This window comes from Paracoccus sediminilitoris, from assembly GCF_003259195.1.
GTDB classification, from domain to species: Bacteria; Pseudomonadota; Alphaproteobacteria; order Rhodobacterales; family Rhodobacteraceae; genus Paracoccus; species Paracoccus sediminilitoris.
Map to the genome: position 1 here is coordinate 1 of NZ_QJPK01000012.1, position 57671 is coordinate 57671.

53 protein-coding genes and 2 pseudogenes (1 of these 55 running past the window's edge) are annotated in these 57671 nt (G+C 61.8%); 29 read left to right on the forward strand and 26 right to left on the reverse strand.

The genetic code is table 11. From position 1 onward, the window contains the following. A partial coding sequence (locus DKT70_RS11270; RefSeq protein ID WP_325048038.1) for a GFA family protein occupies positions 1-407 on the reverse strand: 407 nt, incomplete at its 3' end. A 113-nt stretch (positions 408-520) separates the two neighbouring features. After that, positions 521-1033, reverse strand: coding sequence for a GNAT family N-acetyltransferase (locus DKT70_RS11275; protein ID WP_111559235.1), 513 nt, complete (start codon positions 1031-1033; stop codon positions 521-523). Between the two features lie 242 nt (positions 1034-1275). On the opposite strand from DKT70_RS11275, the gene DKT70_RS11280 reads away from it, so the two are divergent. The 3 genes from DKT70_RS11280 to DKT70_RS17790 all read left to right on the forward strand — a co-directional run bounded on the left by DKT70_RS11280 (position 1276) and on the right by DKT70_RS17790 (position 4286). Beyond that, complete coding sequence (locus DKT70_RS11280; protein WP_158530019.1) at positions 1276-1821, forward strand: thermonuclease family protein; 546 nt, start codon at positions 1276-1278, stop codon at positions 1819-1821. Positions 1822-2458: 637 nt separating this feature from the next. Next, the gene (locus tag DKT70_RS11285; RefSeq protein WP_158530021.1) at positions 2459-3556 is read left to right on the forward strand and encodes a GSCFA domain-containing protein; all 1098 of its coding nucleotides are present in this window, start codon (positions 2459-2461) and stop codon (positions 3554-3556) included. Beyond that, positions 3540-4286, forward strand: coding sequence for a hypothetical protein (locus DKT70_RS17790; RefSeq protein ID WP_146612622.1), 747 nt, complete (start codon positions 3540-3542; stop codon positions 4284-4286). Before DKT70_RS11285 ends, DKT70_RS17790 begins: the two co-directional genes overlap by 17 nt. Positions 4287-6930: 2644 nt before the next feature. Here DKT70_RS17790 and DKT70_RS18390 read toward each other — a convergent pair. Further along, positions 6931-7164: a hypothetical protein gene (locus DKT70_RS18390; protein ID WP_146612623.1), complete on the reverse strand. Its 234-nt coding sequence runs from the start codon at positions 7162-7164 to the stop codon at positions 6931-6933. Positions 7165-7484: 320 nt separating this feature from the next. Between DKT70_RS18390 and DKT70_RS11300 the strand changes: the two genes are divergently transcribed. The 8 genes from DKT70_RS11300 (at position 7485) to DKT70_RS11335 (ending at position 21092) form a co-directional block, all read left to right on the forward strand. Further along, complete coding sequence (locus DKT70_RS11300) at positions 7485-8021, forward strand: outer membrane protein (protein ID WP_146612624.1); 537 nt, start codon at positions 7485-7487, stop codon at positions 8019-8021. A gap of 394 nt (positions 8022-8415) precedes the next feature. After that, entirely contained in the window at positions 8416-8721 is a 306-nt protein-coding gene (locus tag DKT70_RS11305) for a hypothetical protein (protein ID WP_111559241.1), read from the forward strand. Positions 8722-9096: 375 nt separating this feature from the next. Next, entirely contained in the window at positions 9097-11043 is a 1947-nt protein-coding gene (locus tag DKT70_RS11310) for an alpha-1,4-glucan--maltose-1-phosphate maltosyltransferase (protein ID WP_407672206.1), read from the forward strand. Beyond that, a complete protein-coding gene (gene treS / locus DKT70_RS11315) occupies positions 11040-14339 on the forward strand; it encodes a maltose alpha-D-glucosyltransferase (protein WP_111559242.1) in 3300 nt (1099 codons plus the stop codon). Before DKT70_RS11310 ends, treS begins: the two co-directional genes overlap by 4 nt. After that, positions 14336-16516 (forward strand): 1,4-alpha-glucan branching protein GlgB, encoded by a 2181-nt coding sequence (gene glgB / locus DKT70_RS11320; RefSeq protein WP_111559243.1) that lies wholly within the window; start codon positions 14336-14338, stop codon positions 16514-16516. Before treS ends, glgB begins: the two co-directional genes overlap by 4 nt. Then, positions 16513-18303, forward strand: a complete 1791-nt coding sequence (gene malQ / locus DKT70_RS11325; RefSeq protein WP_111559244.1) for a 4-alpha-glucanotransferase — start codon at positions 16513-16515, stop codon at positions 18301-18303. Before glgB ends, malQ begins: the two co-directional genes overlap by 4 nt. Before the next feature lie 203 nt (positions 18304-18506). Beyond that, the gene (locus tag DKT70_RS11330; protein WP_111559245.1) at positions 18507-19283 is read left to right on the forward strand and encodes an SDR family NAD(P)-dependent oxidoreductase; all 777 of its coding nucleotides are present in this window, start codon (positions 18507-18509) and stop codon (positions 19281-19283) included. Between the two features lie 3 nt (positions 19284-19286). Next, on the forward strand, positions 19287-21092 hold the full coding sequence (locus DKT70_RS11335; RefSeq protein ID WP_111559246.1) for a glycoside hydrolase family 15 protein: 1806 nt from the start codon (positions 19287-19289) through the stop codon (positions 21090-21092). Between the two features lie 160 nt (positions 21093-21252). Here DKT70_RS11335 and DKT70_RS11340 read toward each other — a convergent pair whose 3' ends face one another. The 7 genes from DKT70_RS11340 to DKT70_RS11370 all read right to left on the reverse strand — a co-directional run bounded on the left by DKT70_RS11340 (position 21253) and on the right by DKT70_RS11370 (position 30292). After that, positions 21253-23298, reverse strand: coding sequence for a bifunctional sugar-binding transcriptional regulator/dihydroxyacetone kinase subunit DhaK (locus DKT70_RS11340; protein WP_111559312.1), 2046 nt, complete (start codon positions 23296-23298; stop codon positions 21253-21255). Continuing rightward, the gene (gene dhaL / locus DKT70_RS11345; RefSeq protein WP_111559247.1) at positions 23295-23957 is read right to left on the reverse strand and encodes a dihydroxyacetone kinase subunit DhaL; all 663 of its coding nucleotides are present in this window, start codon (positions 23955-23957) and stop codon (positions 23295-23297) included. Before dhaL (DKT70_RS11345) ends, DKT70_RS11340 begins: the two co-directional genes overlap by 4 nt. 53 nt (positions 23958-24010) lie before the next feature. Beyond that, positions 24011-25795, reverse strand: coding sequence for a dihydroxyacetone kinase subunit DhaL (gene dhaL / locus DKT70_RS11350; protein WP_199559575.1), 1785 nt, complete (start codon positions 25793-25795; stop codon positions 24011-24013). Next, positions 25795-26553: a GolD/DthD family dehydrogenase gene (locus tag DKT70_RS11355; RefSeq protein ID WP_111559248.1), complete on the reverse strand. Its 759-nt coding sequence runs from the start codon at positions 26551-26553 to the stop codon at positions 25795-25797. The genes dhaL (DKT70_RS11350) and DKT70_RS11355 overlap by 1 nt, the downstream gene beginning before the upstream one ends. Before the next feature lie 126 nt (positions 26554-26679). Further along, the gene (locus DKT70_RS11360) at positions 26680-27672 is read right to left on the reverse strand and encodes a substrate-binding domain-containing protein (protein WP_111559249.1); all 993 of its coding nucleotides are present in this window, start codon (positions 27670-27672) and stop codon (positions 26680-26682) included. Between the two features lie 53 nt (positions 27673-27725). Next, positions 27726-28748, reverse strand: coding sequence for an ABC transporter permease (locus DKT70_RS11365; RefSeq protein ID WP_233490539.1), 1023 nt, complete (start codon positions 28746-28748; stop codon positions 27726-27728). 62 nt (positions 28749-28810) lie between these two features. After that, the gene (locus tag DKT70_RS11370) at positions 28811-30292 is read right to left on the reverse strand and encodes a sugar ABC transporter ATP-binding protein (RefSeq protein WP_111559250.1); all 1482 of its coding nucleotides are present in this window, start codon (positions 30290-30292) and stop codon (positions 28811-28813) included. A 366-nt stretch (positions 30293-30658) separates the two neighbouring features. Between DKT70_RS11370 and DKT70_RS11375 the strand changes: the two genes are divergently transcribed. After that, entirely contained in the window at positions 30659-31699 is a 1041-nt protein-coding gene (locus tag DKT70_RS11375; RefSeq protein ID WP_111559251.1) for an NAD(P)-dependent alcohol dehydrogenase, read from the forward strand. 194 nt (positions 31700-31893) lie between these two features. Further along, positions 31894-32021 (forward strand): annotated as a pseudogene (locus DKT70_RS18865) (IS5/IS1182 family transposase); the annotation flags it as partial. 119 nt (positions 32022-32140) lie between these two features. On the opposite strand, the pseudogene DKT70_RS11385 reads toward DKT70_RS18865, so the two are convergent. Continuing rightward, a pseudogene (locus DKT70_RS11385) lies at positions 32141-32764 on the reverse strand (IS5 family transposase); the annotation flags it as partial. A gap of 315 nt (positions 32765-33079) precedes the next feature. Between DKT70_RS11385 and DKT70_RS18395 the strand changes: the two are divergent. The 5 genes from DKT70_RS18395 (at position 33080) to trpB (ending at position 37126) form a co-directional block, all read left to right on the forward strand. Then, on the forward strand, positions 33080-33301 hold the full coding sequence (locus DKT70_RS18395; RefSeq protein WP_111559252.1) for a hypothetical protein: 222 nt from the start codon (positions 33080-33082) through the stop codon (positions 33299-33301). Between the two features lie 152 nt (positions 33302-33453). Beyond that, on the forward strand, positions 33454-34344 hold the full coding sequence (locus DKT70_RS11395; protein WP_111559253.1) for a transglutaminase-like domain-containing protein: 891 nt from the start codon (positions 33454-33456) through the stop codon (positions 34342-34344). Positions 34345-34501: 157 nt separating this feature from the next. Next, positions 34502-34630 (forward strand): hypothetical protein, encoded by a 129-nt coding sequence (locus DKT70_RS18645; protein ID WP_267895650.1) that lies wholly within the window; start codon positions 34502-34504, stop codon positions 34628-34630. Positions 34631-35218: 588 nt separating this feature from the next. After that, positions 35219-35794 carry a hypothetical protein gene (locus DKT70_RS11400; protein ID WP_158530023.1) on the forward strand — a complete coding sequence of 192 codons (576 nt, stop codon included), beginning with the start codon at positions 35219-35221 and terminating at the stop codon, positions 35792-35794. A gap of 105 nt (positions 35795-35899) precedes the next feature. After that, positions 35900-37126, forward strand: coding sequence for a tryptophan synthase subunit beta (gene trpB, locus DKT70_RS11405; RefSeq protein WP_111559255.1), 1227 nt, complete (start codon positions 35900-35902; stop codon positions 37124-37126). Positions 37127-37152: 26 nt separating this feature from the next. On the opposite strand, the gene DKT70_RS11410 is transcribed toward trpB, so the two are convergent. The 4 genes from DKT70_RS11410 to pth form a co-directional block, all read right to left on the reverse strand. Then, entirely contained in the window at positions 37153-37764 is a 612-nt protein-coding gene (locus DKT70_RS11410; RefSeq protein ID WP_111559256.1) for a DUF4893 domain-containing protein, read from the reverse strand. Then, on the reverse strand, positions 37742-38116 hold the full coding sequence (locus DKT70_RS11415) for a DUF2237 family protein (RefSeq protein WP_111559257.1): 375 nt from the start codon (positions 38114-38116) through the stop codon (positions 37742-37744). Before DKT70_RS11415 ends, DKT70_RS11410 begins: the two co-directional genes overlap by 23 nt. 77 nt (positions 38117-38193) lie before the next feature. Then, positions 38194-39195: a DUF2332 domain-containing protein gene (locus DKT70_RS11420; RefSeq protein ID WP_111559258.1), complete on the reverse strand. Its 1002-nt coding sequence runs from the start codon at positions 39193-39195 to the stop codon at positions 38194-38196. Beyond that, positions 39192-39896 carry an aminoacyl-tRNA hydrolase gene (gene pth / locus DKT70_RS11425; protein ID WP_111559315.1) on the reverse strand — a complete coding sequence of 235 codons (705 nt, stop codon included), beginning with the start codon at positions 39894-39896 and terminating at the stop codon, positions 39192-39194. Before pth ends, DKT70_RS11420 begins: the two co-directional genes overlap by 4 nt. Positions 39897-40059: 163 nt before the next feature. Here pth and DKT70_RS11430 point away from each other — a divergent pair, with 163 nt between their 5' ends. The 5 genes from DKT70_RS11430 (at position 40060) to DKT70_RS11450 (ending at position 43407) form a co-directional block, all read left to right on the forward strand. Further along, a complete protein-coding gene (locus DKT70_RS11430; protein ID WP_111559259.1) occupies positions 40060-40692 on the forward strand; it encodes an ATP-dependent Clp protease proteolytic subunit in 633 nt (210 codons plus the stop codon). Positions 40693-40851: 159 nt separating this feature from the next. Next, positions 40852-42117, forward strand: a complete 1266-nt coding sequence (gene clpX / locus DKT70_RS11435; protein ID WP_111559260.1) for an ATP-dependent Clp protease ATP-binding subunit ClpX — start codon at positions 40852-40854, stop codon at positions 42115-42117. A gap of 94 nt (positions 42118-42211) precedes the next feature. After that, complete coding sequence (locus DKT70_RS11440; RefSeq protein ID WP_111559261.1) at positions 42212-42586, forward strand: NADH:ubiquinone oxidoreductase subunit NDUFA12; 375 nt, start codon at positions 42212-42214, stop codon at positions 42584-42586. After that, positions 42587-43060, forward strand: a complete 474-nt coding sequence (gene mlaD / locus DKT70_RS11445; RefSeq protein ID WP_111559262.1) for an outer membrane lipid asymmetry maintenance protein MlaD — start codon at positions 42587-42589, stop codon at positions 43058-43060. Positions 43061-43101: 41 nt separating this feature from the next. Continuing rightward, positions 43102-43407: a DUF2155 domain-containing protein gene (locus tag DKT70_RS11450; protein ID WP_233490540.1), complete on the forward strand. Its 306-nt coding sequence runs from the start codon at positions 43102-43104 to the stop codon at positions 43405-43407. On the opposite strand, the gene aat is transcribed toward DKT70_RS11450, so the two are convergent. From aat to hisA, 6 genes are all read right to left on the reverse strand, one after another. Continuing rightward, positions 43374-44003, reverse strand: a complete 630-nt coding sequence (gene aat / locus DKT70_RS11455; RefSeq protein WP_233490541.1) for a leucyl/phenylalanyl-tRNA--protein transferase — start codon at positions 44001-44003, stop codon at positions 43374-43376. The two genes, DKT70_RS11450 and aat, sit on opposite strands and share 34 nt — an antisense overlap. 7 nt (positions 44004-44010) lie before the next feature. Then, positions 44011-45357, reverse strand: a complete 1347-nt coding sequence (accC, locus tag DKT70_RS11460; RefSeq protein WP_111559264.1) for an acetyl-CoA carboxylase biotin carboxylase subunit — start codon at positions 45355-45357, stop codon at positions 44011-44013. An 11-nt stretch (positions 45358-45368) separates the two neighbouring features. Then, positions 45369-45890, reverse strand: coding sequence for an acetyl-CoA carboxylase biotin carboxyl carrier protein (gene accB, locus DKT70_RS11465; RefSeq protein ID WP_111559265.1), 522 nt, complete (start codon positions 45888-45890; stop codon positions 45369-45371). 126 nt (positions 45891-46016) lie between these two features. After that, a complete protein-coding gene (locus DKT70_RS11470) occupies positions 46017-46343 on the reverse strand; it encodes a phosphoribosyl-ATP diphosphatase (protein ID WP_111559266.1) in 327 nt (108 codons plus the stop codon). Next, positions 46340-47101: an imidazole glycerol phosphate synthase subunit HisF gene (gene hisF, locus DKT70_RS11475; RefSeq protein ID WP_111559267.1), complete on the reverse strand. Its 762-nt coding sequence runs from the start codon at positions 47099-47101 to the stop codon at positions 46340-46342. Before hisF ends, DKT70_RS11470 begins: the two co-directional genes overlap by 4 nt. 85 nt (positions 47102-47186) lie before the next feature. Then, positions 47187-47903, reverse strand: coding sequence for a 1-(5-phosphoribosyl)-5-[(5-phosphoribosylamino)methylideneamino]imidazole-4-carboxamide isomerase (hisA, locus tag DKT70_RS11480; RefSeq protein ID WP_108502391.1), 717 nt, complete (start codon positions 47901-47903; stop codon positions 47187-47189). A gap of 137 nt (positions 47904-48040) precedes the next feature. Between hisA and DKT70_RS11485 the strand changes: the two genes are divergently transcribed. Both DKT70_RS11485 and DKT70_RS11490 read left to right on the forward strand, forming a co-directional pair. Continuing rightward, positions 48041-48424: a DUF2147 domain-containing protein gene (locus tag DKT70_RS11485; RefSeq protein WP_111559268.1), complete on the forward strand. Its 384-nt coding sequence runs from the start codon at positions 48041-48043 to the stop codon at positions 48422-48424. An 87-nt stretch (positions 48425-48511) separates the two neighbouring features. Next, positions 48512-49330, forward strand: a complete 819-nt coding sequence (locus DKT70_RS11490; protein ID WP_111559269.1) for an alpha/beta fold hydrolase — start codon at positions 48512-48514, stop codon at positions 49328-49330. Here DKT70_RS11490 and DKT70_RS11495 read toward each other — a convergent pair. After that, positions 49327-50001, reverse strand: a complete 675-nt coding sequence (locus DKT70_RS11495) for an ABC transporter ATP-binding protein (protein WP_111559270.1) — start codon at positions 49999-50001, stop codon at positions 49327-49329. The two genes, DKT70_RS11490 and DKT70_RS11495, sit on opposite strands and share 4 nt — an antisense overlap. After that, on the reverse strand, positions 49998-51482 hold the full coding sequence (locus DKT70_RS11500; RefSeq protein ID WP_111559271.1) for a hypothetical protein: 1485 nt from the start codon (positions 51480-51482) through the stop codon (positions 49998-50000). Before DKT70_RS11500 ends, DKT70_RS11495 begins: the two co-directional genes overlap by 4 nt. Positions 51483-51652: 170 nt before the next feature. On the opposite strand from DKT70_RS11500, the gene DKT70_RS11505 reads away from it, so the two are divergent. Then, the gene (locus DKT70_RS11505) at positions 51653-52474 is read left to right on the forward strand and encodes an ABC transporter permease (protein ID WP_233490542.1); all 822 of its coding nucleotides are present in this window, start codon (positions 51653-51655) and stop codon (positions 52472-52474) included. 17 nt (positions 52475-52491) lie between these two features. On the opposite strand, the gene choV is transcribed toward DKT70_RS11505, so the two are convergent. The 3 genes from choV to DKT70_RS11520 all read right to left on the reverse strand — a co-directional run bounded on the left by choV (position 52492) and on the right by DKT70_RS11520 (position 55350). Next, the gene (gene choV / locus DKT70_RS11510; protein WP_111559273.1) at positions 52492-53502 is read right to left on the reverse strand and encodes a choline ABC transporter ATP-binding protein; all 1011 of its coding nucleotides are present in this window, start codon (positions 53500-53502) and stop codon (positions 52492-52494) included. After that, positions 53499-54347 (reverse strand): choline ABC transporter permease subunit, encoded by an 849-nt coding sequence (gene choW, locus DKT70_RS11515; protein ID WP_111559274.1) that lies wholly within the window; start codon positions 54345-54347, stop codon positions 53499-53501. Before choW ends, choV begins: the two co-directional genes overlap by 4 nt. Positions 54348-54408: 61 nt before the next feature. Next, positions 54409-55350 carry a choline ABC transporter substrate-binding protein gene (locus tag DKT70_RS11520; protein ID WP_111559275.1) on the reverse strand — a complete coding sequence of 314 codons (942 nt, stop codon included), beginning with the start codon at positions 55348-55350 and terminating at the stop codon, positions 54409-54411. 88 nt (positions 55351-55438) lie between these two features. On the opposite strand from DKT70_RS11520, the gene betI reads away from it, so the two are divergent. The 3 genes in view from betI to betA are tightly spaced (at most 2 nt apart) and all read left to right on the forward strand, a layout consistent with a single transcriptional unit that may run on beyond the window. Further along, positions 55439-56005: a transcriptional regulator BetI gene (gene betI / locus DKT70_RS11525; protein ID WP_111559276.1), complete on the forward strand. Its 567-nt coding sequence runs from the start codon at positions 55439-55441 to the stop codon at positions 56003-56005. Positions 56006-56007: 2 nt separating this feature from the next. Next, positions 56008-57447 carry a betaine-aldehyde dehydrogenase gene (gene betB, locus DKT70_RS11530; protein WP_199559580.1) on the forward strand — a complete coding sequence of 480 codons (1440 nt, stop codon included), beginning with the start codon at positions 56008-56010 and terminating at the stop codon, positions 57445-57447. Continuing rightward, positions 57434-57671, forward strand: partial view of a choline dehydrogenase gene (gene betA / locus DKT70_RS11535; protein ID WP_111559278.1) — the 5' portion only. It continues 1427 nt past the right edge of the window; 238 of the gene's 1665 nt are visible here — the first part of the coding sequence; the start codon lies at positions 57434-57436; its stop codon lies beyond the right edge, outside the window. Before betB ends, betA begins: the two co-directional genes overlap by 14 nt.

The window sequence follows — 57671 nt, forward strand, 5'->3', positions numbered from 1 at the left end:
ACTGAAGCCATGGCCTTGTCTGTGTAAATCTCAGAACGGAGCGGCCAGTCATGAGCTGCATCAAACAGCCCAGGCATCAGCTCGTATTCTGCTGCCTGATCATTGGTATTTCGCATCCAGAGATGCGTTCCGCACGTGCCGCAAAACGCACGCTCAGCAAACGAAGTGGACTGAAAACGCCGAACGGGGCCTTCCACCGTAACCGCTTCGGCAGCGGCGGTGAAAGCAAGGAATACCCCGCCGGACCATCTTTGGCACATACGGCAGTGACATGCACCTGGCTGTGCGTCGTGCTGACCGCCAACGTTCACTATGACTTCGCCACAAAGGCAATGCCCTGCAAACTTCCTAGAGCTATTCATCTGCACTCCCCATCCGTAGGTTTGCACCAGGAAGGCAGACAACATGGTGCGTATAGCAGTCCAAGTGTTGGCTGGCGGCTTTGTTCCGAGAAGCTTCTAATAGGTGCACCCGGCGGCGTCTAAATAGAGCCCTTCGCGGACAGTAGGGCGCTTTTTATCTATGGGGAGATCACACGTCTAAACACATCATTCAGGTATGCCTGTTCATGGATGTGGAAGTGTGTGGTTCCAACTTTTTCAAAGCCCTGCCTCAGGTAGAAGGCGATGGCGGGGGCGTTCTCGGAATTGGTTGTCAGCCAGACCGAGGGTGCACCTGCATCTAGTGCGTAGTTCAACCCTTGTTCCAACAGCGCCCTTCCAAGTCCTCTGCCGTGATGGCGCGGCTGAACGTAAAGGGTCGATATCTCCATGGTAGAGCAACCTGCGACAGGAGCCGACTTTCCGTGGCTAATGCAGATGAACCCATCAAGGCCGTCTTCATTTTCTGACACGATTACATGCTCGTTTGGATCTTCTAGCAGAGCCGCAAGCTTGGGCGATGTGAACTCGCTTAGCGCAAATTCTGCGAAGAACGCGTTCACGCCGTTCCGGATATAGGTCCCCAGCCAAACCTCGATTGAAATGGCGGCAAGGGCAGGGGCATCAGACGCACGCGCGAGGCGAAATTTCATACTTCGGATTCCAGAGCTCTACGGATTTCGGTGGTTTCCAAGGATATTGCTCATCGGCAGCTTTGTCCCGCATAGCAGACTGTGCCTAGTGAATCACGCCGCGCCAAGCACGAACGTCTGCTCTGGGGACACTGCAAAGCGGCGCCAGACCGGCGCTGGCCGGAAACGCCTTGCGGGTGCTTACGTTTAGCGGCACACCGCCGGCCATGAGTTCAAGACATAAGACACGTCGCCGGAGTGGCTTGCTGAAGCTCCTGAAAGCTTTGGCGATTATAGCCGCGATCTTGGTGATCGGGGATAGAAGTCCCCAGATCCTCGACGCCCTGGAGGATCAGCTTCGGGAAATCCTTCAGACTCAGCAAGCTCGCGATCGGGTAGGCGGTATGGCCCATGTCATCGACGGCGATACGTTGGACATCGATGGTACGCGGATCCGGATGTTCGGTATCGATGCCCCCGAGGGGCGGCAAACCTGTAGACGAGATCGTTTAGACTGGGCTTGCGGAGAGGCATCGACCGATGCGCTGTTGAAAGTGGTCGATCGGCGGGAGGTCCGCTGCGAGCAGCGCGACACCGACCACTATGGCCGGGTGGTTGCAGAGTGCTGGAATGGAAACCGCAACCTGAATGCTTGGATGGTAGCGGAGGGCTGGGCCGTAGCCTACCGGCAGTATGGCGGGGTTATCTACGACGCCGAGGAGCAGGCCGCGAAAGACGCAAGGCGGGGTGTCTGGAGCAGCAGGTTCGATATGCCGTGGGACTGGCGCAAGCGTGCCAGGGGAAACTAATTGAGATAAAGACCTAATGTCGACATGATTTGCAATGGATGCCAAAGGCAACATCATCAAAGCTGTCCGCTATTGTCTGGTCATCGCCAACCTTGATGTCATTGAGGAATCGGATTGAAGTCGCTCAACGGTGCGACGAGTGGATGCTCACGAGTCCAGACAATCGACCCATACGTAAGGCTCATCCTTCACTTGAAGTTCTACTAGAACGCGAAGATGCTTCACAAAAACGGATGAAGGCTTTTATTCATGTCCGACGCCCGCTGCGATGTCTGTAATGCGCTTCTGTCTGATCGCGAACTGGACCTGAGCCGGTTCGTCGGTGACGCTCAAAACGATCATTGGATTTGTCCCGCGTGCGTTGGGAAGCGAGATGCAAAGGAATTTATGCGCGAGCTAAAATCTGGAGCAAAGTCCTCTCGAAAAGACTGATGGCCCCAATGAAGGTCGATCCTGGCTGTTCACGCGGATCGAATTTCTGTTCAAAGCCTTGGATCATGCAGGTGCCGGACAACTTTAAGGGCATCAACTCTGGGGGGAGATGTCCGACTGTACTCACGCTTGCGTTGCGCACTGCCTTGATGTCAGACTTAACAAGCGGGTGATCAGTCAACGGCAGTAGATGCAGGATAATCCAATGAACGCGACCAATCCTTACAGAAAGCTTCCGCGTCGAGCATTTTGGAGCACTTCTGTTGCCAAATCAGCGAAAATGAAAGGCATGGTTGACGACCTTTGGCGCCCAAGCTTTCAGCTGACCAAAGATCATCCGGTCGCGACGGTCGGCTCCTGCTTTGCACAGCATATCAGTAGTGCATTGGTGCAAGCTGGCTTTAAATGGGTGCAGGCGGAAAGACCTACCTTTGGACTGAGCGAACAGGCTGCCCGCGACTTTGGCTACAGCATCTTCTCGGTTAGGACCGGGAATATCTACACAACAAAGATGCTCCGCCAGTGGCTGTCTTGGGTCCGAGATCCTGAAACTCAGGATACAGAGTTTTGGGAGAGCCAAGATGCTGTGTTCGATCCGGTACGACCGCAAATCGAACCAGGTGGCTTCGAAGACGCAGAAGACATGGCCGCCGCTCGAAAATCCACAATTGCTGCTTTTCATCGCGCGATTGAAGAGGCATCAGTCTTTATTTTTACTTTGGGGCTCACTGAGTACTGGGAGAATATTGAAACAGGATTGGTTTATGCTTCGTGTCCCGGCACAGTCGCAGGAGAGTTCGATCCGGTTCTGCATCGCTTTCGGAATTCTAAATACCCTGAAATTTTGGAAGATTTGGAGGAAATCCGAAAGAGCCTTCGTGCGATCAATCCTGACATTAAACTACTACTGACCGTTTCTCCGGTTCCATTGGTGGCGACGGCAGAGGAGGGCAAACATGTTCTCACCGCAACGACACATTCCAAATCTACGCTCAGAAGCGCCGCCGGCGATTTCAGCAGCAACTATCAGGATGTTGATTATTTTCCATCATTCGAGATTGTGACTCATCCCGGGCTGGATAGGCAAATGTTCGAAGATGATCGCCGAAGCGTTCGTCCAGATGGCGTGGACTTCGTAATGGAACATTTTTTGGCTGGTTTGGGGTTAGTTCATAGATCGCCAACCTCCAGAAGATCGGACGGAGTTGACGCGATCGCAACCAGCGTCGAAGCAACACTGAAAGCAGATGAGATCGTCTGTGAAGAAATCGAGTTGGAGCGCTTCAATGACAACAGAGATTGATGCCATTTTTGTTGGCGATTCCCACGGGATGATCATGCAATCAGCAGCAGCAGCTCATGGAATCAAATTCAAGTATCCTGTAACGGCCGCTAGCGCCACCTTTGGTGGCGCAACAATGAGGAAAAGTGAAAATGGGGGTGTCGTATTTGAAATTGCCGCATCAAGATTAGATCCGGATCGAGTAAAGCCGGAGAAAATATCTCATCGTTTGCAAAAAGCAAATTCAATAAGGCAGAAGCTTAGCGTAGCCTTTAAGACGGGACTTCCAATATATTCAAACATTGGAATGACGGCACGCAACTTTGTCTTGGGTATCGTAACCGCAGCTAAAGCCAATGGCGAAGATCCTTCGTTGCTTTCCAAAAAAATGATGAGACTTGCAGCGGAGGAATATTTCCAACAGTTCGTATCTCAATATGATACGATGAAGGCAAGTTCTCCAAGAGTTACAGCAGTGTTCGGTCCCACACGTTTTGAACATAGCAGTAGGGCCCTTTGGATGTCATATGACGATACGGCTGCTAGAATGTTGCGCGAGCGGAACATTGATATTTTAGATCTGCGAGGCGATTTTGGAAATGAAGACCTTCTATTGCGAGAAGAATTCTATGGGCAGCCGGATGATGGCGTTCATGGTAACGATCATTGGGGGTTAATGACGGTTCGAAAAATTGCAGAGCACTGCCAGCGCGCGTCTTCTGATTCACCTCAAAAGAATATGGCTTATTAATTGTGCTCCGATAAAGACCACATAACAGTCAAAAGTGTTTTCTGGACTTGGGCTCAGATTTCCTTTTTGTGCGCTTGCTATGTGGGAACAGCCCGCTTGGTGGAAGTCGAGCTGCTGCTGTGAGCAATCTTAAGCGGATCGGAAAGTTTACGTAAATGGCAGGTTTCCGGCCTGCGGCCTAGACAGACGATGACTGAGTGCATGGCGTTTTAGCCGGTGGACGGACATCGACGCTGCAAGTGATCTTCCGGGCGCAGCACCAATTCATGCAGTTCATCATCAATATTGAAATAAGGCGTACTGCCTGAATCGCTTTCAAAACTAGGTCACGCATCGTTCTCTAGGCGCGCTGTGATTAGAGTGCAGTTGGTTTACACGATACACTGCAACCCATTGGAATCATTAGGGGGCAGGGCAGGGCGGTTTTCACCCTAGTGTATTGAAAGCATACGGATAGAACAGACCCCGATGGGGAGCCATCGCCTTGAATGCATCTCCTGCTAGGCCAGAACTGGCCCTGACTGAGCGGCACGCTGGCTGTCTGACTGCGTGGCCGCTGAAGATACCGGCCCCAATGTCGTAGTCATGGGCAAAAGGCTGAAGCAGTGGACCCCCTCTGCTGCCGCGACCAGGTTCCCGTACGGCCATACCTGATCGAGCGCAAAAGACGGCGCCGCGCCGAACCTGCCGATGGCCGACACTGCATAGCCAAGGCCGATAGGTAGCTGCCGCACGGCACGCATGACCCCTAGGCATAAATCTTGCCTCGATCGGGAGCCCCTCAACATGATCCGTCTTTATTTATGATAGTTCGTGCACGCAGCACTGATACCCTGCAGTGGATGTCTGCTAATCTGCATAGCAGACTTTGATCAATCGAACTCGCTGCGCGAAGCACAAATATCCTGTCTGGGGGAGGGCACGGTAGTATCTGTCAGGCGGCGAGCGGCCGCAATCGGCGGTTTAAAAAACGCCGCACCTAGATTTGCCGCAGCTTTGTCGTCTGTTGCCAAAATGCAAAAGAGCAAACACCGGCTGAAGAAAGCATCAAAAGCGAAAGTGGAACGAGCGGGCAGGGGTCTCGAAGTTCTTTTATGATAAGCAGTTCAGTACAATAGCATCAGGCGATAAGGCGACATGCGGCAGTCGACAGCAGCGTTTATCTGACCGAAGGCGCAATGCGCGAAGTTATCGCGCCATCGTTACAAGTATTCCTGCAGTGATGGCGCTTTACGTTCTGTCCTATAGTGCTTCCTTCCATTCCAGCGAATGGATCGCACCTTCAAACCATGGGATCAAACACCTCGGACTGACGCCTCCTATGAAATTTTCAGATCAATTGTCGTAGGCCAGATACCTTCAAAGCCGCACGTCGATGCCTATAGGCGAAATTTGGTTTGCATACGCCACGCAACCTATTGAAACATGGAGGCTCGACGGGCAAGGCGTTTGCACTATTAGATAATTGAGACAATAAATCTTCACGGATTTGGGTACCGTAGGTCGGAGGTTCGAATCCTCTCGCCCCGACCACCATTAAGCTCTCTCGGTTACTCTTCGGTTTGCAACTTGGTCTTTGAATGGGTTGCGCGCCACGTGTGAGCAAGGTTGTCGGACATGGCTGGCTTGAGTGACGTATTTTTTAATAAACCCCGAAGCGCGCCTTAGAAGCCACTCCATATGAGCAGCAATTTCTTTAAAACCGTCCCCGGCTCCCAACAATCCTATGGCGGCTGTACCGTTTGCGTCGAAGAAGTTAATTTCCTTCGGATATTCGGCCTGCTGCCCCACATGATGGTTGCGCCTTCGAGATAATTATCATCCCGAAACGGCTCTTTGCTCTTGCTGGGAATTGGTGTGTTCTGACTCTGAGAGGTTGCATCGATGATCTTCGTGAGGCGCTCGGTGACCGGAATTGAAGCCAGCCGTTTTCGTCTATGTGTGAAGATGACAACGCTGCGGCCTTCTGTCGGGAGATAAATATGCTCCCGACACAAACGCGCCAAGTCGCCAGGGCGTATGCCAGTTCTAAGACCAATTCAAATGATCCGCGTAACATGCGCCGAAGTAACCAGCCGCAAGCACTGCTATCTTCTCAGGCATTCAGAATATCTCTAAGCAATGGGATTTGGAGGCAAATGTTATCCTGTGCAGCATGATGCGGTCGCGGTCATATCCGAAGTTTTCCTTGATGGTCACATATATAGCTGGGGACAACCTGCAGGCCATGGACGAGGTGATTGAGCCGCCTGCGGTCAAGGCTATATGGCCCCGAGGAACGGCAGGTCTGGTCCTGCGCGATGACATTGCAATGCCCGCAACGCGCCAAGGCTTATGCCGAGAGCATGATCCGGTCACCCTTGGGGCGGCAGCCCCTTGTCGAGGGTTGGACGGGAAAGCTTTTCCAGATCGCACGGCGCCTCGGACCGCTGCCGGGCAAGTAAATCGTCACGGCTCGCGCCGTGGCGCACATGCCGAAAACGTATAGCGCCGGGTCATAGGCAAGACGATCATGGCTGCAAGCGGCACTGGTCGAAGAAGATTGTGACTGACTGCTTGGCAGGCTGTCAAAACTTAAACAGGCCTTCCAGAACGCGCCAAGCGAGGAGGGGACAGCAGCTTGACCATGATCTACAGGCAGGCATCATGGGTGCGTCTGGAGGCCGAGGTGGAATGGTGCGCCGCAGTGATCCGCCAGCTGCGGTTGTTCTTCGCCGAGAGCGAGGCAGTGGGTGCCGACGTCCACCTCCACCATGATCCGATCCCAGATACCCTTTGCTCCCAGGCGAAAACGAATGATTATTGCGCCGCCACCGCGAATGTGCCGTTGCGCCACCGCAACGCCTCCTTTCTGGGCAGGTGTACCGTTCGCGACCATCAGATGCCCCCCCTGGGGAACCGGGGGGACAGATATGTCGCCCATGATTATAGTAGCGGCGCTAATCTCAAGGGATGGCTGCTGCGGTCAGGACGATTGTGCAGTCTATCCGCGTTGGTTCTTTAGGTCACAATAACCATTGAGTGGCAGGGGCAGCGGGCTGGCGGACATGATGCGAAAAGCGTCCCCACCATGTAAAAATCAGCGGCACAACCACGAAACTGTGAACAGATTGAAGAATAAAAATCTGTAAAAAAATAGTCAGTTGGGCTGGTCGTTCGTCGGTTGCTAAAACTGCAGTGTCTCAGATCTGCTTTGAGGTGGAGATTGCGATGGGAAGATATTTTGCGGTGGGCGCTGCGTTTCTGGCGCTTACGACGACTTCGGTCTCGGCACGGGAGTGGACAGGTTTCTATGCCGGTGCCGGTATCGGTAGCTTGGAAGTGGATACCAGCGTCCCCGGCGTCAAGCAAAACGACCTGTCTTACGGCGTTCATGCCGGATATCGGTTTGACGCAGGACGATGGGTTTTCGGTGGAGAAATCGAGCACGAATGGACTGATATCGAACTTGAGCCGGACGCCATCTCTGCAGATCGGGTGATGCGACTGAAAGCGACGGCTGGCTACGATCTGGGGCAGACCTTGGTTTACCTTGCGGCAGGTGCCGCGAATGTGGATGTCGACGGTCTTGGGGATGACTGGGGCAGCTTCTTTGGCCTTGGGGCAGCCTATTCTGTGACGCCCCAGTCCATCGCCAGTCTGGAACTTCTTGAACACAATTTTTCCGATGTCGGGAACTCCGGGATCGATGCCGACGCATGGAGCGCCAACCTGCGGGCATCCTGGAAATTCTGAGAGCGGTCCTCCGGTCCACGCAGGTTCGTGACGTCCACGTGGTCACAAAATGATCTCGAAATTTGCCTTCGGGTCCATCCCTACAAGCCTCCATTTGAGGCCAGCGTGTCGAGTGATTCACGCTAGCATGGACAAACGAAATGAGTGATATTTCTGGCTGAGCGCATAGCAGATGCGATGCATTCAGCTGTTCTTTCCCCAGGTCCGGGGGTGCCCCCGATACCTTATCGATGGACAGCACATCCCTTGAGGCGCACCGCACTGCAGCAAGCCTACGTCGAAAAAAATCGTCCGCGGGCCATCGGACGCATGAAAGGCGGCCTGATGTCCAAGCTGCACAGCCTCAGCGACAAAAAAAAGCTGACTGCTGGACTTCTATGTCTCGCTAGGCCGGATGGCTGACAGTCGTGGCGCTCTCGCGCTTTTGTGCCACCTGTCTACCGCCAGACATTTCCTCGGACACAGGGCCTGCGATGCCCACTTGCTGCGCGATGGCCCGGAGGCAACGTGGCATCTTGCCCCGCAAGAAGCGCAAAATCCGGTTTTCTACAATCAGCGCTTCTACCGCAAGCGATACCGCATCGAAAACGCCTTTGCCCACCTACACGACTGGCGCGGCATCGCCACGCGTTACGAACACTGCGGAGACATCTTCCTCCATGCCATCATCCTCGCTACAATCGTCATCTGCCAAATTTGAGATTTGCAGGGAAAAACTCCGATCGTCCTGTCGAGACTTGCGCGGCGCCATTATGGAGACAGTCTCTCTCGGCAAAGGCGACTTTGGCAGCTTCTTCGTGACACTGCCAGATAAGCCGGAACGAGTTGCTTTCAGAGGGGCAGATCACCAACTTCCTTGAAAAGCCTGCCTCACAGACAAGCAATTTCGCATCGTGGGCATCAAGTTTCGGAACATTTGCGCATTCTGCCTGTTGCCTTTGTATCGACTCAGGGAGGCATATTAACCGTGTCCAATGACCAGTCCGCGCTGACACCGCCCGTAAACGCCGCTCGGCCCTTGCCGCGAAAAAATGGCGATGTTGACCCTCAGCTTCTGAAACTGGCCAGTGCGCGGTTGGCAATCGAGGGTATTTCCCACAGCATCGATGGGGGGCGTTTTGCGGCGAAGGTCGTCACGGGACAGCCGGACTTCTTTCAGGCGGATGTCTTTTCTGACGGGCACGACATCATTGCGGCTGCACTGTTGTGGCGCAGGACCGGCGAGGAGCGTTTCGACGAAGTACCAATGGCTTTCTTGGTCAACGATCGCTGGCAGGCCAGCCACGTCTTTGACCAGACAGGTGACCACCAGATCGCCTTTACAGCGTGGCGGGACCTTTTTGCGACATGGCGGAAGGAAATTTCGGCCAAGTATGCCGCCGGTCAGTCCATTGCGCTGGAGTTGATGGAAGGTCGCCAGCTGATCGAAGCGGCCCTTGGGCCTAAGGGGCGCGGGACGGCCAATGACAAGGCGGCGCTGAAAGCGCTGCTGCAGCAGGATGATGCCTTGGCCAAAGAAGGCGATGCCGAACGCTTCGCGGCCCTGACGGGTGCGGAAGTCGCGGAGTTGATGACGCGGGCTGCGCCACGGACCGACCTGACCCAGTCAGAGATTCTGCCGCTTTACGTTGACCGGCCCGCGGCGGCCTTTAGCGCGTGGTATGAACTGATGCCCCGGTCGCAATCGGGCAGCATGGAACGCCACGGAACCTTTGATGACGTGATCGCCCGTCTGCCTTACATCCGCGATCTGGGATTTGATGTCCTTTACTTCCCTCCGATCCATCCGATCGGGCGTACCAACCGCAAGGGCCCGAACAACAGCTTGACCGCAGGACCGGATGATCCCGGCAGCCCCTATGCCATCGGTTCGCAGGACGGGGGTCATGATGCGATCCACCCGGAACTGGGGAATTTCGACGATTTCCGTCGCCTGATTCACGCAGCGCATGATCATGGGCTGGAGATTGCCCTTGATTTCGCCATCCAGTGTTCACCCGACCATCCTTGGATCAAGGAGCATCCCGAATGGTTCGACTGGCGACCCGACGGCACCATCAAGTTCGCCGAAAACCCGCCAAAGAAATATGAAGACATCGTCAACGTGCACTTCTATCGCGATGCCCTGCCGGGGCTTTGGTATGCGCTGCGCGACGTGGTGTTGTTCTGGGTGAATCATGGCGTGCGCATTTTTCGCGTCGACAACCCGCACACCAAGCCGTTTCCCTTTTGGGAATGGATGATCGCCGAGGTTCGTCGCGTCGATCCCGGCGTTATCTTCCTGGCCGAAGCATTCACCCGCCCCAAGGTCATGAAGCGATTGGCCAAGGTGGGCTTTTCGCAATCCTATTCCTATTTTACCTGGCGCAACCACAAGGCCGAGATCACCGATTATCTGACCGAGCTGACGAAGACCGACAGCCGTCTGGTCATGCGGCCGAATTTTTTCGTGAACACGCCCGACATCAACCCGCCCTTCCTGCAATCCAGCGGCAGGCCGGGGTTCCGGACGCGTCTGGCATTGGCGGCAACCTTGGGTGGCAATTACGGCGTCTATAACGGTTACGAAATCTGCGAGGCCGCGCCCGTTCCCGGCAAGGAAGAATACCTCGACAGCGAGAAGTATCAGCTGCGGGTCTGGGACATGGATCAGCCGGGCAACATTCAGGATGATATCCGCCTGATGAACCGCCTGCGTCGGGACCATCCGGCCCTTCAGCAATTCACCGATCTGACTTTCCACGTTGCACAGAACGATCAGGTTCTTGCCTATGCCAAGCGCGCGGGCGACGACTTCGTGCTGATCCACGTCAATCTGGACCCCCACAATGTCCAGACCTTCCAGTTCGAGGTTCCGTTGTGGGAATTCGGGTTGCCGGACGACGCGTCGATCGAAGTGCGCGACCTCATCCAGGGCAACAGCTTCACTTGGCATGGCAAGAACCAGACCTTGGACCTTGATCCTGTCACCCGTCCCTATGCCATCTGGCAACTCATCGCACCCGGAGCGCCGCGCCCATGAATATTCCGAACCCGAAACGCGACTCCGCCTCCTTTGCCGTGACCGGCGGCATCGACCGTGATCAGGCCGACTGGTACAAGGATGCGGTCATCTATCAGCTGCATATCAAGGCGTTCATGGATTCGAACGGCGACGGCATCGGTGATTTCGCCGGGCTGATGCAGCGGTTGGACTATGTGCAGGAACTGGGCGTCACGGCCATCTGGCTGCTGCCGTTTTATCCGTCGCCCTTGCGCGATGACGGGTATGACATTGCGGATTATCGGTCGATCAACCCCTCCTATGGCACGATGCGCGATTTCAAGGCCTTCGTGACCGAGGCGCACAAACGGGGCATCCGCGTCATCACCGAACTGGTCATCAATCATACCAGCGATCAGCATCCATGGTTCCAGAGGGCCCGCCATGCCAAGCCAGGATCGGCAGCGCGCGATTATTATGTCTGGTCGGACACGGACGAGAAGTGGCCCGAGACCCGCATCATTTTTCTGGATACCGAAAAGTCGAACTGGACCTGGGACCCGGTCGCCGGGGCTTATTACTGGCACCGGTTCTATTCGCACCAACCTGATCTGAACTTCGACAACCCCAAGGTGCTGGCCGAGGTTCTCAAGGTCATGCGCATGTGGCTGGAGATGGGCGTGGACGGGCTACGCCTGGATGCGATCCCCTATCTGGTCGAGCGCGACGGCACCAACAACGAGAACCTGCCCGAGACGCATGACGTCCTGAAGGCCATCCGTGCCGATTTGGACAAGCATTTCCCCGACCGGATGCTGCTGGCCGAGGCGAACCAGTGGCCAGAGGACACCCGACCCTATTTCGGCGAGGGTGACGAGTGCCACATGGGTTTCCATTTCCCGCTGATGCCGCGCATGTACATGGCGCTGGCGCAGGCCGACCGTCACCCGATCACGGACATTATCCGGCAGACGCCGGAGATCCCGGAAAATTGCCAATGGGGCATCTTCCTGCGCAACCATGACGAGCTGACGCTGGAAATGGTCACGTCCGAGGAACGCGATTATCTGTGGCAGACCTATGCCACCGACACGCGGGCGCGCATCAATCTGGGCATCCGTCGTCGCTTGGCGCCGCTGATGCAGAACGACCGCCGCAAGATCGAACTGCTGAATTCGCTGCTGCTGTCGATGCCCGGCACACCGATCATCTATTACGGCGACGAGATCGGCATGGGCGACAATTATTACTTGGGCGATCGCGACGGCGTGCGCACGCCGATGCAATGGTCGGGCGACCGCAATGCGGGCTTTTCCACCGCCAAGCCGCAACAGCTGTACCTGCCCACGATCATCGATGCCGTCTATGGCCATCAGGTGATCAACGTCGAAGCGCAGGCCGAGGACACGTCCTCGCTGTTGAACTGGATGCGCCGGATGATCACCGTGCGTCGTCAGCATCCGGCCTTCGGGCGCGGGGAGATGACCCTGCTGTATCCGCGCAACCGCAAGATCCTGGCCTATCTGCGGGAACACGAAGGACGCACTTACCTGTGCGTCGCCAACCTGTCAGACAGTGCGCAAGCGGTCGAACTGGATCTGGCCAGTCATCGCGGCATGGTGCCGGTGGAATTGACGGGCCGTTCGGCGTTCCCCCCCATCGGCGATCTGCCCTATATGCTGTCCTTGCCGGCCTATGGCTTCTTCTGGTTCGCCCTCTCGGGCGAAGAGGAAATGCCGTCCTGGCACGAACAGCTTCCCGATATCCTGCCCGAATTCATGACGCTTACGACGCGTGACGGCACGGTCAACACTGCCTTGTCCGGGCGGGAAGGGGTGCAATTGCGCAACGAGGTTCTTCCGCAATGGTTGCCCATGCAGCGATGGTTCGCGGCCAAGGATCAGACCAGCGCGCCCCAAGTCCGCCTGCGCCAGCTGGGCGATCTGGGGCAGGGCGAACATGCGATGGTCGCACTGGACGTTACCTTGGGCGGGGACGGTGAAGATCAAAGCTACTTCCTACCCTTGTCGGCCCGTTGGGGCGATGAAAACCTGCGTCCCGGCGCGCCCAAGCTGTCTTGGACCCTGGCCAAGATCCGCCATACCGCGCGGGTGGGCGCCCTTGTCGACGGCGCTTTCGACGAACGCGTCCCGCAGCTGTTGCTGGACGGCATGATCGCCGACAAGGCCAGCGGGGCGCTGCAATTTCATGGCACCGACGCCCTGCGCGCCATCGAAGATCCCGGCGCACCGCGCCAGATGGGCGTCGAACAGTCCAACCTGTCGATCGCCTTTTCGGATCAGATCATCCTGAAACTCTATCGTCGCTTGCGCCCCGGACATCAGCCCGATGTCGAGGTGGCGCAGTTCCTGACCACCGTCGCGGGTTTTGCCCATACGCCGCGTTATCTTGGCCATCTGGAACATAAAGGGGACGAGGAAACCACGCTGGCCGCCGCCTTCGCCTTCGTGCCCAATCGCGGTGATGCCTGGTCGGGCATCGTCGATGCGTTGATGCTTGAACTGAACGAGAGTGAGGGTTGGACCTCGACGGGCGACTTGGCACCCGAGCCCGGCCATTACGATTTCCCGCTGTCGATCGGCAGTCTTCTGGGACAGCGTACTGCGGAAATGCATCGGGCCTTGGCAACGCCCACGAACGACCCCGCCTTTGCCCTGCAGGATCTGACCGCCGACACGTTGCGCCGGTGGGCCGATGACGCGGTGGCCGATGCCGAGGCTGTCTTGGGCCGGCTGGAACAGGCCGATCTGCCCGGCGATGCCGCACCCTTGGCCAGCCAGGTGCTGGACAGCCGCGATACCCTGCTGCAGCGTTTGCGCCGCGTGGCAGATCTGCCGGTGTCGGGCGGGCTGTCCCGTGTCCATGGCGACTATCACCTGGGTCAGGTTCTTCTGGCGCAAAACGACGTGGCGATCATCGACTTCGAAGGCGAGCCTGCCCGGACGCTGGAGGAGCGCCGCGCCATGTCATCGCCCTTGCGCGATGTGGCGGGCATGCTGCGGTCCTTCGATTACGCGGCCCTGACGGTCGCCGCCCGGCATCGTGCGAGCTTTGGCGCGTCCGCTGGACAGGCGCTGCAGCGGATCGAACATTGGCGGCGCACCGCCAGCGCCGCCTTCCTCGACAGCTACCGCGATCATGTGGAGGGTTCGCCAAACCTGCCATCCGATCGTGCTACGGCCGATGCCTTGCTGGACCTGTTCCTGCTGCAGAAGGCCATCTATGAAACCGGATATGAACTTGGCAACCGCCCTGCTTGGGTCGGCATTCCGCTGGCCGGAATTCTGGAGCTGTTGACGCAGGAGACCGCATGACCGATGTCGCACAACTGCACGACGGACTGACCACCGCCGCGATCGAGGCGATCCTGCGCGGGCAGCATCACGATCCCTTCTCGATCCTGGGACCGCATGACGGACAGCTGCGGGTCTTTGCCCCGCAGGCCGCCGAGGTCAGTGCCTTGACCAATGGCAAGTCCTTCCCATTGGAGAAGATCCACCCGGAGGGCTTCTTCCGCGGTCCCGGCCCTGAAGGTCCCTATGAACTGGCGATGCGCGCGGGCGACCACGAATGGCAGGTGGACGACCCCTATCGCTTTGGCCCCGTTCTGGGGGAAATGGATGAATACCTGCTGGCCGAGGGCAGCCATCGCCGTCTTTACGACAAGCTTGGTGCCCATCCGATGACGCATGAGGGCGTGCCGGGCGTGGCCTTCGCGGTCTGGGCCCCCAACGCGCGCCGCGTCAGCGTCGTCGGGCATTTCAACGCATGGGACGGACGCCGCCACCCGATGCGCCGACGCCTTGGACCCGGCATCTGGGAATTGTTTATCCCCGGCCTGACCACCGGCGAGATCTACAAATACGAAATCCTCAGCGCGCATGGCCAGCGCCTGCCACTGAAGGCGGACCCGGTGGGTTTTGCGCATCAGAAATCGCCCGAGACCGGATCCATCGTGCATGGGCTGCCAGAACATGACTGGCAGGATACCGACTGGATGAGTGTGCGTGCCGGGCATCAGGACCGGAAAGCGCCGATCTCGATCTACGAGGTGCATCTGGGGTCCTGGCGCCGGGGCGGCGATGCCGAAATCCTGGACTACGATGCGCTGGCCGATCTGCTGGTGCCCTATCTTGAACGCATGGCGTTCACCCATGTGGAATTCCTGCCCGTGGGCGAACATCCCTTCACGGGGTCATGGGGATATCAGCCCATCGGTCTTTTCGCGCCAACCAGTCGCTTTGGCTCCCCCGAGGCTTTCGCCCGGCTGGTGGACCGTCTGCACCAGGCGGGTATCGGCGTCATCATGGACTGGGTGCCGGCGCATTTCCCTTCGGATGCGCACGGGCTGGCGCAATTCGACGGCACCGCGCTTTACGAACATGCGGACCCGCGTCAGGGCTTCCACCAGGACTGGAATACCCTGATCTACAATTTCGGCCGCCGCGAGGTAGCCAACTTTCTGCAAGCCAGCGCCCTCTATTGGATCGACCGGTTCCATGTCGATGCGCTGCGCGTCGATGCGGTCGCCTCGATGCTGTATCTGGACTACTCGCGCCAGCCCGGCGAATGGGTTCCGAACCGTCATGGTGGCAACCAGAACCTCGAGGCCATCGATTTCCTGCGCGACGTCAACACCCGGGTCACCACCGATCATCCCGGCGCCATCACCATCGCCGAGGAATCGACCGCTTTCCCGATGGTCAGCAGGCCCGTTGACCAAGGGGGTCTGGGTTTCGGCTTCAAATGGAACATGGGATGGATGAACGATACCTTGGCCTATTTCCGGCTGGATCCCATCCATCGGCAGCATCACCAGCATGATCTGACCTTCGGCCTTGTCTATGCGTTCTCCGAAGATTTTGTCCTGCCACTAAGCCATGACGAAGTGGTCCATGGCAAGGGGTCGTTGATCCGGCAGATGGCTGGCGACCGTTGGCAGAAATTTGCGAACCTAAGGGCCTATTACGCCTTCATGTGGACGCATCCCGGCAAGAAGCTGTTGTTCATGGGATGCGAATTCGCACAGGAACGCGAATGGAACCACGACCAGTCGCTGGATTGGCACCTTCTGGACGATCCCATGCATTCGGGCGTGCAGCAGTTGGTGTCGGACCTGAACCGCCTGTACCGGGACACTCCCGCACTGCACCGGCTTGATTGTGATCCCGAAGGGTTCGAATGGATCGACGCCAGCGACAGCGCGCAAAGCGTGCTGGTCTGGATGCGCAAATCCGACGATGGCGCCCCCCCGGTCGTGATCGTCTGCAACCTGACCCCGATTGTGCGAGAGGATTACAGGATCGGGGTGCCCTTGGCCGGCGCATGGCGCGAGGTGTTGAACACCGATGCCGAAAAATACGGCGGCTCGGGCGTCGGAAATGCTGCCGTTTGGGACGCCGAGGCCGTCGCTTGGCATGGTCGGCATCATTCCTTGAACCTGGTCCTGCCGCCGCTGGCGACCGTCGTCCTGATGCCGGATCAGTCATGACGCTGCGCGACCGTGCCCGCGCCTATGGCATCCAGCCGCATTACGAACTGGGGGGCGACAAGGAATGCGACGCCCCCGACGAGACGCTGCGTGCGCTGCTTTCAGCGTTTGGCGAAGATCGCCTGCCGCCGCTGGAAACCGAACCCAAGCTGCAAGCCCCGGAGGGTGCAAGATGTCATGTTCCGGGCGACGGTCGGCACTGGGGGATCGCGCTGCAGCTTTATCAACTGCGCAGCGACCGCAACTGGGGCATCGGCGATTTTGCCGATCTCGAGGTGTTGGCGGGACATGCGGCCAAGGCGGGCGCCGCCTTTCTGGGTCTCAATCCGCTGCATGCCATGTTCCTGTCGGACCCCAGCCGTTGCAGCCCTTTCTCACCGTCGAACAGACGCTTTCTGAACCCGCTTTATCTTGCTGTCGATCAGGTTGACGGCTTTGAGGCCAGGATGGTCGATCCGGCTGTGCTGCGCGATCTTCGGTCTGCCGAACTGGTCGACTATCCCGCAGTGGCCGCGACCAAATTGGCCGTGCTGCGGATGATCTGGGCCTTGGGGGCGGACCTGCCGGACGATTTCGTGGCCGATGGGGGGGCAGATCTGCGCCGCCACGCGCTGTTCGAAGTGGCATCGGCCGCCATGGTCAAGGCAGGCCACGGGGCCGGATGGTCCGACTGGCCCGAGCCTTGGCAGGATGTCGAGGGCGAGGCCATCTGTGCCTTGGCAGAAGACCGTGCCGATGAAATCGCTTTTCACATGTGGTTGGAATATCTGTGCCAGTCGCAGCTGCAGGCCCTCCGCGAGCGGTGTCGTGATCTGGGGATGGCGATCGGTCTCTATCTGGATTTCGCGGTTGGCGAGGTTGCGGATGGGTCCGGCAGCTGGGGCAGCGACATCGTGCTGCCCGACGTGCGCATCGGCGCGCCGCCCGATTATTTCAACGAACAGGGTCAGGATTGGGCCCTGGCCCCGCTGTCGCCGGTGGAGATGGCCGCAACCCAGGCCGCACCCTTCCGCGAGTTGATCGGACGTGCCACCCGCCAGGCCGGTGCGCTGCGCATCGATCACGCCATGGGGTTGTGGCAGCTGTTCCTGATGCCACGGGGGGCAAATCCGGCCCAAGGCACCTATGCCCGTTATCCAATTCAGGACATGCTGACCGCCTTGGCCGATGCGTCCCGCCAGAACGCCACGACCATCATCGGAGAGGATCTGGGCAACGTTCCCCCTGGTTTCCGAAATGTCATGGAGGCGTGCCGCATCCTGTCATACCGCATCTTTTTCTTCGAGCGTGACGAGGACGGCTTCATCCCGCCCAAGGACTATCCCCGCGAGGCGCTGGCATGCCTGTCGACCCATGATCTGCCGACGTTCCGCGGATGGTGGCGCGGCGACGACGTGGACCTGCGGCAGCGGTTCGGTTTCATCGGCGAAGCGGCCGCCAAGGAACAGCGCGATTCCCGCGCCACCGAGCGGCGCCAGTTGCTGGGCGATCTTGTGCAGGCAGGCCATATCGGTGCCGCCGATGCTGCAGCGATCGGGCCGGACGATGCACCGACCGCGCTGATCACGGCTGTCCACCGGCATCTGGCTGGCGCGCCTTCGCGCCTGTTTGCCGTCCGGCTTGAGGATCTGGCAGCGGAACTGCATCCGGTCAACGTGCCCTCGACCGTGGATGAATATCCGAACTGGCGCCGCAAGCTCTCGGTGACGTTGGATGATCTGGTCGCTTCGCCCATGTTCCGCGACCTGCTGGAGGGTGTCAAATCTCAACGGACCGCGGCGCATTGATTTTGCATCAGGGCCGGATTTTCGCCGAATTATCGCATCGGCCCTGAACGTGTCTGGGCTTTCCCTTGTCTCACGTCCAGAAACGTCGGTCGCGGCCTGCAGATTGCACCCGATTGGTCGGTGTTGGACTTCACTGAGCCATCTTGGGGAACGGCACCGCGAATGGGACGTTTGCCAGTGAATAGAGCAGTCGAGCGAGCCATATGTCGAACAAGCATGAACATCCTGTCGCCATCGTCACCGGAGCGGATTCGGGCATTGGACGCGCAACGGCACAGGCCTTGGCCGGTGCGGGCCATGACGTCGTCATCACCTATCACAGCGACGCGGCGGGTGCCGAGGAGACGGCGTCCTTGGTCAGGCAAGCGGGCCGTGACGCCCGAGTATTCCGATGCGACCAGAGCCAGCCCGCCGAGATAGAGACGATGTTCCGGCAATTGGACGACCAGGGCGTCTACGCCCGCGTCCTGGTCAACAATGCCGGCATCGATCTCAGCGGCACGCCGGTCACCAAGATGGAAGACGACCACTGGGCCAAGACCATCGCGACCGACCTGACCGGCCCCTTCCTGTTGGCGCGGGCGTTTTCGCAGCGGATCTGCAAGACGGGCGGCGGCAGGATCGTCAATGTCAGCTCGATCCACGAGGATGTGGCGCGCATTGGCTCGGCAGCCTATGATGCGGCTAAGGGCGGCCTGCGGATGCTGACGCGCACCATGGCGCTGGAACTGGCAGGGCAGGGCGTGACGGTGAACAATGTCGCCCCCGGCATGATCATGACACCCATCAATCAGGAAGCCGCCGACGATCCCGACCTGCGACGTCAGATGGAAAGTCACATCCCCTTGGGACGCGCGGGCAAGCCCGAAGAGGTGGCGGCCCTGATCGCCTTTCTGGCATCCGATGCCGCGTCCTACATCACCGGTCAAAGCTTCTTCATTGATGGCGGTCTCTCGATCAATCTTGGCCAAGGGGCGTGACCGATGGATCGTGACGCGGACGGCTTTCTGCCGCTGAAGGGCTATGCCGCCTTGGGGGATGGACGGGCCGTCGCCCTCAGTGGCGTCGATGGGGCGATCGATTGGTGGTGCGTTCCCAACATGGACAGCCCGCCGTTGTTCGACCGTTTGCTGGTCGGTGCCGATCCTTTGGAAAACGGCGCCCGACCGGGGCATTTCACGATCAGTGCGCGCGGCGACACCAAGGTCACGCGCCAATACCGCGAGGACAGCAACGTCTTGGAAACGCGCTTGCAGACCAATGGTGGCGTCGCCGTCCTGACGGAATCGCTGAACAGTTCGACCGCCGGACGCCTTCCCTGGGCCGAACTGGCACGCCGGATCGAGGTGACCGAGGGCGAGGTCACCTTCGACATCGCCCTGCAGCTGAGCCACCGGTCAGGCCGCCGCAGCCCCTATATGAGCAGCACGGGGCCGCATGAAACCTTTCACGTCGGGCCAGTCCTGGGCATGTTTTTGCACGGCGACCGCGTGACTGTTACCGCCCGTGACGACGACCGCATGGACGCCGAACTGACCCTGACCGCGGGCGAACGTGAGATCGTGGCCATCGTGGCGGGATCGAACGAACCGCTGGTCGTCCCCGCCTTGGCCGATATCGATCACCGCATCGATCTGTCGGATCAGGAATGGCGCGACTGGTGCCATGAGATTGCGCTGGACACGCCCGACCGGTCGTTCCTGCTGCGTCAGGCACTGGCACTGAAGCTGCTGATCTATTCGCCCAGTGGCGCGATCGCGGCGGCGGCGACCACCTCGCTGCCCGAACGGATCGGCGGCGACAAGAACTACGACTATCGCTTCGCGTGGGTCAGGGATGCGGGCTATATCATCGCCTCATTCCTGCGATTGGGGATCAAGGCCGAATCCAAGGCGGCGCTGACATGGCTGCTGAACCAGCTTTGCGCCCATGGCACCCGCGTCTGCTTTGCGCTGGAGGGTGGCGTGACCGAGGAGATGGAGGAGATCCCCGTCCCCGGCTATCGCAATTCCCGCCCCGTGCTGCGCGGCAACCGCGCCGCCGGGCAGCATCAGCACGGCGTCTATGGTGACATCTTCGAGACGGTTTCGGTCTTCACCCAAGCCGGCAACCTGATTGATCCCCGCAGCGCCGAGACCCTGTCGCATCTGGCCGACGAATGCGCCGACCGGTGGAAGGAAAAGGACAGCGGCATCTGGGAACTCCCCGAACTGCAGCATTACACCATGTCCAAGATCAGCTGCTGGCAAGCGCTGAACCGCGCGGTGCAACTGGCCGATGCGGGACAGTTGCCCACCACCTGCCGCGACCGCTGGAGCCGCGAGCGCGACCGCATCGCGCAATGGATCGATGCCAATTGCTGGGACGAAGATCTGGGCGCCTATGTCATGCATCCCGGGACCAAGAAACTGGATGCGGCGCTGATCCTCTCGGTCCGATTTGAGTATGACGGGCGCGCGCGTCTGGAAAAGACACTGGACGCGATCGATCACCAGCTGGGCGCCGGGGGGCACTTGCATTACCGCTATACTGGTATGGATCAGGAGGAAGGATGCTTTCTTGCCTGTTCGTTCTGGATGGTCGAAGCAAGGTCCCTGTTGGGGCAGCATGACAGGGCGCGTGCGCTGATGAACAACTTGCGCAAAACGGTCAATACGATGCCCGGTATCATGCCCGAAATGATCGACCCGGGCAGTGGCGAATGGCTGGGCAACATGCCCCAAGGCCTCAGCCATCTCGCTGCGCTTCAAGCCACTCTGACACTGCTGAATACGCCCGAGGGGGCGTGATACGGGTGGATCCGGCCCCCGCCTTTACCAATAACTTTACTTTGGGCATGAAAGCCGGGGATTGCGTGGCTGCCACTCTCGATCCTCGGTGATCTTCGCCATGGCAGCGGCGCAGTCACTAACGACCTTGAAGCGGCACGCGGTTACGGTTGAACGGTCGTCAGACTTGATGCCAGGCAGGGGAATGGCAGGGATGATCCAGCAGACTTGCCAGGTCGTCATCCAACAGCATCGCAGTGATCGACATGCCAGCCATGTCAAGCGATGTATAGTAATGGCCGATCAGTGTTCGATGCGCCACGACGCCGCGGGCGCGCAGTCGCTGCCTGAGACGCCGGTTGATGATATACAGTTCCATCAGCGGTGTGCTGCCAAGCGAATTGACCAGCAGTGCGACCCGGTCGCCTTCGGCCGGGGCCATCTCCGACAGGATCCGATCGACGATCAGATCGGTCGCCTCATCAGCGCCGACCAGCCTGTCGCTGGCGATGCCGCGTTCACCATGTACCCCGACACCGATCTCCATTTCATCGGGACCAATCCTGAAGCTGGGGCGGCGCGTCTCGAGCGACGTGCCGGGTTCAAGGGCGATGCCCATGGTAAAGCACCGCCTCGTGGCACGTTCGACCAATTCGGCACAGCGCTCCAACGGCAGCATCCGGTCGCATGCGGCCCCGGCGATCTTGAAGATGAGGACGTTGCCGGCCACGCCACGCCGCGCCGCCCGCGTCTCGACCGGGGCCGAGGCGATGTCGTCGGTGGTGATGACCGAGCGGACCGGGATGCCCCGCGTGGCGGCCATCTCGGCGGCCATCTCGAAATTCATCACGTCGCCTGAAAAATTGCCGAAGATATGCAGCACGCCGGCCCCGCCATCGGCGGCCAGCGTCGCCGCCAGGATCGGGTCGGGCGGCGGGGCGGCAAAGACATTGCCGATGGCGACCGCATCGGCCAGACCGGACCCCACATAGCCGAAGAACCCCGGCTCATGTCCCGATCCGCCGCCGATGACCAGACCCACCTTTCCGGGGCGGGGGCCTGTCACGGCTTTCAGGGCGCGGGGCGTGCCCTCGATGGGGGCCAGCAGGCCTTCATGCGCCAGGACGGCACCTGCGATGGCCTCGGTGACGGCATCCTGGGAACGATTGAGGAATTTCTTGACCCGCATGCGCTCGGCCAGTGCGGCTGCCGGTTTGCCGGCGCGCATGGGGGCGCCGATATCGCACCCTTCGGAGGCGAGAATCGCGCGGGCCGTATCGGCATCTGTGACCATGACGTTGACCAGCTTGCCGCGCAAGGCCGCCAGAATGGCCTGCACCTTGTCCATTCCCCCCGCGACACCGATCCGGCAGGGGATCTTGCCCAGGCTGTTCAGGTCGATGCCGATGGTGCGTCCTTCAAGCGGTCCCTCGACGACCTCGCCCGTGGCCGAGATCAGCCGCCCTGCAATGCTGCCGACCGCCGCATTCGCGTACTCCTGCGCGTCCACCGCATCGAAGAAACCGCTGCTGTGGATCGTGCTTTCCGGACGCAGTGACGAGATGCCCAGAATGATGCGGTTCGCTTCGGCCAGAACGCCCATCTGTTCGGCGACCACCGGTTCACGCAGCAAAAGCGCCCGCATGTCGGGCGAGGAGACGATCGCTGGGGCCGATATCGGGATGCAGCGCGCGCCAAGGGCGTCCGCCAGCGTGGTTGCGCAGGCCTCGGGGGTCCAGGGGATCTTGGCGGTGGTTCCGCCCGTCGCCTGGACGACGCGCAGATCTTGAAGCCCGCCGCTGCGGACGTTGTCGGCCAGCGCCAGCACCGTGCGTCCCCAGGTAATCGCGATCGTATCGCCCGATTGCGCCGTCCTTGCCAAAAGCTGCGCCCCGGCCGCGCCCAACCGGTTGATCAACGGAATGCCCGGACCTTCCGAGGGGATCACCAGGCAATCCGACAGGTTGAAATGGTCCTGCAGGGTCTGCGCGATGCTGAGGGCGCGGAAGCGGTCGGGGTCGATCTCGATCGAGACGATGCCCCGGGCCCGCGCATCGGCCAGATAGGCATTCACCGTGGCGCGCGAGACACCCATCTGCGCCGCGATGTCGCCTTGGGTCATGCCATCTTCGTAATAAAGCCAAGCGGCCCAAAGCAGAGGGTCCTCGCCAAAGCGCAAGGGACTGCGGGCGATTCCGCCCACCCGTGTCGTCTGTCCGTTCGTCATGATGACGCCCGACCGGATCGGTCCGCAACCCACAGCGCCATGCTGTCCAGCAGCGCGGCCGCCGATGCCGCGCCCGGATCCACATGGCCTAGGCTGCGCGGGCCAAGGCGCGCCGCCCGACCCTTGGATGCCATCATCGCACGCGTGGCTTCGGCGCCTTTTGCCGCGGCGGAGGCGGCGTCCGCCAGAACCCGGTCAACGTCCCGGCCAGCCGCCAGGCCCGCACGGGCGACATGAGCGGCAGGCGCCCACGCGTCGATCATGGTCTTGTCACCCGGCTTGCTGGATCCGCGCGCGGCAATTCCTTCGGACATGGCGACGATCATTTCGGGCAGGCGGGTCAGGGGAATTTCGGCCTGGGGACCCAATGCCTGGGCGGCCCGCATCAGCGCACTGGCATAAAGCGGGCCCGTGGTCGCGCCGACCTCGTTCAGCAAGGCGCGGGCGGCCAGCATCATGCCATCGGCCAGCGCAGGCGCGTCACGCTCGCCTTCCGACAGCGCCTTGGCGGCGGCGGAAAAGCCCACCGACATGGCCACGCCGTGATCGGCATCGCCGATCTCGCCGTCCAGTTCGGCCAGATAATCCTGCTCGGCGACCATGCGGTCGGCAAGGCTGCGAAACAGCAAAGTCAGGTCGTGTCGGGTAAACATCTGCATAGCGGCGATTATCGGCGCGAAGCCGCGGCGATGCAATGCCGCGGCTTCGACCGTCACGCCGGGGAGAGCCGCGTCGCCACGCTGCCCGCCAGCGTCGTCAGGATCAGCGCGCAAGAGGTCGCACCCGCATCCAGGACACCGCGCGATCGTTCCCCCAGACGGCTGGCCCGGCCAAGCCGCGCGACCATGTCGATGGTGCTATCGCGCCCTTCCTCGGCCGCTTCTGCCATCGCCTTCAGCGCATTGCCGAAACCTTGGGGCAGGGCGGCCTCATAGGCGGCGATGGCTGGCACCAGACAGTCGACAAGCGTCTTGTCGCCCAATTCGGCGGCACCTGTGGTCCGGACGCCCTGAAGACCCGCCCGCAGCATGACGCCAAAGCCCTCGGCATCGACCGCCTGCCGCCCGTCGATCGCCAAGGACATGTTGCGGAACATGAAACCGTAAAGCGGCCCCATCGATCCGCCGATCTCGGTCATCAATACGTCCGACAGCGTCGAAAACGCCTTGGCCAGTGAAAGGTCCCGACCGGCAATGCGTTCGGCGGCCCGCCCGAAGCCCTTGGCCATGTTGATGCCATGATCGCCGTCACCGATCAGACCGTCGATCTCGGACAGATAGGCCTTGTTGGATACGATGACGCTTGCCAGGTCGGACACGATGCCGGACGCCGCGTGCAGATCAAGGCGCGGCTCGCCAGTGGCCTCGGGCGCGCGTTCCGTGGCAGCTTCGGCCTTGGCCGATCCGGTCCGGCGTTGGCGCGGGGTGGATATGGCGGCTGTCGGCTGGACAGATTTGCCCGACATGGTGATCCCCGGTGCGGCGCATTCGACGTCCAGCAATTCCTTCAGTTCGTCGTCCAGCGCCATGACGGTCAGCGTCGCCCCCACCATCTCGAGCGAGGTGAAGTAATTGCCGACGATGGCCCGATGCACCTTCAGACCCGCCCCCTCGAGGCCGGTCTCGATCCGGTCGTAGAGGACGTAGAGCTCGTTCACCGGCGTCGCGCCAAGACCCGAGACCAGCACCGCGACCTCGGTTCCTTCGGCCAAGTCCTGATCGTCCAGCACGATCCGCAGCATGTCGTCGGCGATGTCATCGGCGCGTTTCAGAGGCTCGACACGGGCGCCGGGTTCGCCGTGATGACCGATGCCAACCTCCATCGTGCCGGGGGTGATCTGGAAATTCGGATGCCCAACTGCGGGCAGCGTACATGGCCCAAGGCCCACGCCGACGGAACGGCAGGCATCGATGGCCTTCTGCGCGGCCGCCTGGACCTGCGCCAGATCGCCGCCCATTGCCGCGCGGGCGCCACCGATCTTCCACATGAAGATCTCTCCGGCCACGCCGCGCCGCTTGGCGCGTTCCGCGGGCGGGGCAGAGCAGACGTCGTCATTGGCCACGACCAGCGCGACCTCGATCCCGTCGGCGGCCACCATGTCGCGCGCCATCTTCACGTTCATGTTGTCGCCGGCATAATTGCCGTAAAGCACCGCGACCCCGGCCCCGCCATCCGCGGCGCGGATCGCATCGGCGAAGGCCTGCGCGGTCGGCGAGGAAAACAGCTCCCCCACCGCGACGGCGTCCACCATGTTGCGCCCGGCATAGCCGATGAAGGCGGGTTCATGGCCGGACCCGCCGCCCGTGACGATGCCGACGCGCCCCTCCTGCGGGGCAAAGCGCGACAGCACGACGCGCGGGTTCATCGGATCCTTGCGGACCAAATCACGATGCGCCTTGACGAAGCCCGCCACGGTTTCGTCGACGATGTCGTCGGGATCGTTGAAGAACCGCTGCATGGCCAGGCCGGTCCGGGTATTCACGTCGCTGCTGTCCATCATTTCACCGTATATCCGCCATCGACCAGAAGATCGGCACCGTTGATCATCGCCGCCGCGTCCGAGGCCAGAAAGACCGCCGCCGCTGCGATCTCGTCGGGTTCGGCAAAGCGGCCGACCGGGATCTGCGCCTTCATCGCGTCGCCCTTGGGGCCCGCCCATGCCTTGCGGCCCAGATCGGTCATCACCACCGTCGGAGAGATCGCGTTGACCGTGATGCCATGCTTGCCCCATTCCAGCGCCAGCGTCTTGGTGACGCCCAGGATCCCGAATTTTGCCGCGCAATAGGCCACATGCCCTTCGATTGCCACCGAACCCGCCTGGCTGGCCAGGTTGATGATGCGGCCGCCCTTGCCTGCGGCGATCATGGCGCGGCCCACGGCCTGGGCCATGGCGAAGCTGCCGGTCAGGTTGATGTCGATGGTGCGCGTCCATGCCCGGGGCGACAGATCCTCGGCCGGGGCCAGATCCACGATCCCGGCCGAGTTCACCAAGATGTCGATGCCGCCGAATGCCTCGGTTGCGCCCTCCAATGCCGATGCGATGCTGTCAGGGTCGGTCACGTCACAGACAAAGGCCTGCGCCTCGCCGGGCAGGTCGTCGGCCAGTTGGCGGGCACCCTGCAGGTTCATGTCCAAAAGCGCGACGCGCGCACCCTTGGTCGAAAAGGCCCGCGCGATGGCCGCGCCGATCCCCGAGGCGGCACCCGTCACAAGGGCGGTTCTGCCCGTCAGGGAAAAGTCCAATGAAGCTGCCATAGCGGTCCTCTATCTGACGCGGGACCGTCCCTGCGACCTTGCGGGTCGCGCGGCGGCAGGGACGATCCAAATATTCATTCCGTGAGTGGTCCCGGCACCCAAAGGCGCCGGGGAAGCGGGTCAGGCTTACTGGCGGGTGGCCAGCAGAGCGTCCACGTTTTCGGCGGTCACCGGGGTCCAAGGGACGTTGTATTCGCTGTCTGCGCCGTCATTCCACGGCATGTCGGGATATTGTTCCCAGATGCCGGACATGGGTTCGTAATCCGGGCGGACAGCCTTGATGGCAACGTCAATCGCCCCCAATGCCTGCGCCTCGCCATCCTGCAGGATGGAATCCATGCTGCCTTCCTTGACCGCGTTCAGCGCGTCGGTCACGCCATCGACGCCCGCGATGGCGAAATCACTCACGTCCATTCCGGCGGCGCGGATCGCCTCGATGGCGCCCAAGGCCATCTCGTCGTTCTGGCCGATCACGCCCTTGATGTCGTTGCCATGCGAGGTCAGCCAGTTTTCCATCAGGCTCTGCGCCTCGGCACGCGACCAGTTGGCGGTCTGGCGTTCCAGGATCTTGACGTCGGGGCATTCGGCCAAGGCCTTTTCATTGCCTTCGCCGCGCTGGATCTCGCCCGACTGGCCGATGGGGCCCTCGATGATGACGACGTCACCTTCGCAGTTCATCTTGTCCAGAACGGCCTTGGCCTCCAGATAGCCCGCCTCGACATCGTTCGACCCGACATAGGATGTCAGTTGGTCACTGTTCACGCGTGCGTTCGACCCCACGACCGGAATGCCCGCATCGACCGCCAGCTGGACCGCCGTGGCGCCCGCCTCGACGTCCATGGGCGCAAAGACGATGGCATCATAGCCTTGGGTGATCATCGTCTCGAACTGGTCCTGCTGGACCAGCGCATCATAGCGGCCGTCAAAGATCGTCAGCTCGACCATGCCCGACTGGACGGCGGGATGTTTCTGACCGGCGGCCGACCACAGCTGCATGAACTCGGCGTTCAGGCCATAGGCGGCCATGCCGATCTTGATCGGCTCGTCCTGCGCCTGGACGGCACCGGCCCCCAGTCCCAAGGCCAACACGCTGGCTGTCATCATCATCTTCGGTGTCATGTGGTTTCCTCCCTTTATGACAATCTTTTCGCTGTCCCTGCGCCCGGTGGGCGTCAGTCCTCGGACTTGCGCGAACGGTCCAGCAGCACGGCGGCAACGATCAGCCCGCCCTTGATGACCTGCTGGTAGTAGGATTCGACCCCCATCAGGTCGAGCCCGTTGTTCATCACGCCGATCAGCAGTGCGCCGATCACGGTGCCGCTGACACGACCGATGCCGCCTGCCAGGCTGGTGCCGCCGATGACCACGGCCGCGATGGCGTCCAGTTCATAGGCGACGCCGGCCTGCGGCAGGGCCGAACCGGTCCGGGCCGCCAAGATCATCCCCGCAATCCCCGCCAGCGCCCCCGAAATGGCATAGACGGCGAAACGGATGCGACGGACCGGCAGGCCGGAGACCTTGGCCGCGTGCGGATTGCCACCCACGGCATAGACATGGCGACCGAACCGCGTCCGGGTCAGGATGAAATGCGCCAGGACGAAGACCAGGCCGAACAGGATGATGGGCACGGGAATTCCCGCGATATCGCCCGTCCCGATCCAGCGATAGCCGTCGGTCAGCGCCGGCACGGGCCGACCGCCCGAATAGATCAGCGTCAGACCGCGTGCGGCCGACAGCATGCCAAGCGTCGCCACGAAAGCCGGCACGGAAAACCGGGCCACCACCGTGCCGGACACGGCCCCGACCGCGGTCCCCGTCGCAAGCCCCACCATGACCGCGATCAGCGGCATGTAGGGTGATCCTGCGACCCCCGCGGTGCTGGTCGTGGCGAAACTGGCCGACACGACCCCCACCAGGGCCACGACAGACCCGACCGACAGGTCGATCCCGCGCGTCAGGATGACGAAGGTCATGCCGATCGCCAGGATCCCGTTGATCGAGGTCTGGCGCAACACGTTGATGATGTTGCGTTGGCTGAGGAAGTTGTCGTTCACCACCGCCAGCACGACGCACAGCAGGACCAGCGCGATCAGGATGCCGTAACGCTGTGCCAACGGGCCGATGCGCGACGTGATCGTGCGCGTTTGTTCGGTTCCTGCCCCGGCCGGCGTGGCGGCCTCGATCTGCTTTTCCACCTTGATCCTCCCTTTCGTGCATCTTGCGCCGCGCGGTCGCCCGTCTGGGGCGGGCCGCGGTTTCAGGCCGCCAGATGCAGCAATCTCTCTGCGGACAACTCGGCCCGCTGCAATTCACCGGCCACGCGACCGTCGCGCATCACGACCGCGCGGTCCGCCATGCCCAGAACCTCGTCCGTCTCGGACGAGATCATGATGACGGCCCCTCCGGCACGGGTGAAATCGGACATGACGCGATAGATCTCGCGCTTGGCGCCGACATCGACGCCGCGCGTCGGCTCGTCCAACAACAGGATGCGCGGTTCGGTCAGGAACCACTTGCCCAGGACTACCTTCTGCTGGTTGCCCCCCGACAGGCTGGACACCGACAGCTTGTCCGAGGCGGTCTTAATGTTCAGCGTCTCGATCATGCGCTGCGCCGCGTCGCGTTCAGCGCCCACGCGCATCAGCTGCCCGCTGGACACGCGGTCCAGCGTTGCAAGGCAAAGGTTGTCACGGACATCCCCTGTCAGCACCAGCCCGGAATGTTTGCGGTCTTCCGTGACATAGGCCAGCCCGGCGCTGATCGCCTGGTGGGGCGTGTCGATGCGGATGGACTTGCCCTCGATGACAATCTCGCCGCCCGCATTGTCCGACAGACCGAAAAGGCGGTCGAAGATCTCGGTCCGGCCAGATCCCATCAGACCATAGAGCGCCAGGATCTCGCCGCGCCTGACGGCGAAGTTCACGTCGCGGACGCCGTGATCGGCATAAAGGTTGCGCACCGACAACAGTTCCTCCTGGCCCGGTTCATTTTCCTTGATGAATTCCTCGGTCAGGGGGCGGCCCACGACCAGCTGGATCAGGCGGTCCTTGTCGATGTCGGCCATCGCGCCCGTCTCGACGAAGGCGCCGTCGCGGAACACGGTGTAACTGTCGCAGATCGAGAAGATCTCGGACAGGCGGTGGCTGACATAGATGACGCCCTTGCCGCGGGCCGTCAGCGTCTTGATGGCCGCGAACAGCTGGTCCGCCTCGGCCTCACCCAGGGCCGAGGTCGGTTCGTCCATGATGATGATCTCGGCATCATAGCTCAGCGCCTTGGCAATCTCGACCAGCTGGATCTGGGCCACCGTCAGGTCCATCATCAGGCTTTCCGCGCGGATGCCGAAATGGAACCCGTCCAGCAATTCCTGTGCCTTGCGGTTCAGTTCACGAAAACGGACGCGGCCGAAAAGTCCAACCGGTTCGCGGCCAAGATAGATGTTTTCGGCCACGGTCATGGCCGGAACCGGGCTCAGTTCCTGCTCGATGATCGAAATTCCGTTGGCCAGGGCCTGCGATGGGCTGTCAAAGCTCATGGCCCTGCCGTCGCGCAGCAGCGTGCCGCCGTCGCGGCGATGAATGCCCATCAGGATCTTCAGGAAGGTGGACTTGCCGGCACCATTTCCGCCGCAAAGCGCGTGAACCGATCCGGGCCGCAGCGTGAAGCGGCCGTCGCGCAGGGCAAAGACGCCCCCGAAGGATTTGCGAAAGCCCGTGGCCTCCAGCAGCGGTTGTTCCATGATTGCTCCTCCAGGCATCACCCCTCCCCGGGCGACACAAATGTCAGGATTAACCCGACAAATGGCAAGGTAGAGGCTGATTCCGACATTTGTCAACCAAAGATAGTCTTTTGTCAGAAGTGCCGTGTTCCCTTGGCCGCGCCATGACCTTGCAGGATCGCTGCGCCTTGGCGGTCCAGATGCAGCAATCGCTGGCAAAACAGGGCATCGACCGTCGCCACGCGTGGCCCCGGTCACTGCCGCGCCAAGATCGATGCCGCTTTTCCAACAGCCGTGATCGTCGAAGGCTTTACAGCCCGCTCTGCCTGTCGTCGTATGCGGCCGTCGGCAAAGCGTCTGCCGTCACGCATCCAAGGGAGAGGCACGATGCCAAGATCGCTGGTTCTGGAACGCAAGGGAGAGCTGTCGCTGCGGGATATCCCCCTGCAGATGGACATGGGACCGACCGATGTCCGCATCCAGGTTCATACGGTCGGCGTCTGCGGATCCGACGTTCACTATTATACCCACGGCAAGATCGGCCCCTTCGTCGTGAACGAACCGATGGTCCTGGGGCACGAGGCTTCGGGTGTGGTGATCGAGGTCGGATCGCAGGTCCGTCACCTGAAGACGGGCGATCGCGTCTGCATGGAACCGGGCATTCCCGACCCCGCCTCGCGCGCGGCCAAACTGGGGATCTACAATGTCGATCCCGCAGTCACCTTTTGGGCGACGCCGCCCGTCCATGGCTGCCTGGCGCCGCAGGTGGTGCATCCGGCGGCCTATACCTACAAGCTGCCCGACCACGTTTCCTTTGCAGAGGGTGCGATGGTCGAACCCTTCGCGATCGGCATGCAGGCCGCATTGCGCGCGCGCATTCAGCCCGGCGACGTGGGCGTGGTCCTTGGCGCGGGCCCCATCGGCATGATGACGGCGCTGGCCGCCCTGGCCGGGGGATGCGCCAAGGTTTTGGTGGCCGATCTGGCCCAGCCCAAGCTGGACATCATCGGCGCATATCCCGGCATCGAGACGATCAACATCCGCGACAGGACTGCCGCCGAGGCGATCTTGGAATCGACCGATGGCTGGGGCGCCGACGTGGTCTTCGAATGCTCGGGCGCGGCGCCCGCCATCCTGGGCGTGCCGCAGCTGGCACGTCCGGGCGGGACGGTCGTGCTGGTCGGCATGCCCGTCGATCCGGTCCCCGTGGACATCGTCGGCCTGCAAGCCAAGGAATTGCGGATCGAGACGGTCTTCCGATATGCCAACGTCTATGACCGGGCCATCGCGCTGATCGCGGCGGGCAAGGTGGACCTGAAGCCACTGATCTCGCTCAGCCTGCCTTTCGAGGATAGCATCGCAGCCTTCGAACGTGCTGCCGAAGGTCGCGACACCGATGTGAAGATCCAGATTGAAATGCCCGGCTGATCGGCCATACCGCGCTCGGCGCCGCAGGCAGCGGCGTTAGGCTATCCATCAGCAGCTTGGGCGCGCCCACCTGCCACGGCATTCTCAGAGGTCGGCTGGTGACAGGGGGCCTATTGTCAGGATGCCTTAATTTCTGTGACGCTGCATGTTTCACGCCTTCGAAAAGGAACGGTAACACAAGTGATCTCTTCTGGCTGACCGACGCCCAGACGGCACGTTTGGCCCTCTTCTTTCCCAAGCACACGGGAAGCCCCGGGTTGACGACAAGCGGGGGCTGAACGGGATTATCTTCATCAACCGCAATGGCTGGGGCTGGTGCGACGGTGAAGGACGGACCACCATCGCTTCGAGGTCGACCTAAACGCTGCTTATGGTCCTCACAAATCGCTCTGCAGCGGATGGAAGCGTTGGAGCGAAAACGGCATCTTCGCGCGGATGATGGTCAGGCAGGCGGCCGAACATGATCTTGATCCGGTTGCGTTGTTTGTACCGTCGCCTGTCATGTTTCACGGCTTTCTTGCGTGACTTTCGACCGGGGATGCAACCTTTATCCCGTTGTCTTTCAACGCTTGTCATAGCCAATCGGCAGGCTACTCAACAGCGCGGCTGCGCCGGTGTCATCGCTCACCTGTCCGGCCGACATGAAGACCTGAATCGGGCGGCCCTTCGCATCAGTGACGGCATGTCACTTCGTGTTCATGCCGCCCTTCGTGCGCCCGATTTGGCGAGCACGCCGCCCTTTTTTACCCGCAGGCTGGAGGCCGTACGGTGCGCTTTCAAACAGGTCGCGTCGATGATAATGGTCTTGTGATCGGCGCCTTCGGCGGCCAGGCCCGCCATGATCCGGGCGAAGACGCCCTTTTCACTCCAGCGTTTCCAGCGGTTGTAGAGAGTTTTGGCCGGACCAATCCCCAAGCGCGTCGCACCACCGCAAACCATTGCGATTAATGAAGATTATACCACTCAGAACCCTTCGATCAACAACCCGGGGCTTGCCATGGCTCTTGGAGAAAACGGTTTCAAGCGCTCAATCTGCGCCTCGGCCAGCCAGTAAAGATTGCTCATAGATCAGGTCTCCTTGCGGAGCCTGAATCACGGCAACAAACTGAAATCAATGGGTCTGGAGCCTAGGCCTTCCATCACGGAACAATTTGACCCGGTCGTCGACAGTCGTTTGGGATCAACCGGAACCTTCAGTTGGCATCGTCTCGTACCGTCGCAGCGGATGTAGATGCGGCAATCTCCGCTGGCTCATATTCGCCGTTCAGACGCATTTGATGTATTGTCACTTGCCAGCAGCGCAGTTGCGCGCCCGCGCCATCGCAACGGCGCAAGTGCTATCCGCTCATTCTGCTCGTAACGGAATGGATGGGGTCCCCGATGCGCGCTCAGACATCCGACCTGCTTGTCGATGCCACAGCGGCGCGTTGGCAACTCGTTGGTGATCACGAGTTCATCCAATGGTTGGGGAACGACGCCAGAGCCACGGAGTTAACACTGATGTCGAACAACTACCTGACAGCGAAAGCAGGCGACACTGGCATGCTGTTCATCAAAGGCCGCATATCCTGGCCGGCCCAGGGGCCCATCATTACACGGTGAATGCCGACGCTCACCTGCCTGCTATGAAGTCATACCATCCCGTGCCGGACCTTTAATGCTTTAACCCAGCCTGGCTGATATTCCAGCTATTCAGAAAGCTGCACACCAGCGGTTTCCGCATTCCACCATCGCCCCTTGTAAGGAGGCCCGCAATGCTCATCCGCTTTGGCTTTGAAGTCGTCATCAGCGCCCCAAACCCGGTCCCCCTGATCCTTGCGCTGTCACCGCACCCATCGGTGGCTGGTCGCATTCTGGGCGCGAACAAGATTTTAACTGAACCGCAAATGCCAGTCGAAGAATTCATCGACCCGTTCGGCAATCGCCGGGCGCGTATGGTACCGCCGCCCGGTCGGTCACGGCTGTGGTCCGACGATGTGATCCAGGTTGACGGGCAGCCTGACGTCTTTGATTGGAACGCACGCCAGCATGAGATCGCGCACCTTCCGCCCGAAACGCTCCCTTTCCTGACAGCCAGCCGATATTGCGAATCCGATGTGCTGATGCAGCAGGCCTGGGATCTTTTCGGAACGACACGGCCCGGTTGGGCTCGGGTGCAGGCAATCTGCAACTTCGTCCACAACCACCTGACCTTCGGCTACAAGTTCGGCCGCCCGACGAAAACCGCCGTTCATGCCATGTCCGAGGCGACGGGCGTCTGCAGGGATTTCGCGCATCTGGCGATCGCGCTGTGCCGGGCCATGAATATCCCCGCCCGCTATGCCAGTGGCTATCTTGGCGACATTGGCGTTCCGCCATCCGGTCCTGGCGACTTTTGTGCGTGGTTCGAGGTTTATCTTGAGGATCGCTGGTTCACTTTTGACGCGCGGTACAACACCCCGAGGATCGGTCGGGTCTTGATGGTGCGGGGGCGCGACGCGGCGGATGGGGCCATGGTCACGTCGTTTGGCAGTTATACGCTGGAATCGCTGAGCGTCTGGACGGATGAGCTGCCAGATGATGTGACCGAGGCTGCTGTCTTGGCTCAGCTGGAGCATCTTCCCGAGGCACCGGCGCTGACACTTGCCATGGCTGGCTCCTCCTGAGCCTGTGCCAGTTGCCGCTGATCCGGCGCCGAACAGATGCGCTGTTTGTTGTTTCACCTGTGGCATCTCAGCCTCTGCCGATTTCCGTATCTATCCTTGGCAAAAGGTTTAAGATGCCAAGTCCGTCGAACCTTCGACGGCTTTACAGGAGCCGACCATGGCCAAGGGCATGAACAAGCGTAAACGCGACGAAAAAAAGCCCAAGAAGGAAAAGCCCAAGACAAGCGCCGCTGCACCCAGCACCAAGGATGCTGTGTCCAATGCGGTCGCCCGGGCTGGAAAATGAGTCACGCCTCAGAGACACGTGCGTCACGCGACGAGCACCTTGTCGAGGACGCGCAAGACACACAATCGATCGTCGTCACTTGCGTGGAGCTTGGGATGACGCTCAGCCAGGCGACCAGTTTTGCTGAGCGGAGCATCGAAAGCCGGCGCAAGCTGCGGCTTTGACCGGGTCGGCGGCCAGTTCACCTATCAACTGGCTGCCCACCTTCTTTGCTTAGCGGATTTTGGGAGAGGCCCGTTCGGGCGGCGCCGGCCTTTGTTTCAAGGCAATGCCTGCTGGCGGGCTTGTACCAGTTACAGCCACCGATAAATCAGCACCCGCATAATCAAACACAACCTCGTCAAGACCCAGGTCACTTACGAAGGGCGGGGCATGACGACGCCCGCTTCGGTCTGCACGCGCCGCCCAACCTGTTGAATGATGCAGATTTGACAGATTGGGCGTTTGCATTATGAGAGATCGGACATAAGGATCCGATGGTCGGCGGTTCGAACCCTCTCTGTTCGGCGGGCAGTCGGCCCCGCATCCGGCATGATCAAGTCATTTGAAAGACGTAACGGCACCATGCTTTGGGGTATTCGAGAACTGATGAAACCCGCCCTGTCGGTGATCGACATGATTCCCGACGTTCATCGCACGCCCGCTTTGGCCGCATTGCGCAAAGCCGTGCATGAGGGGCGTGCGGGCGATATGCGGTTGGACAGGGACGACCGGGATCTGGCGTTTTTCGACGGACAGGTGGCGCTGACCTCGCCCATCGGGGCGCGGCTGCTGATGGCGCTGTACCAGCAGGGCCGGATCAAGTTGAAGAAGCCCGCCGCCAGGAAATTGCCCACTCTCTCTGCCTATATCCAAACCGAACCGGCCTTTCGTGCCGAGGTCCAGCGCCTGCTGGCCGAAGACGACGCCCGGCGCGCCCGGCTTGCCGCGATCATCGCCGACCCCGCATGCGCGTCCCCGGAGGAAATCACCCCCCAACTGATCGACAAGCTGGCCAATGCCCAATTGGGCCATGGCGTGATGGGGCAGGTTTCGGTCGCCGGTCTGACGGCGCATCGGGGTGTGGGCAAAGCCGCGGACGCCGATGAACGCACCCTTCAGGGCAGCCGCGTCCTCTGCTGGTGGATCGATGCCGACGGACGGCGCCGGGGTGACGACGAATAGGGTCGGGGATGCGGCCCGATGTCCGGCCGCTTGGGCTTCACCCCGCGCGGTTTCACCGCTAAGACGGGGCGAACATGTCCCAACCCAACCGCGAAGGCGCACGCTATGGCCGACGATCTGCTGAACAGCTTCAAGACCGGACCCGATGAACAGGGCCGCTTCGGCATCTATGGCGGCCGTTTCGTCAGCGAAACGCTGATGCCGCTGATCCTGGAACTGGAGGCGGAGTACGAGCGCGCCAAGGTGGACCCCGCTTTCGCCGCGCAGATGGATGATCTGTGGACACATTATGTCGGCCGTCCATCGCCGCTTTATTATGCGGAACGGCTGACCCAGAATCTGGGCGGTGCCAAGATCTACATGAAGCGGGACGAGCTGAACCACACCGGCGCCCACAAGATCAACAACGTGCTGGGCCAGATCCTGTTGGCGATCCGCATGGGCAAGACCCGCATTATCGCGGAAACCGGGGCGGGGCAGCATGGCGTGGCGACGGCCACTGTCTGCGCGCGCTTTGGCCTGAAATGCATCGTCTACATGGGTGCGCATGACGTCGAACGTCAGGCGCCGAACGTCTTCCGCATGCGCCTTCTGGGGGCCGAGGTCGTGCCGGTGACCAGCGGTCGCGGCACGCTGAAGGATGCGATGAACGACGCGCTGCGCGATTGGGTGACCAATGTGCGCGACACGTTCTACTGTATCGGCACCGTTGCCGGTCCGCATCCTTATCCGGCCATGGTGCGCGATTTCCAGTCGATCATCGGCAAGGAAGTACGTGAGCAGATCATGCCGCGCGAAGGCCGTCTGCCCGATACGCTGGTGGCCGCCATCGGTGGCGGATCGAACGCCATGGGGCTGTTCTATCCCTTCCTTGACGACAAGGAGGTCGGCATCATCGGCGTCGAGGCCGGGGGCAAGGGCGTCGACGACCGGATGGAGCATTGCGCCAGCCTGTCGGGCGGGCGTGCGGGTGTGCTGCACGGCAACCGCACCTATCTGCTGCAGGATGATGACGGGCAGATCCTGGAGGGACATTCGATCAGCGCGGGTCTGGATTATCCGGGGATCGGTCCTGAACATGCCTGGCTGAAGGATATGGGTCGCGCCGAATATGTCAGCATCACCGACGACGAGGCGCTGGCCGCCTTCCAGCTGTGCTGCGCCCAGGAAGGCATCATTCCCGCGCTGGAACCCAGCCACGCCTTGGCCCATGTCATCAAGATCGCACCCGATCTGCCCGCAGACCATATCATCGTGATGAACATGTGCGGACGCGGCGACAAGGACATCTTCACCGTCGCCAAACATCTGGGCGTCGAAATCACCACCTGAGGAGAGGGGGGCTTCGGCCCCCCTTTTTAACGGCTTAGCAGCAGGATGTTCAGGTCGGATTCCAGGTGCGGAAGGGGCAACAGCATGCGGGCGCGGTCGGGTGACGTGACCTCGACGATGCCGACATCGGGCACGACCTGCGGGGTCGCCATGGGGTCGACGCGCTCGGGCAGCTCTGCGTAATCGGGTGCCGTGTCGCCAGCCACATAGGCAGTCCCCAGATAGACCAGGCGATCGTTGATCACGCCGATCTGTCCCCGGCTGCGCTGCGATCCGGTCAGCTTGGCAAAACCGCCATCGCGGTCGATCCGGCATGTGAAGGGCGCATAAACGACTAAGGCTAGGTCGCGCCCCAGCTTCAGCATGCGGCATGACCAGTCCCCCGGCAGGACCGAGCTTGCCTCGCCCAAGGGGAGCGCCTCGCCCGACAGGCCCTCGATCAACACCTGAAGATCGGATGCCGATCCGCTGGCCAGAGCGCGCCGCAGGCTGTGGCCCGCCACGCTGTCCAGCTGTTCAAGACGCGCGACGTCGTCGGGCCGGATGTCGCCGGACAGATCCGTCCCGAAACCCATTGCCTTCGTGGCCAGCAGAAGGGCCGCGATCAGTCCGATACTAAAGCGTGCTGGTTTCGGCATGACGCTTCAACAACTCCAGTGGGACGATATCCATGGCGCGCTGATGGGTCGATGCCAGCACGACCTTGGGTGCCGCAAATTCCTGCGCCGCCTGCAGGAACCGACTGGCGCAAAGGCACCAGCGGTCGCCCGCCTTCAGGCCCGGAAATCCGAATTCGGGGCGCGGCGTGGTCAGGTCGTTGCCCAGATAGCGCGACATGGCCAGAAATTCATCCGTTAGGATGACGCAGACCGTGTGGCTGCCCCGATCCTGCGGGCCGGTATCGCAGCAGCCGTTGCGATAGAAGCCGGTCATCGGCCTGGTCGAACAGAGCTGCAGGTCTTCTCCCAGAACGTTCAGCGATGGTTCCATGCGCTTGCCTTTCCTTTTTCGACAGCCTAAGCGGCGCGCGCGGTTTTCGAAAGGCCGCTTTCGGTCCGAATGGGGCGTCAGATCGCCATGGGTGACCATCGCACCCATCGGCCATGAAAATCGGCGCGGCCAAGCGACCAGTCGCGCCTGCGCCCGTCCCACAGCGTCAGCGTCAGGGCCGCACCGTCGCCGCCATCCGCCTCCATCTGCAGATGCGCCAAGGGACGTTCGGGGCTGGTCCGTGCACCGGCCATGGTCAGCGCAGCCGCACAGGCCGCGCCGGTCGCCGAGGGGAAATACTGCGCGGCGACAGTATGGAAGACCAGCACCGTTCCACGGGCGGGCGTCTGCAGTTGCGCCGTCAGCCACTGCCCGGCATCGCCGCGAGCAACGCGGGGCGGGTCTTGCCGTGCCAGTTCCAGGGCAGCCTGCAGCCGGGCCATGCGGGCGGTCTGATCGGCCCAGCAATAGGCCATCAGCCGCAGCCCGTCACGTTCGGGGTCCAGCGGGTTCAGGTCGACCCCGCGCCGGCTGGCCACGGTGAACTGTCCTTCAGGAATGTCTCCCTGCCATTCGGGCGTCAGGGACACGCCGGTCTCTGACGGCCCAAGATGATACTTGTCGAAATTCAGGTTCAACCCCGCCGAGGCCCCAAGTTCGCGCAGATGCAGGGGCTGGGGGCCCAAGGTCGCCAGAAACCGCGCCGCCGCGATCAGCGGTGCGGATCGCGCGACCTCGTTCGTCTGCGGGGGACTGGTCAGCCAGTGCAGGATGTGATCGGGGTGATCCTGCAGCACGCGGATCAGCAGGGCATCGGGGACATTCCGGTCCTGATAGGCCTGTGCCAGCGGCGCATGCGCATCCGTCAGGACCAGCGCATGCAACGCGCCGCACAGACGCAGGGGCAGCGAATCCGCCCGGCTTAGGGGATCGCCTGGCCAGTTCAGGATCTGCTTGGCGACGTGACCCTGCGCGGGGTCCAGGATGCGCGCGAAGCCTTCGCACAGGGCCGCCGTCAGGGGCGACCCCAGCTGATGACAGGATCGGGCCTGATCAAGGAATGCCGCGCGCACTGTCATTTGAAACGATCTGTCAGCGATTTCAGCTTGTCGGCAAAGGCCGTTGGAGCAGGCGCGGGGCGTTCGGGCCGTTGGGCGCGTGGGGCAAGGCTGTCCTGGGCCGTGGCGGGGCCTTCTGTGCCGCTGTTGCGAGCCGGATTGACCCGCGCCGCGACCGCGTTCTGGAACCGGCTACCATCGCCCGCCGCTAGCGCTGCCGCCCCGTCCGAGATGCCGCGCATCAGGTCGTCCAGCCAATCCTGGTCCGCCTTGGCGAAATCGGACAGCACATAGCCTGCCACCCGGTCCTTGTGGCCCGGATGCCCGATGCCCAGTCTGACACGGCCGTATTCCGCCCCGATATGCTGATGAATGGAACGCAGCCCGTTATGGCCCGCATGACCGCCGCCCTGCTTGACGCGGCATTTGCCCGGCGCCAGATCCAGTTCGTCATGCAGCACGATCACGTCCGCGGGTTCAAGCTTCAGATAGCGCATCGCCTCGCCCACCGACTGGCCCGACAGGTTCATGAAGGTCTGTGGCTTGAGCAGGGTGACGCGCGTATCACCCAAGCGGCCTTCGGCGGACAGGGACTGAAAACGGGTCTTCCAGGGGATGAAACCATGATCCTCGGCCATGCGATCAAGGGCCATGAAACCGATATTGTGACGGTTGGCTGCATATTTCGCGCCGGGATTGCCCAGCCCCACGATCAGTTTCACGCGCATCTCCTGTGGCGGCCTGCGGCAATTGCCCCGCCCGAATTTCGTTCCATCCCTTGCGGCTGACCTTGCCGGTTACTAAGACTCTGTCAACCTATCGCGTCTAACACGGGTTCTAGTACCCGGTCGAATCGCGGGGACAGGGACCAAAGAAGGACTGAAGATGAGCGATCCGGCAGAATTCTACATGAACACCCTTGTTCCGATGGTGGTCGAACAGACCTCTCGGGGGGAACGCGCCTATGACATCTTCTCGCGGTTGCTGAAGGAACGGATCATCTTCGTTTCCGGCCCCGTCCATGACGGAATGTCGACGCTGATCTGCGCGCAGCTGCTGTTCCTTGAGGCCGAGAACCCGAACAAGGACATCAGCATGTACATCAACAGCCCCGGTGGCGTCGTCACCTCGGGTCTGTCGATCTATGACACGATGCAGTATATCCGCCCGCGCGTTTCGACGCTGGTCGTGGGGCAGGCGGCATCCATGGGGTCGCTGCTGCTGGCGGCCGGTGAAAAGGGCCTGCGCTATTCGCTGCCCAACAGCCGCGTGATGGTGCACCAGCCCTCGGGCGGGTATCAGGGCCAGGCGACCGACATCCTGATCCATGCGCGCGAAACTGAAAAGCTGAAGCGCCGCCTGAACGACATCTATGTCCAGCACACGGGGCGTCCATTGGACGAGGTCGAGGCCGCGCTGGAGCGCGACCGCTTCATGTCGCCCGAGGAAGCCAAGGACTGGGGCCTGATCGACGAGGTCGTCGCGCCCCGCGGCAAGGCCGAAGCGGAAAAGAAATAGGTCCGTTGGGGATTGTGACGGGCACGGCCTGTCCTTAAACTGATGACAAATACCCGTGCCGGCGCAGCCCGGCGCGGGCAATCCGAAGACGCGGCGTTCGGGAACCCCCGACGTCGCCCGCCTGCCAAAGCGCATCGGCGGCAATGAAGGAAGTGGACGATGGCCAACCAGTCCGGCAACGACAGCAAGAACACGCTCTATTGCAGCTTTTGCGGCAAGAGCCAGCACGAGGTCCGAAAGCTGATTGCCGGGCCGACCGTGTTCATCTGCGACGAATGCGTCGAGCTTTGCATGGACATCATCCGCGAAGAGACAAAGACGAACGGTCTGAAGACCGGAGAGGGCGTGCCCACCCCGCGCGAGATCTGCGGTGTCCTGGACGACTACGTGATCGGTCAGGAACATGCCAAGCGTGTTCTGTCGGTCGCCGTGCACAATCACTACAAGCGCCTGAACCACGGCTCCAAGACCGATATCGAACTGGCCAAGTCGAACATCCTGCTGATCGGCCCGACGGGCTGCGGCAAGACGCTGCTGGCGCAGACCCTGGCGCGTATCCTGGACGTGCCCTTCACGATGGCCGACGCCACGACGCTGACCGAAGCCGGGTACGTGGGCGAGGATGTCGAGAACATCATCCTGAAGCTGCTGCAATCCAGTGAATACAATGTCGAACGTGCGCAGCGCGGCATCGTCTATATCGACGAGGTCGACAAGATCACCCGCAAGTCCGACAACCCCTCGATCACGCGCGACGTGTCGGGCGAGGGCGTTCAGCAGGCGCTGCTGAAGATCATGGAAGGCACCGTGGCCAGCGTTCCGCCGCAGGGCGGTCGCAAGCATCCCCAGCAAGAGTTCCTGCAGGTGGACACGACAAACATCCTGTTCATCTGCGGCGGCGCCTTTGCGGGTCTGGACCGGATCATCCAGCAGCGCAACAAGGGAACGGCCATGGGCTTTGGCGCCGCGGTCAAGGAAAACACCGACAAGGGTGTCGGCGAGACCTTCAAGGAACTGGAGCCCGAGGATCTGCTGAAATTCGGCCTGATCCCGGAATTCGTCGGCCGTCTGCCGGTCATCGCCACGCTGACCGATCTGGATGAAGAAGCGCTGATCATCATCCTGACCAAGCCCAAGAACGCTCTGATCAAGCAATATCAGCGCCTGTTCGACCTGGAAGGCGTCAAGCTGACCTTCACCGAGGATGCCCTGACGGCCATCGCCGCCCGCGCCATCAAGCGCAAGACCGGTGCGCGCGGCCTGCGTTCGATCCTCGAGGAGATCCTGCTGGAGACGATGTTCGAACTGCCGGGTATGGACAGCGTCGAAGAGGTTGTCGTCAACGAGGAGGCCGTCGAGATGGCATCGGCAAAGCCGCTGCTGATCCACGCCGATCCCAAGAAGGAAAGCGCCTCGGCCGGTTGATCCGGGTCGGGCGTCCCGAAAGTGCGCCGAGGCTGGACCTCGGGCGCTTTTCGGGGCATATCGTCACGAAATTCCGATCGATGAGGTCCTGTCGATGTCCTATCCCCTGCGCTTTCTGACCTGGTGGAACAGCCAGACGCTCAATACCCAGTTCTGGACCTGGCGGAACGGCGTCAAGGTTGGCGAGGATGGCAACGGAAACGTCTTCTACAAAAGCAAGGACGGCAAGCGTCGTTGGGTCATCTATGACGGCGAGGCCGAGGCAAGTCGGGTCAGCCCGGAATGGCACGGCTGGCTGCACCACACCTGGAACGAGCCCCCGACCGAGGTTCCGGTCCCGCGCAAGGCGTGGGAACAGCCGCACAAGGCCAACCAGACCGGCACCCTGGACGCTTATGTCCCGGCCGGCTCGCTGTCCCGCGTTCAGCCGGTCACGCGTAGCGACTATGATGCTTGGCAGCCTGAATAAATGACCTCTGCGACGACCGAAGCGCGGGCGGAACTGATCGCGGGCGCTTTAGTGCTGGCTGTGGCTGGAGGGTTTTTGGCCTGGACGGCACAGGGCAAATGGGATGGCGGTGGCGGTTATCAGGTCACCGCGTCGTTTCCCGACGTGGATGGTGTCAGTGTCGGGACCGAAATCCGTTTGGCAGGCGTCCGGATTGGCCGCGTCAGCGACATCCGTTTGAACCCGCAGACCTACTTGGCAGATGCTGTTTTCCAGATCCCTGATGATGTCGTGCTTCCCGCCGACAGCGCGGCGCTGATTCAGTCGGACGGTCTGCTGGGTGGGGCCTATATCCAGCTGCAGCCAGGCGGCAGCATGGACAATCTGGCGCCGGGCGATGAGATCGAGGATGTGCAAGGTGCCGTCAGCCTGTTGCAATTGATGATGAAATTTGTGGACAGCCAGGCCGCCAACGAACCCGAGGTCACGCCATGATGAAAGTGCTTCTTTGCTTGGCATGTCTTGCCGCCCCTGCCATGGCGCAGGACACGCAGCAGGGCAAGGCAGCCATGCTGCGGGGGCTGGACAAGGTTTCGGGACGGACGACCGATCTGCTGGTCCCCGTTGGCGACGCTGTCCGTTATGGCCGCCTGGAGGTTCGGGTGGGAGAGTGCCGCTATCCGTCCAGCGATCCCAGTTCGGACGCCTTTGCCCAGATGACGATTACCGATCTGCGCCAGAACACAACCGTCTTTGCAGGGTGGATGATCGCCAGTTCGCCTGCGTTGTCGGCATTGGACGACGCGCGCTATGACGTCTGGGTCATGTCCTGCCAAAGCTGATGATCCGTGATCGGATCAAAGGCCCGGAAATCGGCCTTGCGCTTCAACGCCTGCGATAGCTGCTGCTGATAGATGCAACGCTGGATCTCCATGCCACCCATCCGGGCCAGATGCGGTGTCAGGAACTGGGTGTCAAACAGACTGAAACCGCAGCGCGCCAGATGGTCGGATGACCAAAGCAGCGCCATCTTGGACCCGTTCGTCTGCGCGGACACCATGGATTCACCGAAGAACGCCGCACCCAAAGTCACCCCGAACATCCCGCCTGCGAATTCGCCGTGACGGCGGATTTCGATCGCGTGGGCGTGCCCGGCCCTGTGAAGCTGCCCGTATAGTTTCGCCAGAGGCGCGTTGATCCAGGTCGTGTCTCGATCGCCGCAGATGGCGACGATGCGGTCGAAATCGCTGTCCAGATGCGCCGACCATCCGCCCCGGCGAAGATCGCGCAGCAGCGATCGCGACGCATGGACAGCACCGATGGGAAGGACCCCCCGCATAGGGGGATCGAACCAGTAAAGCCGATCATCATCGGCGCTTTCCGCCATGGGAAAGACGCCGCGTGCATAGCCGGTCAGCAGTTGCGACGGCGTCAGCACTGCTGTCTCAGCCGAAATGCAGGGCCAGCCACCGTTCAAGCCAGTGGATCGAATAGTTGCCGGACAGGATGTCAGGTTCCTGCAGCAGCGCATCGAACAGCGGCACGGTGGTATCGACACCGTCGACGATCAGCTCGCCCAAGGCGCGCGACAGGCGGGCCAGGGCTTCGTTGCGGTCCCGGCCATGCACGATCAGCTTGCCGATCAGGCTGTCGTAATAGGGCGGGATCGAATAGCCCTGATAAAGCGCCGAATCCATCCGCACGCCCAGACCGCCCGGCGCGTGATACTGGGTGATCTTGCCAGGGCAGGGCGAGAAGCCCGGCACTTTTTCGGCGTTGATCCGCACTTCGATCGAATGGCCGTTGATGACCAGGTCTTCCTGGTGGAACTCCATCGGCAGACCGGCGGCGACGCGGATCTGTTGGCGGACCAAGTCGACGCCGAAGATGGCCTCGGTCACCGGGTGTTCGACCTGAAGGCGGGTGTTCATCTCGATGAAATAGAACTCGCCATCCTCGAACAGGAATTCGATCGTGCCGGCACCGGCATAGCCGATCTTGGCGATGGCATCGGCACAGATGGCCCCGATCCGGTCGCGCTGTTCCTGCGTGATCGACGGGCCCGGCGCCTCCTCCAGCACCTTCTGGTGACGGCGCTGCAACGAACAGTCGCGTTCGCCCAGGTGCACCGCGCGACCCTTTCCGTCACCAAAGACCTGGATCTCGATGTGGCGCGGACGCTGCAGGTATTTCTCGATATAGACGTCCGGGTTGCCGAAGGCCGCCTTGGCCTCGGACCGGGCTGTGCGGAAGGCGACTTCCAGACCCGCTTCGTTCTCGGCGACCTTCATGCCGCGACCGCCGCCGCCAGCGGTGGCCTTGATGATGACCGGATAGCCGATTTCGGCTGCGACGCGCTTGGCGTCCTCTACGTCGTTGACGCCACCCTCACTACCGGGAACGCAGGGGACGCCAAGCGCCTTCATGGTGTCCTTGGCGGTGATCTTGTCGCCCATGATGCGGATATGCTCCGCCCGGGGACCGATGAAGGTGATGTCGTGATCTTCCAGCATCTGCACGAAACCGGCGTTTTCCGACAGGAAACCGTAGCCGGGATGGATCGCCTGCGCGCCGGTGATCTCGCAGGCCGAGATCAGGGCAGGCATCGACAGATAGCTGTTGGTCGAGGAGGGAGGGCCGATGCAGACCGACTCGTCGGCCATGCGGACATGCATGGCGTCCGTATCGGCGGTCGAGTGGACCGCAACGGACGCGATGCCCATCTCTCGGCAGGCGCGGATCACGCGCAGCGCGATCTCGCCGCGGTTGGCGATGAGGATCTTGTCGAACATGGGGATATGCCTCACTCGACGATCATCAGGGGGGCACCGAACTCGATCGGGCTGCCGTCGTCGATCAGGATGCGCTTGACGGTGCCGGCGCGGGGCGAGGGGATGTGGTTCATGGTCTTCATGGCTTCCACGATCATCAGCGTCTCGCCCTCGGCCACGGACTGGCCGACCTGCACGAAGGCTGCGGCGCCCGGTTCGGCGGCCAGATAGGCGGTGCCGACCATGGGCGATGTCACGACGCCCGGCAGGGTCGCGGGATCTTGGTTTGCGGCGGGGGCGGGGGCGGCGGCAGGTGCCGATGGTGCAGGGGCTGCAGCCTGCGGCGCGGCGGCGGGGGCTGCCTGTTGCTGGGCGGCGGCATAGACCACCTGCTTGCCCTGCTTGGTCAGGCTGACCGTCAGGCGGTCATGTTCGCCATATTCGCGCTTGACCGAGATCTCGTTCAGCTCGCTTGCGTTCAGCAGTTGGGCCAGCGACTGGATGAAAGCCACGTCGCCTTCGTGATGCTTGCCGTTGTTGGAATCGTTGGTCATGCCGTCCTCTGCCGTGTGTTGGTCAGGCCGCGTCACGCGCGGCGATTGCGGGGCTTATAGCCCTTGTGGTTGGTCAAGGGGAAGGGTTTCAACCCCTTGGGGCGCATTTGCGCGACCTTTGAGTGCTTAACCGGGGTTCGCAGACCCGCGCGCCGCCTTTTCGGTCAATCCCGAGGTTCCTTCACGCCGTTCCAGTTCAGCCTGGACGTCGGCCAGCGTCACGTCACGCGATGCCAGCATCACAAGCAGGTGAAAGACCACGTCGGCGGCCTCCGAGGTCAGGCGCGCACGGTCGCCCTTCACGGCCTCGATGATGGCCTCGATCGATTCCTCGCCGAATTTCTCGGCGCATTTCTCGGGGCCCTTCGCCAGCAGCTTGGCGGTCCAGCTGCTGTCGGGATCCTCGGTTCGGCGCGATTCGATGGTCGCGGCAAGGCGATCTATGGCGGTCATGTCAGCCTCATGGGAATGCCGGCCGCGGCCATGTGGGCCTTGGCCTCGGCGATGGTATGGGTGCCGAAATGAAAGATGCTGGCGGCTAGGACGGCGCTGGCATGGCCCTCGGTCACGCCTTCGACCAGGTGATCCAGCGTTCCGACACCGCCCGAGGCGATGACCGGCACGTTCACCGCATCCGCAATGGCGCGCGTCAGCGGCAGGTTGAAGCCCGAGCGCGTGCCGTCGCGATCCATGCTGGTCAGCAGGATTTCCCCCGCGCCCTTGGCCTCGACCAGCTTCGCGAATTCGACGGCGTCGATGCCGGTGGGCTTGCGGCCACCGTGGGTGAAGATCTCCCACCGGCCATCGGCGACGGTCTTGGCGTCGATGGCCACCACGATGCATTGGCTGCCAAAGCGATCGGCGGCGGCGGCCACCACATCGGGGTCGGCCACGGCGGCCGAGTTGAAGCTGACCTTGTCGGCCCCCGCCAGCAGCAGGGCGCGAACGTCCTCATGCGTGCGCACGCCGCCGCCCACGGTCAGCGGCACAAAGCATTGCTCGGCGGTGCGCGTCACCAGATCGAACATGGTGCCGCGGTTTTCATGGGTGGCGTGGATGTCCAGAAAGCAGATTTCATCCGCACCGGCGGCGTCATAGGCGCGGGCGGCCTCGACCGGGTCGCCGGCATCGCGCAGGTCCACGAAGTTGACGCCCTTGACGACGCGGCCATCGGCCACATCAAGGCAGGGAATGATGCGCGTCTTCAGCATCGCTTGACCTTTTTCTTGGTGCCGCACGGTATCGGCGGCATTTGCGCATCTTCTAATGCGAAATCGCCGCCGCAGCCAGAGCCGCTTACTTCAGTGCCGCCAGCGCTTGCGTCAGGTCCAGCGCGCCGTCATAGAGCGCGCGCCCCGAAATCGCGCCCGCGATCACCTGCGTATCGGCCAGCGCCCGCAGATCCTCCATCGAGGACACGCCGCCCGAGGCGATGACCGGGATGTTGACGGCGCGGGCCAGGGCCTCGGTCGCCTGGACGTTCGGGCCGCCCATCGCGCCATCGCGGTCGATATCGGTATAGATGATGGCGGCCACGCCCGCGTCCTGGAAACGCTGCGCCAGATCGGTGGCCATGACGTCGGTCTCGGTCGCCCAGCCACGGGTGGCCACGCGGCCCGCGCGGGCGTCGATGCCCACCGCGATGCGACCGGGGAAGGCCTGCGCGGCCTCATGCACCAGATCGGGGTTTTCCACCGCCACGGTCCCAAGGATCACCCGCGTCAGCCCGCGATCCAGCCAGCTTTCGATGGTGGCCATGTCGCGGATGCCGCCGCCCAACTGGGTCGGGATGTCGGTGGCGGCTAGGATCGCCTCGACCGCGGCGGCGTTCACGGGCTTGCCCTCGAAGGCGCCGTTCAGATCGACCAGGTGCAGCCATTCGGCACCGGCATCCTGAAAGGCGCGGGCCTGGGCTGCGGGATCGCTGCCGAAGACGGTCGCGGCCTCCATGTCGCCGCGCAACAGGCGCACGCAATTGCCGTCTTTCAGGTCGATGGCGGGGTAAAGGATCATGTCGCTGGCCTTCCGCGGAATGGGTTGCGCGTTCTTTGCCACGGGGCGGGCCGTGACGTAAAGACCCGGACCTGACGTCATGCTTGCCATATGCGCCAAGGCCCGCACAACATCGGCCATCCTGAGGAGGAGAGATCATGCGTCACATCATTCTTGCAGCCGCGCTGGCCCTGGGCGCCACGGCCGCCGCCGCCGACCCCATCGAGGGCGTCTGGCAGACCCAGCCCGACGAGGGTGCGTTTGCCTATGTCACCATCGCCCCCTGCGGCGGCGCCTTCTGCGGCACCATCACCCGCACCTTCAAGGGCACGCAGGAATACAAATCCCCGAACCTCGGCCGCCAGATCGTCATCGACATGGCCCCCCAGGGCGGCGGCAAATATCAGGGGCAGGTCTGGCGCCCGTCGAACGACAAGGTCTATGCCGGCAAGGCCAGCGTCTCGGGCCAGCAGCTCAGCCTGTCGGGCTGCGTCGCGGGCGGTCTGCTGTGTAAAAGCCAGAACTGGGTCAAGGTCCAGTAAGGCCACGGCATCTTGACCGACGGCGGGTGAACCTGTCCCGCCGTCGCGCGTTCGCCCCCAAGATCAACCGATGAAAGGGACGAACCCATGCCCATGATCACCGCCGATGACGGCACCGAACTTTATGTCAAGGATTGGGGGCAGGGCGCGCCTGTCGTCCTGATACACGGCTGGCCCCTGAATGCCGACAGCTGGGAAACGCAGGCCCTTGGCTTGGCCGAGGCGGGTTACCGGGTCATCAGTTACGACCGCCGCGGTTTCGGCCGGTCGGGTCAGCCCTTTGCTGGTTATGATTACGACACCCTGTCCGACGATCTGGCCGCCGTCATCAGGGCGCTGGACCTGAAGGACGCGACCATTGCCGGCTTTTCTATGGGCGGAGGTGAGGTCGCGCGCTACATGTCGCGGCATCAGGGTGCCAATGTGTCAAAGGCGGTTTTCGTGTCTTCGGTCGCTCCGGGGATGCTAAAATCGGATGACAATCCGAATGGCGCGCCGGCCGATCTGTTTGAACAGATGCGTCAAGGCCTGCGCGATGATCGCCCCGGTTTTCTGGCAGATTTCTTCAAGGACTTTTTTGGTCAGGGTACGCCCGAAGGTGGGGTCAGCGACGCGCAACTGAACTGGGCCCAAAGCATGGCGATGATGGCCAGCCCCAAGGCGACGCTGGATTGTGTGACGGCCTTCGGGACGACCGATTTCACCGCGGACATGGACAGCCTCAAGGTGCCGACCCTGGTGATCCACGGCACGGGGGACAAGACCGTTCCGATCGAGGCGACGGCGCATCGTCTGGTAAAGATGGTGCCCACCGCCAAGCTGATCGAATACGACGGCGCACCGCACGGCCTGACGGCCACCCATGCGAACCGTCTGCTGGACGATCTGAAGGCGTTCCTGGTCTAACCCTGCTGAAGCTGACCGCGCTTCATATTCTCCATATGCAGCGCGATCGCCTCTTCCAGATCGGGCATGAAGGTCAGCTTGCCATCCTCCAGTACAGCGCCCGCATGACAGGTGGCGCGCAGCATTCCCATGGAATGCGACACGACCACAGCACCCGATCGCGACATGCGTTCATTGAAGACGCGGTTCGACTTGGCCTTGAAGGCGGCATCGCCCACAGCTGAAACCTCGTCCACGAGATAGGTGTCGAAAGGCACCGCCATCGACAGGCCGAAGGCCAGGCGCGATTTCATGCCAGATGAATAGGACCGGAAGGGCAGGTAGAAGTGATCGCCCAGCTCTGCAAAATCTTCGACGAAGGCCAGAAGCTGCCGCGTGTTCACCCCATAGACGCGGGCCACAAATCGGCAATTCTGTTCGCCCGTCAGTTCGCCGTTGAAGGAACCCGCGAAACCGACCGGCCAGCTGATCGTGCCCGTGGACAAAATCTTGCCACTGGACGGCAGCATCGCCCCCGAGATCATCCGCAGCAGGGACGATTTGCCCGCACCGTTCCGACCCAGTAGCGCCACCGAAACGCCCGACGGAAAGGTCGCCGTGATATTGTCGGCGACCACCTTGCGGCGCCCGTTCAGCGTGTAGCTCTTGCAGATGTTCTGCAGGTGGATCATCGACGGTCGCGCAGGCTATAGAAGACAAGCGAGCCGATCACCCATGCGACGGCCAGGAAACCGGCAATGATCAGCAGAAGCCGGCCCCGCTGAGGGAATTCGGCCTCCTGTGCCAGTGTTGGGCGGATGTAGGAGGCGATGTAGCGCGATTGACGGACAGCCTCGGCGCGGGCAGATTCAAAGGCGGCCAGCGCGGCGGTATAGGTCGTTTCGGCAAATTGCCGATCGACGGCCAGCGTCTCGTACTGGCCCACGACATCCGACAGGGCCACGTCATCGCTGTCCGAGCTGAACTTCTGGCGCTCAGCCTCGATCTGCTCGCGGATGATCTTGATGCGCAGATCCGTCTGGCTGATGCGCGGATCGTTGGCTTGTGCGTTCGATTGCAGCATCCCCAGTGACACCAACTGTTCGGCCAGCTGCTGTTGCAGCGACGTGACAACCCCGATCTGGCTTTGGACATCGGCGGTCGGATCGACCAGCTGATATCGGTTGCGGAACTCGGTGATGTTCTGGCGCGCCGTCTTCAGCAGGTCCTGCGCGCGATCAAGTTCGCTACGGGCATAGCGCAACGCGTCTTCGCGGGCGATGTCGTTCAATTGGTTGATGAGGATGCTGCCCTCTTCCAGGATGGCGGTGGCGATGTCCTGCGCGTCCTGGGCGTCGAAGGCCAGGATGCGCAGGTCTATCATCCCGTTGTCGTAATAGATGCGGACCTTGCGTTCCCATTCCTCGGCCAGATCCTCGAGCGCGGTGCCGCCGCGATAGCTGAAGATCGGGTCATTGGGCGCCTTTGACCAGATCGCCTGCAGGTCCAGCTTGGCATTGACCCGTTCGACCAGATCCCGGCTCTGGATGAACTTGAAGAGGATGTCGGTATCCGTCGTCGAGCTGGACCCCACCAGCGATCCAAGCCCGCCCAGCACATCCGTCGGCGTCGCCGAGGTTTCGCTGCGCACCGAGAAACCGACATAAGACGCGTATTGATCTGCCGCACGGGTATAGAGATAGTACCCCGCCAGAAAGGTCGGCAGGATGACCAGCAGCACGAAACTGATGACCAGCCCGAAATGGCGCTTTTCGAAGGCGGCAGGGCTGGCAGGTGGAAGGACCGGCTGTTCCAGCGTCGCTTGGGGGCGTTGCTGCGCGGGCGTCGCGGGACCATTGCCTGGACGGCCAGACCCGCCGGCTTTGGCTTGGCCGGCAGGACCCCCGACGTTCGCGCGGGGGCTTGGGCCAGCGCCGATGCCGCCCTTTTTCGGACCCATGCGACCGCCCGCCATCTTGCCAGGCCCCACTTTACCCGGTCCCGCTTTTCCAGCACCTACCTTGCCCGGGCTCATCCTGCCACGGCTCGGATCGGCCCCGGCCCCGGCCGCAGCATCCGCCTTGGCAGGCGCATTTGCCTGCACGGGGGTGGCATCGCTGTCGGGTGATTGATCCGGGTTCTGGTTTTCGGTCCGGTTGTCTTGGGCGGACATGCGCTTACCCCGCCTGTCATGTTGAACTCTTCCCGGCTCTCATACATAAGCCGAAGGAACAGTTCCAGCACTGATCCCGGCACGGGACGGTGATCAGAGAAAGGCGCCCCCGGCGCGAAGTCATGCAAGACACGTCCCAAGACATACCTTCCGATCGCGGTCATGCACCCTTGCCGCAATTCGCAACAAAGGCCGGCCATCGTGCGCTGCGCGAGGTTCGCAGGCATCGCAGCTTTGCCAGCCTGCGCGCCATCGGAGCCCTGATCCTGCGTGAGATGCAGACCAGCAACGGGCGCGCGTCGGGGGGATATCTATGGACCATCGCCGAACCGGTCGGCGGGATCGTGCTGCTGACGCTGATCTTCTCGGTTGGATTCCGCTCTCCTCCGATCGGAACGAATTTCGCGATCTTCTATGCCACCGGCGTCGTGCCCTTCATGTGCTATCTGGACGTGTCAGGAAAGGTTGCGAATTCCGTCCGCTATTCGAAGGCCTTGCTGGCTTATCCTGCCGTGACCTTCATGGATGCGCTGCTGGCGCGGATCGCCTTCAACACCATCACGCATGTGATGGTCTCGACCATCGTCTTCACGGGGATCTATACGTTTCTGGACACGCGGACGGATCCGCAGGTCCTGGGCATCGCGCTTGGGATGGTCATGGCGATCACCTTTGCCTCGGCCATCGGGGTCATGAACTGCTTCATGTTCGAGGCGTTCAGCTGGTGGCAGCCTTTATGGGGCATCCTGATGCGGCCGCTGTTCCTGCTATCCTGCGTGTTCTTCATGTTCGACGACATTCCGCAGCCCTATCAGAATTGGCTGTGGTTCAACCCGCTGGTGCATGTCGTCGGCCAGATGCGTCGTTCCTTCTATCCCAGTTATATCGGCGAATATGTGAGCCATCTTTATGTGTTTGGCCTGAGCCTGGGTCTGCTGGCCTTCGGGCTGATGTTGCTGATCCGCTATCACCGAGATCTTCAGAACAGCTGAGGGTTAGGGGACCCGCGCTATCCGCGCGGGTCGATCAGGCGGGCCAGGACGGCCTTGCGGGTGATGCGTCCGCCGCCCATGACGGGGACGGCCGAATCCTCGGACAGTCGGTCCATGACCATTTTGACGGGCATGTCGCGGGGAACGGGTTCGCCTTCGGCATCGCCTTCTTCGACCACGTCTTCGGCCGTCAGGACGCCCAACGGGTTCATGTGGGCCACGAAATCGGCCACATAATCATTGACCGGATTGGCGATGATCTGGCGGGCGGTTCCGATCTGGACAATCCTGCCGCCTTCCATCAAGGCGATGCGGTTGCCCAGCTTAAACGCCTCGTCCAGGTCGTGGCTGACGAAGATGATCGTCCGCTGCGTCTTGGCCTGCAGTTCCAGCAATTCATCCTGAAGGCGCGCGCGGATCAGCGGGTCCAGCGCACTGAAGGGTTCGTCCATCAGCAGGATCGGGGCTTCGGTTGCAAAGGCACGGGCAAGGCCCACGCGCTGCTGCATGCCGCCCGAAAGATCGCCGACCCGCCGCTCGGCCCATTCATCAAGCCCCACGGTCTTCAGCTGATCATCCACGCGCTTTCGCCGTTCGGCCGTGGACAGGCCCGCCAGTTCCAGCCCCAGACCGACATTCTCTCGCACGCTGCGCCAGGGCAGAAGGCCGAACTGCTGGAATACCATCGCCACGCTGCGCAGGCGGATATCGCGCAGCGCCCGCTTGCCGGCGCCCGTCACGCTGACCATCCGGTCGCCCTGCCTGATGCGCACATCGCCGCGGCAGACATCGTTTAGGGCGTTGACCCCGCGCAGCAAGGTGGATTTGCCGGACCCCGAAAGACCCATCAGGACCAGGATCTCGCCCTCGGCCACGTCCAGCGTGCAATCGTGAACGCCCAACACCTGACCGGTCTGGTCCTTGATGGGGCCGCGTTCCAGACCCTCGTCCATCAGCGGCAGGGCGGTTTCGGGGGCATCGCCGAAGACGATGCAGACCTTGTCGAATTCAACGGCGTTGCGGGTCATGTGCGGCCCTCCATGCGCAGGATGCGGTCCAGAAGGATGGCGACCACCACGATCACGATGCCCGATTCGAAGCCAAGCGCGGTGTTCACGCTGTTCAGCGCCCGCACGACAGGCACGCCCAGACCCGATGCGCCGACCAGTGCGGCGATCACGACCATCGACAAAGACAGCATGATGGTCTGGTTCAGACCCGCCATGATCTGGGGCAAGGCGCTTGGCAGCTCGACCTTCCACAGCAGTTGACGGGGGGTGGCGCCGAAGGCGGTGGCGGCCTCGGTCAGGGCGGTGGGCGTCGATGCGATGCCCAGCTGCGTCAGGCGGATCGGCGCGGGCAGCACGAAGATCACCGTCGCCAGCAGTCCCGGCACCATGCCGATGCCGAAGAAGACGATGGCCGGGATCAGGTAGACGAAGGTCGGCAGCGTCTGCATCAGGTCCAGCACGGGGCGCATCCAGGCATAGAGCCTCGGGCGATGCGCGGCCGCGATGCCGATGGGCACGCCGATCGCCATGCAGACGATACAGGCCGACAGCACCAGTGTCAGCGATTGCAGCGTCTCTTCCCAATAGCCCTGGTTCAGGACGAAAAGCAGCCCAAGCGCGACCAGCAGGCAGGTCGATGCACGACGCTGCAGGCCCCAGGTCAGGGCCACCACGATGGCGATGAACAGGAACGGGTGTGGGGCTTCGAGGGCACCCAGAATGGCGTCAATCAGCCATTCCATCACGTCCGATATCGTGTTGAAGACCCCCGAGGCATTGGCATTGAGCCAGTCGAAGACCGTCTTGGCGGTCCTTCCCACCGGGATCTTGTTATCCGTGACCCAATCGGTCAGCTGTTCCATTCTGGTCCCCCTGGATGTCGGTGGTTGCGGCGCAGAGCCCGTTCGGCTCTGCGCCCTGTCGTCAGCTTTCCAGCGCTTCGCTCAGCGCCGCCTGGGGATCGTTGCCGTCCTTCGTGGTGACATCGGTCAGCCACGGAGTGGAGGCGTCGGGATTGGCCTGCAGCCATTCTTTTGCGGCCTCCATCGGGTCCTGGCCGTCATTCAGGATCTTGCCCATGACCTCGTTTTCCATGGCCAGGGTGAATTCCAGGTTCTGCAGAAATTTGCCGACATTCGGGCATTCTTCGACATAGCCGGCGCGGGTATTCGTGCGCACTTCGGCACCGCCAAGGTCGGGACCGAAGATATCATCGCCGCCGGTCAGATAGGTCATCTCGAACTGGGCGTTCATCGGGTGGGGTTCCCAGCCCAGGAAGACCACCGGTTCATCGCTGTTGCTGGCCCGCTGGACCTGCGCCAGCATGCCCTGCTCGCTGGATTCGACGACCTCGAAGGTGCCCATGCCGAACTGATCGCCCGCCACCATTTCCAGCAGCAGCCTGTTGCCGTCATTGCCGGGTTCAATGCCATAGATCTTGCCTTCCAGCGCATCCTTGTGTTCGGCGATCTTGCTGAAGTCGTCGATGCCCAGATCGGCACCCGCCTTGTTGGTGGCGAGGGTGTATTTCGCGCCGGTCAGGTTGGTGCGGACCGTGTCGACGGTGCCTTCGTCGCGATAGGGGGCGATGTCGGCCTCCATCGTGGGCATCCAGTTGCCAAGGAAGACGTCCACGTCGTCGGTGGCCATCGCGGTATAGGTGACCGGCACCGACAGGATGCGGGTTTCGGTCTCATAACCAAGCGCCTGCAGCACGGTGCTGGCCAGCGCCGTCGTCGCCGTAATGTCCGACCAGCCGACATCGGAAAACACGATCTGGCTGCAGGATTCGGGTTCGGCCGCGGCGGCCGTTCCGGCGACCGAAGCCCCGATCGCAACGGTCGCGATGATACGGGTGAGGATCATTTTAGGCTCCCTGTTCTTGATTGGTTAGTCAATTAACGTTACATAGGACCTGCAAAGCAACATATTTCTATCGAACGCAGGTGCAGTCATGCCAAAACTTGGTGCCGAGCCTATCCGAAAAGCAGCGTTGATCAACGCCGCCATTTTCGAGGTGGGCATGGCCGGATCGCTGGACGTGACGGTGGCGCAGATCGCCCGCCGCGCAGGCATGTCGCCTGCCTTGGCGCATCACTATTTTGGTTCCAAGGAAAAGATCTTTCTGGCTGCAATGCGTTACATCCTGAGGACTTATGGTCAATCCGTCCGTGACGTCCTGCCGGGACGCGGGGCGCGCGGGCGGCTTGACGGCATCGTCAGGGCCAGCTTCGCCCCCCAGAACTTTCAGCGCGAGACGGTCAGTGCGTGGCTTAACTTTTACGCACTTTCCTTCGTGAACAAGGACGCGGGTCGCCTGTTGCGCGTCTATCACCAGCGGCTGCGGTCCAATCTGATCGTGGCGCTGCGTGGACTGACCGACCACCCCGAACGCACCGCCGACACCTTGGGTGCACTGATCGACGGCGTCTATCTGCGGGCGGTCCTGACGCCGGGACCGACCGATGCGGCCGATGCCGAAAACACCATCATGTCTTATCTTGAGGAGGCGCTAGCATGAGCCTGAACGCCCAACCGACCGCCAGCCTGTTCATCAATGGCAAACATGTCGAAGGACAGGGCAAGGAACTGCCCGTCCGCTATGCCTATACCGGCGAGACCATCGCGACGCTGCACGAGGCATCGACCGATCAGGTGGCCGAGGCCTGCAAGGCCGCCAAGGAGGCGCAGCCCGCATGGGCCGCCATGGCCCCCGCCGATCGCGGCCGGATCCTGGGCCGCGCAGCCGCGATCATTATGGAACGCAACGACGAACTGGCGCGCCTTGAAACGCTGGACACCGGCAAGCCCATTCAGGAAACGCTGGTTGCGGATTGGCCTTCGGGGGCGGCGGCGCTGGAATATTTCGCGGGTCTGGCGGCGACGCTGACCGGCCAGTACATCCCGCTTGGTGCCGATTGGGCCTATACCCGTCGCGAGGCGCTTGGCGTCTGCGCGGGCATCGGCGCGTGGAACTATCCCAGCCAGATCGCCTGCTGGAAGGCCGCGCCGGCGCTGATCATGGGCAACACAATGGTCTTCAAACCTTCCGAGGAAACGCCGCTAGGTGCCTTGAAACTGGCGGAAATCTTCATCGAGGCCGGAATGCCGCCGGGCGTCTTCAACGTCGTTCAGGGCCGCGGTGAGGTAGGTGGGGCGCTGGTCACCGACCCCAATGTCGCCAAGGTCTCGCTGACGGGTTCGGTGCCGACGGGCCGCAAGGTCTATGCCGCCGCAGCCGAAGGCATGCGCCATGTCACCATGGAACTGGGCGGCAAGTCGCCGCTGATCGTCTTTGACGACGCGAACTTGGAAGATGCGGTCAGCGCGGCGATCCTGGCCAATTTCTACAGCTCGGGTCAGATCTGTTCGAACGGCACGCGCGTCTTCCTGCAGGAAGGCATCAAGGGTCCGTTCCTTGAGCGGCTGGCCGAACGCGTCAAGGCGATCAAGATGGGCGATCCCCTGGACCCCGATACCAATCACGGCCCGATCATCAACCCGACGCAGGCCTCCAAGATCCGCGAGGCCATCGAGGCCGGTCAGGCCGCCGGTGCGCGCCTAGTCTGCGGCGGGCCTGGCGAGGGTGCCTTCATACCGCCGACCGTCTTTGCCGACGCGACCGACGACATGACCATCGCCACCGACGAAATCTTCGGCCCGGTCATGACCACGCTGTCCTTCTTTGACGAGGCCGAGGCCCTGCGCCGCGCCAATGGCACGGGCTTTGGTCTGGCCGCGGGCGTCTTCACCCAGGATCTGACCCGTGCCCACCGCATGGCGGCGGGCCTTGAGGCGGGTACCTGCTGGATCAACACCTACAACCTGACCCCAGTCGAGATGCCCTTCGGCGGCGTCAAGAATTCGGGGCTGGGCCGCGAGAATTCCGCCGCTGCGATCGAGCACTATTCGCAGCTGAAATCGGTCTATGTCGGAATGGGAGGCGTCGATGCCCCGTACTGAGAACACGAACGCGGCAGCACCCGCGGATTACGTCATCATCGGAGCCGGCAGCGCGGGTTGCGCGCTGGCTTACCGCCTGACCGAGGCCGGGCGGACCGTCACCCTGATCGAATACGGCGGAAGCGATATCGGACCTTTCATCCAGATGCCCGGCGCGCTGTCCTATCCGATGAACATGGCCCGCTATGACTGGGGCTTTTCGTCCGAACCCGAAGAGCATCTGG

What these genes read in the sequence shown, in the direction of transcription:
- DKT70_RS11275 (WP_111559235.1), bottom strand. Translation starts at nt 1,033, where the DNA reads ATGAAATTTCGCCTCGCGCGTGCGTCTGATGCCCCTGCCCTTGCCGCC.
- DKT70_RS11285 (WP_158530021.1), top strand. Translation starts at nt 2,459, where the DNA reads ATGAACGCGACCAATCCTTACAGAAAGCTTCCGCGTCGAGCATTTTGG.
- DKT70_RS17790 (WP_146612622.1), top strand. Translation starts at nt 3,540, where the DNA reads ATGACAACAGAGATTGATGCCATTTTTGTTGGCGATTCCCACGGGATG.
- DKT70_RS18390 (WP_146612623.1), bottom strand. Translation starts at nt 7,164, where the DNA reads ATGGTCGCGAACGGTACACCTGCCCAGAAAGGAGGCGTTGCGGTGGCG.
- DKT70_RS11305 (WP_111559241.1), top strand. Translation starts at nt 8,416, where the DNA reads ATGGCTGACAGTCGTGGCGCTCTCGCGCTTTTGTGCCACCTGTCTACC.
- treS (WP_111559242.1), top strand. Translation starts at nt 11,040, where the DNA reads ATGAATATTCCGAACCCGAAACGCGACTCCGCCTCCTTTGCCGTGACC.
- glgB (WP_111559243.1), top strand. Translation starts at nt 14,336, where the DNA reads ATGACCGATGTCGCACAACTGCACGACGGACTGACCACCGCCGCGATC.
- malQ (WP_111559244.1), top strand. Translation starts at nt 16,513, where the DNA reads ATGACGCTGCGCGACCGTGCCCGCGCCTATGGCATCCAGCCGCATTAC.
- DKT70_RS11330 (WP_111559245.1), top strand. Translation starts at nt 18,507, where the DNA reads ATGTCGAACAAGCATGAACATCCTGTCGCCATCGTCACCGGAGCGGAT.
- DKT70_RS11335 (WP_111559246.1), top strand. Translation starts at nt 19,287, where the DNA reads ATGGATCGTGACGCGGACGGCTTTCTGCCGCTGAAGGGCTATGCCGCC.
- DKT70_RS11340 (WP_111559312.1), bottom strand. Translation starts at nt 23,298, where the DNA reads ATGACGAACGGACAGACGACACGGGTGGGCGGAATCGCCCGCAGTCCC.
- dhaL (WP_111559247.1), bottom strand. Translation starts at nt 23,957, where the DNA reads ATGCAGATGTTTACCCGACACGACCTGACTTTGCTGTTTCGCAGCCTT.
- dhaL (WP_199559575.1), bottom strand. Translation starts at nt 25,795, where the DNA reads ATGGACAGCAGCGACGTGAATACCCGGACCGGCCTGGCCATGCAGCGG.
- DKT70_RS11355 (WP_111559248.1), bottom strand. Translation starts at nt 26,553, where the DNA reads ATGGCAGCTTCATTGGACTTTTCCCTGACGGGCAGAACCGCCCTTGTG.
- DKT70_RS11360 (WP_111559249.1), bottom strand. Translation starts at nt 27,672, where the DNA reads ATGACACCGAAGATGATGATGACAGCCAGCGTGTTGGCCTTGGGACTG.
- DKT70_RS11370 (WP_111559250.1), bottom strand. Translation starts at nt 30,292, where the DNA reads ATGGAACAACCGCTGCTGGAGGCCACGGGCTTTCGCAAATCCTTCGGG.
- DKT70_RS11375 (WP_111559251.1), top strand. Translation starts at nt 30,659, where the DNA reads ATGCCAAGATCGCTGGTTCTGGAACGCAAGGGAGAGCTGTCGCTGCGG.
- DKT70_RS18395 (WP_111559252.1), top strand. Translation starts at nt 33,080, where the DNA reads ATGCGCGCTCAGACATCCGACCTGCTTGTCGATGCCACAGCGGCGCGT.
- DKT70_RS11395 (WP_111559253.1), top strand. Translation starts at nt 33,454, where the DNA reads ATGCTCATCCGCTTTGGCTTTGAAGTCGTCATCAGCGCCCCAAACCCG.
- DKT70_RS18645 (WP_267895650.1), top strand. Translation starts at nt 34,502, where the DNA reads ATGGCCAAGGGCATGAACAAGCGTAAACGCGACGAAAAAAAGCCCAAG.
- DKT70_RS11400 (WP_158530023.1), top strand. Translation starts at nt 35,219, where the DNA reads ATGAAACCCGCCCTGTCGGTGATCGACATGATTCCCGACGTTCATCGC.
- trpB (WP_111559255.1), top strand. Translation starts at nt 35,900, where the DNA reads ATGGCCGACGATCTGCTGAACAGCTTCAAGACCGGACCCGATGAACAG.
- DKT70_RS11410 (WP_111559256.1), bottom strand. Translation starts at nt 37,764, where the DNA reads ATGCCGAAACCAGCACGCTTTAGTATCGGACTGATCGCGGCCCTTCTG.
- DKT70_RS11415 (WP_111559257.1), bottom strand. Translation starts at nt 38,116, where the DNA reads ATGGAACCATCGCTGAACGTTCTGGGAGAAGACCTGCAGCTCTGTTCG.
- DKT70_RS11420 (WP_111559258.1), bottom strand. Translation starts at nt 39,195, where the DNA reads ATGACAGTGCGCGCGGCATTCCTTGATCAGGCCCGATCCTGTCATCAG.
- DKT70_RS11430 (WP_111559259.1), top strand. Translation starts at nt 40,060, where the DNA reads ATGAGCGATCCGGCAGAATTCTACATGAACACCCTTGTTCCGATGGTG.
- clpX (WP_111559260.1), top strand. Translation starts at nt 40,852, where the DNA reads ATGGCCAACCAGTCCGGCAACGACAGCAAGAACACGCTCTATTGCAGC.
- DKT70_RS11440 (WP_111559261.1), top strand. Translation starts at nt 42,212, where the DNA reads ATGTCCTATCCCCTGCGCTTTCTGACCTGGTGGAACAGCCAGACGCTC.
- mlaD (WP_111559262.1), top strand. Translation starts at nt 42,587, where the DNA reads ATGACCTCTGCGACGACCGAAGCGCGGGCGGAACTGATCGCGGGCGCT.
- DKT70_RS11450 (WP_233490540.1), top strand. Translation starts at nt 43,102, where the DNA reads ATGGCGCAGGACACGCAGCAGGGCAAGGCAGCCATGCTGCGGGGGCTG.
- accC (WP_111559264.1), bottom strand. Translation starts at nt 45,357, where the DNA reads ATGTTCGACAAGATCCTCATCGCCAACCGCGGCGAGATCGCGCTGCGC.
- accB (WP_111559265.1), bottom strand. Translation starts at nt 45,890, where the DNA reads ATGACCAACGATTCCAACAACGGCAAGCATCACGAAGGCGACGTGGCT.
- DKT70_RS11470 (WP_111559266.1), bottom strand. Translation starts at nt 46,343, where the DNA reads ATGACCGCCATAGATCGCCTTGCCGCGACCATCGAATCGCGCCGAACC.
- hisF (WP_111559267.1), bottom strand. Translation starts at nt 47,101, where the DNA reads ATGCTGAAGACGCGCATCATTCCCTGCCTTGATGTGGCCGATGGCCGC.
- hisA (WP_108502391.1), bottom strand. Translation starts at nt 47,903, where the DNA reads ATGATCCTTTACCCCGCCATCGACCTGAAAGACGGCAATTGCGTGCGC.
- DKT70_RS11485 (WP_111559268.1), top strand. Translation starts at nt 48,041, where the DNA reads ATGCGTCACATCATTCTTGCAGCCGCGCTGGCCCTGGGCGCCACGGCC.
- DKT70_RS11490 (WP_111559269.1), top strand. Translation starts at nt 48,512, where the DNA reads ATGCCCATGATCACCGCCGATGACGGCACCGAACTTTATGTCAAGGAT.
- DKT70_RS11495 (WP_111559270.1), bottom strand. Translation starts at nt 50,001, where the DNA reads ATGATCCACCTGCAGAACATCTGCAAGAGCTACACGCTGAACGGGCGC.
- DKT70_RS11500 (WP_111559271.1), bottom strand. Translation starts at nt 51,482, where the DNA reads ATGTCCGCCCAAGACAACCGGACCGAAAACCAGAACCCGGATCAATCA.
- choV (WP_111559273.1), bottom strand. Translation starts at nt 53,502, where the DNA reads ATGACCCGCAACGCCGTTGAATTCGACAAGGTCTGCATCGTCTTCGGC.
- choW (WP_111559274.1), bottom strand. Translation starts at nt 54,347, where the DNA reads ATGGAACAGCTGACCGATTGGGTCACGGATAACAAGATCCCGGTGGGA.
- DKT70_RS11520 (WP_111559275.1), bottom strand. Translation starts at nt 55,350, where the DNA reads ATGATCCTCACCCGTATCATCGCGACCGTTGCGATCGGGGCTTCGGTC.
- betI (WP_111559276.1), top strand. Translation starts at nt 55,439, where the DNA reads ATGCCAAAACTTGGTGCCGAGCCTATCCGAAAAGCAGCGTTGATCAAC.